The sequence below is a fragment of the Clostridioides sp. ES-S-0054-01 genome (assembly GCA_021561035.1).
Lineage (GTDB): Bacteria > Bacillota > Clostridia > Peptostreptococcales > Peptostreptococcaceae > Clostridioides.
Genome location: CP067346.1, coordinates 212672 through 270342, shown reverse-complemented (window position 1 = coordinate 270342; position 57671 = coordinate 212672). Strand labels below are relative to the sequence as shown.

Genomic DNA, 57671 nt, shown 5'->3' with positions numbered 1-57671 from the left:
GCATTGGCAAATCTCTCTTATCAAGCTCAACCTTTAACCTAGTTATAAATGTTTCATACGTCTCAGTTGAAGTCAGACCTCCATTTGTTTCTTCTGTACCAACTTCATAGCCTATATCTGGTAGATTAAGTCTTTTTCTTTCATTCTCACAATATTCAATCAATTCTACAGTTCTTTCTAATACTACATCTAATGGAATTACCTTTCCAATTTCAAAGGGGTCTTTTGTAGGGTCAATCATTAATAAGTCAAAACCTGCCTCAATGTCTGCTAAATAAGATTTTTTTCCTAACTCCATTGCTTCATCAACAGGTAAATGGTCATTTCTTTCTTTGTCTCTTTGCCATGGACCACCGTGGTCTCTACATAAGTAATACAAACCATCAAATCCAACTTTATCAGCTATTTTCTTAATATCCTTTGTAAAAGTTTCTTGATTCCATCCATTTACATAACCACCACCTAGTTCATCTGCATCTACTTGATTTCTACTTGCAATAAACATTAAAGGAAAATCATAATCTTTTGCTAGTTCAAAACTTGCTTGTAACAAGTTTGGTGACATAGGACCAATTCCTAAAAGCGTTGCACTTCTCCCCTCTTCTTGTAAATCTAGTAATCTTTGTACGACAGTCTTTATTGGTAACTTCTTCATGACTATATCTCCTTTTATTCTATTTTTAAAATGTTTTCAAAGATGTTTCTAATAAAAACCTCATTAAAAATATCTTTATGCTATATGTAAGATAAATCAAACTTTATTGAAAAGTATCTTTTATTTTCTTAATTAATGCATCAGATTTCTTAATTATGTCAGAAACACTCATTCTTAAAACTTTCTTCCCTTTAAATCTATCCATATTTCTGATTTCAACATCATTAGTTAGTATTACACAATCTGCTTCCTCAATCTCTTTAAGTGACAATTCATTATCTATACCAGAACTTCCTTGAGTCTCAACCTTTATTTCTATACCAAATTTTTTTGCTGATAATTCAAGTGATTCAGCTGACATATAAGTATGTGCTACTCCACTAGGACAAGATGTTACTGCTACAATTTTCATATTCTTATCTCCTTTAAAGTTATAATTTTGTATGATTATTTTTTATAATAAATTTTCATATAAATTAACAGTATTTATATCTATAATTCTTCAAATACTAGTTCAATAGAATCATCTATATCTTCTTCTATTTCTTCATCTTCTTTTACATCTTTCTTTACTAATTTCATTAATACTGCAACGACTACCGCTCCAGTTATCACTGATGCAATATACCCCAACCTATTATCAACAACTGGTAATACTATGAGACCTCCCCAAGGTGCATGATTTAAACACCCTAATAAAAATGCCATAATGTTTCCTATAATCGACCCAACCATAATACAAGGTATTACTCTAACAGGGTCTGCTGTTGCAAATGGGATAGCTCCTTCTGTAATTCCAACACATCCCATTAATAGTGAGGCTTTTCCTGAGTCTCTTTCTTCCTTACTAAATTTTTTTGGAAACAATAACGTAGCCAATCCTAATCCAATTGGAGGTATACAAATTGCAACTCCAACTCCACCCATTAAATATGGAAGTGTATCAACTTGAGTTTGGGCAAAAGTTGCAGCTACTTTATTTATAGGACCACCCATATCTGAAGCTATCATTCCTCCTAGAATTCCTCCTAAAGGAATTTTAGAAACACCAGACATTCCATTCAACCAATTAGTCATCCATGTCATAAAAGAAGCTATAGGCTCTCCAATTAAAAATACAATTATACCACCTGTAATCAATGTTCCAAGTAAAGGATAAATAAATATTGAACCTAAAGTTCTCATTGTAGGTGCCAATTTAATTTTCTTTAATTGTAAAACAACAAATCCTGCTATAAATCCTGCTATAATACCACCTATAAAACCAGCATTTACTTCTTTTGCTAAGTATGCACCTATCATACCTGGAGCTAGTCCTGGCTTATCTGCCATACTAAATGCTATATATCCACCCAATATTGGAATAAATAAAGCTAGACCAGCAGCTCCAATTTGATTAAGTTTAGCTAACCATCCAGTTTCAGGAACAGCAGCTTGTCCACTTAAAGTTACTGATAGCGCAAATAATATACCTCCAGCAACTACAAATGGAATCATATATGACGTTGCTGTCATAAGATGTTTTTGTAAAAACTTTAAAATCCTCATTTTAATCTTCCTCCCCTATTTTTTCTTTTATAAGATTATAGACTGTTTGTTCATCTGACTCTCTAATTTGATTTCTAAAACTTTCATGCATTAATAAACGTGCAAGCTTTGACAAAATCTTTAGATGAAGATTATTTTCATTGTCTTTTGTAACAGATATTAAAAATATTAAATCTACTTTTTCTCCTTCTTCTGTCCATTTAATAGGTGTATCAAGCTTTCCAATTGTAATACAAGAATCTTTGACCCCAATACTTTGACTGTGAGGAAGACCTATCCCATGCCCAATATAGGTTGACAGTGTTTCTTCTCTTTTTAAAACATCTTCTAGAAATTGATTCTTTTCTTTTAGATATCCCTCTTTTGATACTACATCTACTAATGATATAATAGCTTCTTCTTTTGAAGTTACTTTCATCTCAAATGAACATTTTACATTGACTAACTCACTCATCCAGTGACCTCCTTCTCATATTCATGAATTAAACATTCTGCTTCTTCTTTTGTTTTTACACTTTCTAACATAGTAATAAAATTAGTTTTATAAACCATTTTAGTTAAATTAATTATTGCAGGAATTTGCTCTTTTTTATCTCTACTTGCTAGACAAAATATGATTTTAACCTTCTTATCTCCAAATTTAACTGCTTCCTTGCATATCAATAAACTTATTGAACTTACTTTGACCAATGAACTATCATTACCATGTAACAAAGCAAATTCCTCATCCTTTACAGCATAGAAACCTACATTACTTAGAATATCTATAATATTATCAGCATATTGCATTGACACAAAATCACAATCAGCAAGTATATTTGAACTAATTTTCACAGCATCTTCCCATTTTATTTCTTTATCAATTACACTTATTGTATCAATTCCTATTAAATCACTTAGTTTAAGTTGTCTAGATAACATTCTCTCATCACTATATCCTAGTTCTTGCCATATAATACTCAGTACTCTTTTTTGAGCATCTTCTTCTAAAAAATCTAATCTCTTTTTAATTGATATGTAATTGGTCAAGACATTCTTTCTTTTTATTCCTTTTTCCTCAAGTTTTAAATAATCATTTTCTTGTAAAAAAGGATTAATTTCAATAATTGTTTTAGGCAAGTCTACTACTATTTTTGATGTTGTTACGATAAAATCTATATTTTCCCAGTCTTTATAATCTTGTAATTTATATGATGGAATGCTGTCTACTATATTTATCTGATAGTCATTTATTAAAGTATCTTTTAATATAGCAATTACACCATACCCAAATCCACAAACTAATAGTATATTTTTATAATTGTTACTTTCGTTTCTTTGTACACTTCCTAAAAAATGTATTGCTAGAAGTATTATTTCATTTTCATTCTTTATTTGATTTAACATCCTGTTTTTTTGTACAGAGGTTTTAGTAGCTTCAAGTACATATTGATATTTATCTGGTATTACATGGAATGACCCTTCATAAATCTGTATGTTTTGTTTGATTCTCTCTATCAATGGAGCAATATGATTGAGTAGCCCCTTATAAAGAATCATATCCTCTTTAAAATCAATGTTCAGAGTTTCAGACATATTATAAATTAAATCTTGAACTATTATTTCTGTACTAATTAAATCCATGTCTTCATTTAAACTTGCATACTTATTTGTAAAAAATACAAAACTCTTTAACAATAAAATTTGTTCTTTAGTTAACTTTTTTTGAATGATTTGCTCAAATTCTTGGTCAAATTTATTCTCAAAATATGGTTCACTTAAGGAAGAAGATTCTAAAGGATGCTTTTCATCTGAATGTATATACCATGTAAAAAGAAAGATATTTGAGACATACCATGTAAAAGATTCATCATTTAGAGTCCAGTCCATTTGTAAAAGTAAATCTGTAGACCAATTATATATATCATTCAAGGAAAGTCCTTTGAATATGTTTTCGATTACCTTCACTATATACTTTTCAAACACGCTCAAATCAGATTTTTCTTTGCCAAAAAGGTAAGAATATGATTTTAATATGTTTAACCTTTGTTTATATATAGTATCTTCATCTCCATTTATTTTGAAAACCTTATCATAAGTAATAGTTATTTGATTTCTTTCCAGTTCATTTGATAAAACATTAAGGTCATTTTTAATCGAACTTCTAGAAACTTTAAACTCTTTGCTCAATTTTTCTAAGTTTAACTTATCTACTTTAAACATTGATATAATCTTCATAATAGATACTCTTTCAGTTAAGGAAAACACATAGTCATTGTTGTCTATATATACTACTTGGAAATCACTTGGAATAATCAATGAACCTTTATTCATCCTTTGTATTAATGGTTTATTTAATGATTGTAAAACAACATTTAGATTGTCTATATCATATCTAACTTTTCTTTCTTCTATGCTTAACTGTTGACTAATTTCCCGATAACTTGTCTTGCTTTTATTTTTTAGAAAATTCATAATGAGTAACATTCTTCCACTTATCATACTTTCCTCCTTTCAAAATAATTAGAGTTATCAATACTGCAAATTTTATGTTATTATGTATATTTTAGTTTCTTTATGTCTGAAAATAGGAACTGACTTTCTATATATTCAGAATAATACAATAAAGCTTTAACGACAACTTACAACATTTGAAAATTATTTTTACAAAATCTGTATCTATATTTTTTGTTAAAAACACAAATAAAAAATCAAGTTATATTTTATCAATACAAAGGTAATAAATAATCAGGAATTTTAATTAAAATAAATCTACACTATATATGTTTTCATTATTTTCTAAATTAAAATGATTAAATTTAAAACCTATTTTTTTCAGTAAGTTATTTCAAACCAATTTATCAGGTAAAACACCTACCAATAATTTTGTACATTTTTGTTCTGTTTTTAATCATTACAACAACCCCAGTGTTATCTCCTGTGAATACTCTTGTCTTGCATAATTTGGACAAATTGTACAACCAATCCAATAAGCTTGATTATCCTGTTTCACATATAAATCACCAATAAGTTTATCTGATGTTTTTCTAGTATAGAAAAACATCATGTTCAAAAAATTTAAATTGCCCTTGCATCTGACACCATGTCATGGTATATCATTTATTTAGAGAGGTGAATGATATATGAAAATAAATAACTATCAAAAGCAAAGCATCATCACAAATCCTAAAAAATTTGAAAATGAATATCAAGACTTACCAGAAACCCCAACTGAGTTATTAAAAGTGGTTCAAAACCTAGTAATTCATGGAGACCAGGGAAAACTTTATGGTATATCTTTTAATAAGCAACAATCTGATGAAGAATTGCTTCGTACAGTTCCTCAAATGTTAAAAAGAATATTTGAAATAAATTCTAACTCACTAACTATTTCAAGAAACCCAAAACAAAGACTTGTTGGAATGTGCAGAGACTATTCTTTACTTCTTGTATCCTTCCTAAGATATAGAGGCTTTGAAGCTAGAATGAGAGCAGGTTTTGCTAATTATTTTGAAAGTGAGCTTCCTTATGAAGACCACTGGCTTGTAGAATACTATGATACGGTAACAAAAAGATGGATAAAAATAGATGCACAAATAGATAACATACAAAAAAATTATTTTCAAATTAATTTTGACACTCATAATGTCAGAAAAATAGATGGGTTTTTAACTGGCCCAGAAGCCTGGATAAGCTGTCGACAAGGTCATACTCATCCAGATGACTTTGGATATAATAAAAATTGGAAAGGCTGGCATTCTGTAAAGGGTAATCTTCTACACGACTTTAATAATATGATTGGTTTGGAATTGCTTCCATGGGATTTATGGACAGAATTAAGTTCTAAAAAATACAATCAATTAACAAGAGCAGAAAAAAATTTATTAGATGAAATGGCAGAGATATTATCAAGTGGCAATATGAAAATAGAAGACCTTAATTTGTTAATAGAAAAATTACCTGAAGATTACTTGACATCAATCTTTTCTCAGTTAAAAATATTAGGTATTTCACAAACAAAAGAATTAGGTAATCCTCTTGAATTAGAAAAAAAATTCAAATTTACCAAAGCAATAAATAAACCAATTAAAAATTCACTTTGTCACAATAAAAGTTCTATTTATTTAAAAGGAGGAAGGCAAAATAATTTAAAAGATGTTGAGGTTACAATTCCAAAGAATAAAATGACTGTTATTACAGGTGTAAGTGGTAGTGGAAAATCCTCTTTAGCTTTCGATACGATTTATGAAGAAGGAAAAAGACGTTATTTTGAAAACCTAAGTAATGGAGCAAAACTTTCAGAACAGCTTCAAAAACCTGAATTTGACTTACTTCAAGGATTAACCCCTACTATAGCTATTGAACAAAAAAAAGGAAGCCAAAATCCTCGTTCTACTGTTGGTACTCTTACAAGCATCTGGGATTACTTAAGAATGTTATTTGTATCAATCGGAAAAAGTTACTGTCCATATTGCAAAACTCCATTAGAAAAAAAGAATAATACAAAAAATCATTGTTCATATTGTAAAACTATTTTTTCTAAGATAAATACTTCAACCTTCAATGCTAATTCCCATACTGGAGCTTGTCATGATTGTAATGGATTGGGTTTTACCTATCAAGTTAATCCTCAATTAATTGTAAAAGACCCTACTATTTCAATATTAGATGGAGCTACCTACTACTTTGGAAAATTGAGGGGGAAAAAGCCAAATGGTAATTGGATGGTAGGTGAATTATATGCAATAGCAAAAGATAAAAATATCGACCTAGATATACCTTGGAATGAATTGCCAAGAGATTTTATAGATGCAATCTTATATGGTACAGGTGATAAGATATATGAATTTAGCTTTGAATCAAGGGGACGAGAATCAAAGATTAAAAGACCTGCCTCAGGTGCAATCAGCCACATTCAAAGACTTTTTAGAGAATCCAGTTCTCAAAATAATACCTTACATCAATATATGGACAAAATTCCTTGCCACACATGTGGTGGTGAGTTGCTATGTATTGAAGCTAGATTCACTACAATCAAAGGTTATCGCTTCCCTGAATTAACAAAAATGACGATAGAACAATTGTGGAATTGGTTGTGTGAATTACCAAATCAACTTCAACAAAATGAGATATCTTTGGTAAATGATATATTAACAGAATTAAAAATTCGAGTTAGTTATCTATTAAAGGTAGGTCTTAGCTATCTATCAACAGATAGAACAGCTCCAACCTTATCTGGAGGAGAACTACAGAGAGTACGATTATCAAGTCAGCTAGGAAGTGAATTAGTAGGTCTAACCTATATTCTAGATGAACCATCCATTGGTTTACATCCAAGAGACCATAATCTAATCATCAAAACTATAGAAGAGCTAAGAGATAATGGTAATACTGTGATAGTCGTTGAACATGATAAGGATACAATACTGGCTGCTGATTATATTATTGATGTAGGTCCAAACGCTGGTACAAAAGGTGGCTTCATTATTGCAGAAGGTACAACTCAAGAAATTATAGAAAATCCAAATTCTATAACAGGCAAATATCTGGGTACATCCAATAAAATAAGTTCAAAAAATAATATTAAACCAAGTAAGTGGTTAAACTTAAAGGGATGCCATGCAAATAACCTAAAAAATATTGATGTAGAAATTCCCTTAAACTGTATGTGCTCTATTACAGGTGTTAGTGGTTCTGGTAAGAGTTCTCTTGTATTTCACAGTTTACTTCCTGCTTTGGAAGAAAAATTAAACCAAAAATCTATCCCAAATAAAAACTATACCGAACTTACTGGATTTGATACTATTGATGATTTTATCTTAATGGACCAAACACCTATTGGAAAATCTAGTCGCTCTACACCTGCTACTTATATCAATATCTTTGATGAAATTCGTTCTCTATTTGCTGAAACTCCACAAGCAAAACAACAATTATTGGATGAAAGCTATTTTAGCTTTAATAGCAAAAAGGGGCAATGCCCCAACTGTCAAGGATTAGGCAAAACAAAAATTATTCTACAATATATGGCAGACCAATGGGTAACTTGTAGTGAATGCCAAGGTAAGAGATATCAAAAAAAAATACTGTCTGTACAATACAAAGGAAAAACAATGGCAGATATACTTGACATGGAAGTAACAGAAGCAAAATCATTTTTTAGTGATTGCCCTGATATATATAGAAAACTCTCTCTATTAGATGAAGTGGGACTTGGCTATCTAAAACTAGGACAAAATACATTAGGATTAAGTGGAGGAGAATCTCAAAGGATAAAATTAGCAAAAGAATTAGGAACAAAAACTAAAAAAAGAATGTTATACATATTAGATGAGCCTACTACTGGACTTCATTTTAAAGATGTAGAGAATTTGCTAATTACTTTTAGAAAACTTGTAAATGAACAACATTCACTTTTAATTATTGAACACAATACAGAAGTTATATGCGCTTCTGACTGGGTTATCGATATAGGTCCAGACAGTGGAATAAATGGAGGAGAAATTGTTGCTTCCGGAACTCCTGATGAAATAAGAATAAATCCAAATAGTATTACTGGACATTTTATATAAGAAGGCGGCACTGTAAATGAAACAAGAAAAAAATTGGAAGATAAAATTGGCAATATTTATGGCTAGTCAAACAATCTCAATGTTAGGCTCCTCTATTGTTTCTCTAGCAATGATTTGGTATATAACTCTTCAGACAAATTCAGGAATTAGTATTGCTGGAATTACAGCAACTACTTTTCTCCCACAAGCACTTGTTATGCTAGTGGGAGGGGTTATTGCTGACCGTTTTTCAATGAAGAAAATTATTATCTGGTCAGATATGTTTATTGCTAGTTCAACCCTTTGTTTAGCCATTCTCTATTTTTATGGTCATCAATCGATTGGGTGGATATATTTCTTTAATAGTTTAAGGTCTTTAGGTAGTGGTATCCAGTTACCTGCATCCAAAAGTATTCTCCCTTTATTTATTCCAGAAAAGGAACTTCTGCGTGCCAATAGCTACTCGACAACTATTTGGAGTATTATTCAATTAGTTTCACCAGGGTTAGGTGGATTAGCATTAAGTATGTTTCCACTAGGAGGAGTTTTCTTAATAGATGTAATCACTGCACTTATTAGTGTTGGTTTTCTTGCTAGCATTTCTATAAAAGAAATAGAGAAAAGACAATCAGAAAATAGTATTGAGCAATTAAAAGAAGGATTTCGATATTTATCTAAATCAGTAGAATTAAAAAAAGTATTGATTTTATATACTACATTTCAGTTTCTAGTTATTCCAGCTTCTCAACTTACACCACTCCTTGCTTCTAATAATTTAGGTAATAAAGTGTGGATATTGAGTGGAATTGAAATTGCATTTTCTGTAGGGGCTCTAGTAGCCAGTTTAATACTAGGATGTAAAAAAACTCATATTTCGCATTTCAAATTAATTAGTTTTTCATCATTTTTATTTGGAACAATGATGAGTTTCTCAATATTTACTAATCAGGTTCTCCTATTCATGATTGTTATGTTTATTATGGGAATTGGAAGTCCACTTTACTATACACCTTTGATTACAATGATTCAAGAAAAAACCACTACAAAGTACATGGGACGTATATTTTCATATGTTGATTTATTAGGAACTTTAGCTTCACCTCTTGGTATGCTCATTTTTGGTCCATTAAGTACTATAAATTTGAATAGTGCTTTTCTCCTTCCAGGATTATGCTTAGTTATATTAGGAGGAGGTCTATTACTAAAATCAAAGTAGTTTAAAGAAATTTGAGAATGTAGACATTTTAAAATCCTTAAAAGCTATCATGCAAACCCACACGGAGCATTACCAGTCTGATTTTGACATTAATGTGAAAATCCTCAAAAAAGCGGTAAAGAGCCAGAACACGAAAGATAAAAAATACCTCTAGTTATACCGCCCTACCTTAGGATATACAGGAGCTTGTGAAGCAGACCGTTGGGAAGCTGAATGAACTTGACGGAGGAAGAATTTACAGGTATTGTGTTTGAATCTGCGGAGGATACGGCATAACTGAGATTATGTGGAATGATAACCTGTAAATAGGTTGTCTTTCCCCAATATTTTTAAATTTCGCATATACATATCCCATTATGTACGTTAAAATATCTATGTAATGAAAATATTATGGAATAGTGTTTATTGGAGGAAGCAATATGGCAAATACTATTTTAGTAGTTGAAGATGATAAAGAAATTAATAATTTACTATGCAAGGCACTTCATAATCATAATTATGATACAAAATCAGCTTTTACAGGAATGCAAGGGCTTGATATGTTGAAATCCGAACAATTTAATATGGTATTACTGGATATTATGCTCCCCTACAAAAGTGGAGATAAATTATTACAAGAACTTCGTTCTTTTTCAAATATCCCTGTTTTAGTTATTTCTGCAAAAGAAACTACACAAATAAAAATTGATTTACTTAGATTAGGGGCTGATGATTATATTACAAAACCCTTTGACATTGACGAGGTTGTTGCCCGGATAGAAGCAAATTTGCGACGTAACCAGCCAGTCGGAACAGTCCCATCGAATATTTTGGTTTATAAGGATATAAAACTAGACATATCAGCAAAACAGGTTCTTGTAAACAACCAAGAGATAACATTGACCGCAACAGAAATAAGAATATTAGAATTACTTTTATCGCAACCTCAAAAAGTCTTTTCAAAAGCGAACCTGTTTGAAAGTATCTGGAATGAAGAATATACAGTTGATGATAATACGCTGAATGTTCATATAAGTCGTTTACGTCAAAAGTTAAAAAAAGCGAATGAACAAGAGGAATATATAGAAACTCTATGGAGGTTGGGATATCGTTTAGCTAAATAATACTTAGCTTTACGATAAGTTTCCGTAAGGTTTTCTTTAGATTTAGTACTTATAATTGTACTTATCAAAGAAAAAGGAGGAAATAATATTGAATGATTATATATTACAAACGATAGGGCTTACAAAAAAATATTCTCATACAGTTGCTCTTGATAATGTAAATGTAACAATCAGTAAAGGAAGAATTTACGGTTTCGTGGGTCAAAATGGAGCTGGTAAAACTACGTTTATGCGTGTAGTCTCAGGTCTGTCATTACCTAACAGTGGAGAAATAATACTTTTTGGAAAATCTGGTAAAAAAGAGTTGGAATCTCAAAGAAAACGTATGGGAGGTATAATAGAATATCCAGCCCTATACCCATATATGACAGCACATGACAATTTAGAGGCTATGCGAATTGCACAAGGGATACCAAACAAAGAAGCTGTAGAACATTGCCTTGAAATAGTTGGTTTAAAAGAAACAGGTAAAAAAAAGGTACAAAATTTTTCTTTAGGTATGAAACAACGTCTGGGAATTGGTGCGGCTTTATTAGGTGAACCCGAATTTTTAATGCTTGATGAACCAACTAATGGTTTAGACCCTGTAAGTATCATAGAAATAAGAGAATTATTGAAAAGTCTTGCGACCGATAAACAGCTAACAATATTAGTGTCAAGCCATATTTTAGGCGAACTATATCAACTTGCAACAAATTACATCTTTCTTCATCATGGCAAAATCATACAGGAAATAACCAAAGAACAACTTGATAAAAGCTGTAATAAACATATATCCATACTTGTTGATAATGTTTCGCAGGCAACGGTTGCTTTAGAACGCAGTTTACACACTAGAAATTATACGGTTATGCCAGACCAGTCAATTCAACTATATGATTATATTGATGATATGCAAAAAGTAATTACTGTCTTATCCGAAAATCATTTAACTATTAAAAATATTGGGCTGGCTGGCGATAGTTTGGAAAACTATTTTATAAATACAATAGGGGGTGTGCAAAATGCTTAATCTGATAAACACCGAAATTTATAAACTGAAAAGACAGAAGTTAATTATTGTCTTATTCGTTGCAGTAATAGCGATTTCCGCTTTCAGTGCTTTTTCAGAAATAAATTTATTATCAACACCTGATGATTGGATTAATGGAAAAAAAAGTTTTGCTAATGCGTTTCAAGATGTTTTTATGCTTTTCGTTATAGCGATTTTTGCAGGATTTTATATAGGTTCAGATTTTACAAACAGAACGATACAGGCAGAACTTTCAAGAGGACATAAGCGCTTTGATATTATATTTTCTAAGGCAGTGGTATTTTCAATCGGTGCCGGCTTCGTTATGTTATTATATCCGATAACTGTTTGCATCATTCATACAATAAAATTTGGTTGGGGAGAACCATTTAACATATTTTCTTTTTTGTATCTTTGTCGTGTAGCTTTTCTGGGAAGTATTTTGAATATTGGAACATCCAACATATATGTATGTTTTGCTTTTTTGTGTAGAGATATTCCTAAAACTATATGTGTATGCTTTGCTTTTCCCATTGTGTTTTCGGCAATTAGTAGCAACATTGGTAAGCAGATTCCCGCAATCGGCAAGTTGTTTGACTACTCAACTTTATCACAATTAAAGTATATTGTAAGTGATAAACTTTTAATCTCAACTTTAACGCCCGTCATTTTATCTACTTGCATTACTATTGTAATCGCTCTTATTTTAAGCAATTACTTTTTTTCAAATGCTGAAATAAAGTAGACAAGGAAAGGGGAAATGAAATGCTGATCGTTATAGTTACACTAATTATTTTATCTACTATTCTTTCCATTTCCCTTTTTCTGATGAGAAAAGAAATACGTTCAATAAAAAATCAATTACATGAGCGTACTAAGGGAATTGAAAAACCAATAGATATTGTTTTAATAGATAAAAACCTAATTGAGCTAGCAGCTGAAATAAATATTAACCAATCTTTACAAAAAGAAAATAGACTTTCAATTTTAAAGAGAGAACACCAATTAAAAGAGTCTATTTCAAATATTTCCCATGATTTGCGTACTCCTCTGACCTCTATGTTAGGATATTTACAACTACTTCAAAAAACCGAATTATCGAACGAACAAAAGGAATACTTAGATATCTCTTTATCACGAGGGAAATACTTACAAGCGTTAATTAATAATTTCTATGATATTTCACTTTTAGAAGATAAAGAATTTACACTAACATTAGAACGAATAAATTTAGATAATATTCTAGCAGATATTATATTATCCTTTACAAATCAATTTGAGGAAAGAAATATAACACCAAGCATTAAATTTTCAGATAAACCAACTTATGTCATAGCTGATGAAACAATGCTAAAACGTCTTGTTATGAACTTAGTGTCAAATGTCATACGTTATGGGTCAAAAGAATTGCTAATTGAAATTTTATATACCGACTTTATCGAAGTGCATTTTCAAAATGAAATTAGAAATGAGAAAAATATAGATACAGACAGATTATTTGATAAATTTTATACCGCTGACTTATCCCGAAATCATTCTGGTTCTGGTTTAGGATTGTATATTGTAAAAGTATTGGCAGAAAAAATGGGAGGGAAAGTATCAGCCTATATGAAAAAACAGAACTTAGTCATTAGCCTGTACTTAATAAAACCATAATTTTAATATTGGGGGTGATAATTAATGATTATGTTGACTTTAAAGATAGCGAGGAAAAATCTTTGAAGAAACTATGACATTATTAACTGATGATATACAACTTGAAACCGTTCCGAGGGCGCAAAGGACTGTATCAAATGATGTACCAGATTATCCCCTTTCTCCCGTTCCTAGGATAGTGTCAAACCAAACTCGAATAAGGACAACAAAAAACAGCCTCATAAGCCGATGAAATCATCATCTTGCTTATGAGGCTGTTTTCGCCACTGGTTAGGTGGTTAGTATCAATTTAATATCAAACGGGTATTTTGAGATGCACAAACCCAGTGTTTATGCGGGTTTACAGGTATTTCCAAATTATTCCCACTCGATAGTACCAGGTGGCTTAGAAGTTATATCATAAACTACTCTATTTACTCCATCAACTTCATTTATTATTCTATTAGAAATTCTCTCTAATACATCATAAGGCATCTTATACCAGTCAGAAGTCATTCCATCAGAAGAAGTAACTGCTCTTAAACCAACTAGATAAGCATATGTTCTTTCATCACCCATAACTCCAACAGTCTTAACATCTGGTAATGTTGCAAAAGCTTGCCATATTTCTCTGTATAAACCTGCTTTTCTAAGCTCGTCCATATAAACAGCATCAGCTTCTCTTAATATATCACATTTTTCTTTAGTTACATCACCTATAACTCTTATTCCTAGACCTGGGCCTGGGAAAGGATGTCTAAATATTAATCCTTCTTCTATACCAAGTTCTAATCCTATTTTTCTAACTTCATCTTTAAACAACTCTCTTAATGGTTCTACAATTTCTTGGAAGTCTACATCTTCTGGAATTCCACCAACATTATGATGAGACTTTATAGTAGCCGCATTTCCATGTCCACTTTCTATAACGTCTGGATAGATTGTTCCTTGAACTAAGAAATCCATTTTTCCTAATTTATTTGATTCTTCTTCAAATACTCTTATAAATTCTTCACCTATTATTTTTCTCTTAGCCTCTGGTTCAGAAACTCCTTTTAATTTAGATAAGAATCTATCTTCTGCATTAACTCTTATTAAATTTATATCAAATTTCTCTCTAAATATTCTTTCTACATCATTTCCTTCATTTTTTCTAAGTAAACCATGGTCAACAAATATACAAGTTAAGTTGTCCCCAATTGCTTTATGAACAAGAACTGCGGCAACAGAAGAATCAACTCCTCCACTTAAAGCACATAAAGCTTTTTTATCACCTATTTTTTCTTTTAATTCTTTTATTTTATCTTCTATAAATGAATCTGTAGTCCAGTCACCTTTTACTTTACAAATATTATATAAGAAATTTGTAAGTATCTTGTCCCCTTCTAAACAGTGTTCTACCTCTGGATGGAATTGAACTCCATATAAGTTTTGTTCTACATTTTCCATAGCTGCTACTGGACAATCATTAGTATTTGCAACTATAGTAAATCCTTCTGGAACTTTTTCTATTAAATCTGTATGACTCATCCATACACTATTTGTAGTTATCCCTTCAAATAATGATGATTTTCCATAAGTTATAGCTGTTTTTCCATATTCTTTCTCTTGTTTATTACCTTTTCTTACAACTCCTCCCAATACATGAGACATTATTTGAATACCATAGCATATTCCAAGTATTGGAACTCCTAGTTCAAATATTTCTTTTGATATTGTTGGAGAATCTTCTAAATACGCACTATTTGGTCCACCTGTAAATATTATCCCTTTAGGATTTTTTTCTTTTATTCTTTCTATGCTTGCAGTACATGGAAGTATTTCACAATATACGTTGTTTTCTCTAACTCTTCTAGCTATCAACTGATTATATTGCCCTCCAAAATCTATTACAAGTACTAATTCATGTTTCATAAATTCACATCTCTCCTTGTATAATATAGTTTTATATATTTATTTTAACACAATACAGTTTAAATTATATTAAATCTTTTTACACAAAAAACCTGTATAGTAACTTCCATAATTTCTAACAAAAGTGAAATTACTATACAGGCTTCCAAAATGCCCTTTATCTTATAGCCAACACATAGGGAGTATAACTCAGCCTACACATTTACTTAATTAGGTCTTTTGGTATAATAATTTCACCCATAGTCAAGATATTTACGGTATCTTGGTAGAGACTCTCAGACCATATTTCTGAGCATATACGAGTGAGTTTATATTTTATATATTTTTTTCTGTTTGCTTTTATTTAATAAAGCTGAATATTAATTTATCAAAATTTATTACTTATGTCAATAAGTTTTCACTAAATTCTTCTTTTATTCTAAAATTTATATCAGCAAACACTTTTTTTATAGGAATATCTTCATTTTTTGCTATAATTTTACATTCATTATATTCTGGAGTCGCCTTGACTAGTTCTCCCTTATAATACCCTAATTTTACTGTAACTACTCCATATTTTGTATCCAATTTTGCAAATTTTCGCTCTAGAATTTCTCTATTATATGCATTATATCTCACTCCAAAAGTGCTAGTTTCTAAAAGTAATATTTTAATAAATTTTTCTAAATCTGATTCATTGCATAAAATTGATACTTTTGTTGCAGGTCTATTCTTCTTCATATAAATACTCTCCGTATAAATGTCTAATGCTTTTTCAGCTAGTATTTTTTCATACAAATAAGAATAGATTTCTGAAGACATATCATCAATGTTTGCACTAATTTCATAAATTAACTCTTCTTTTTTTTTTCACCTAATACAGTTCTTAATATATTTGGTACTTCAAACTTCTTATGACCTATGCCATATCCAATTTGCTTTGGAGAAAATTCAAACTCATCCACAAACTCATCACATAAAACTTTTATGATTGCAGCCCCTGTTGGAGTTGTACATTCTCCATTTATATTATTTAATTTAATTGGTACACCTTTTAAAATTTCCATAGTTGCAGGTGCAGGTATAGGTATAACTCCATGTTCACAATTTACAAATCCTGAACCAACAGACACTGTACTAGCACAAACTTTATCTACACAAAGTAAATCAACCAATATAGAAGCACCTACTATATCTACAATTGAATCTATAGCCCCTACCTCATGAAAATGTATCTTATCTATTGTAGTTCCATGAACTTTTGCTTCTGCTTCTCCAATTACCATAAATATTTTTTTTGATTTAGATTTTACATTTTCGTTTAGACTGCTTTCATCTATAATCTCAAATATATCCACTAAATTTCTATGTGTATGTTTTTCTTTTGTAATTACTTCTACCTTTGTACCTACTATTCCATTCTCGGTTTTTGAGCTGATGTTTATATTAAATTCATCGCTCATTTTTAGTTTATGAATTTCCTCCAAAAAAATTTCCTTAGGTACACCTAAATTTAATAAACTTGAAAGGGTCATATCCCCTGATATACCACTTATTATATCAAAATAAAGTATTTTTTCACTCATATATGTCTCCTCAATTTTAATAGTAAAAATATAATAGAAATTAGATTTTATTATATAATTTATGTTTAATTTATATCAATGTATTTATTACAGTTTATTTATCATTGCTGCTAAATATCCTGCCCCAAATCCATTGTCAATATTTACAACAGATATTCCAGATGCACAGCTATTTAACATGGCTAGTAAAGCTGCTAACCCTCCAAAATTTGCTCCATATCCAACAGAGGTTGGAACAGCTATTACTGGAACATCAACCAATCCACCAACTACACTTGCAAGAGCACCTTCCATCCCTGCAACAGCTACTATTACTCTAGCACTATCTATTTTATGTCTTTTATTTAAAAGCCTATGTATACCTGCTACTCCAACATCATATATTCTATCAACATCATTACCTAAAAACTTAGCTGTGTGATAGGCTTCGTCTGCTACTGGTATATCAGAAGTTCCTCCTGTAGCAATCACAATTTTACCCTTTCCTATATTCTCTATATCATGATTTTTAATCTTTAAAATTTTAGATAATTCTTCATACTCTGCATGATTATAGATTTCTTTAATTTTTAGAAAAGTTTCTTTTCTACATCTTGTTCCTAATATATTAGAACCTTTTTGACTCATTTTATCAATAATCCCTAAAATATGCTCATCACTCTTACCTTCACAATAAATAACCTCTGGGTATCCATTTCTTAATTCTCTATGATGGTCTATATTTGCATATCCAAGGTCTTCATAAGGTAAATCTTTTAATTTTTCTAATGCAAAATCTATATCAATATTTTCATTTTTAACTTCTTCAAGCAACTTTCTTAAGTCCATATTATCTCACCCTTTTAAATTTGATTTATTCTCTACCAACAATTATACCTTAATTAATATATATCTAAAATCATAACCTAAAAAATAACAATACAACTCTAAAATATTATCATAACCTAGATACTAATTTTCTTAATATGTATATTGAATTTATAAATATACAAAAATTAGATATATACAAAAGAACTATTTCAACTTAGAAGTTAAAATCTAAGTCGAAATAGTTCTTTATATTAAAATTTATATTTTAAACTTTTTAAATTACATCATACCAGGCATTCCACCACCCATACCTGGCATTCCTGCATCTTCTTTCTCAGGAAGGTCAGCAACAGCAGCTTCAGTAGTTAAGAAAGTACTTGCTATTGATGCAGCATTTTGTAAAGCACTTCTACTAACTTTAGTTGGATCAACTATACCAGCTTCTATCATGTTTACATATTTTTCATTTAATGCGTCAAATCCAGTTTCTGCTTCAGCATTAACAACATTTTGTACAATTACAGCACCTTCAAGACCAGCATTTGTAGCTATTTGTCTTAATGGCTCTTCTAACGCTTTTTTAACTATTTGAGCACCTAGTTTAACTTCTCCTTCTAAACTGTCAACTAATGTTCCTATTGCTGGTATAACACTAACAAAAGCAGTTCCTCCACCAGCTACTATTCCTTCTTCTACAGCTGCTCTAGTTGCATTAAGAGCATCTTCTATTCTTAATTTTCTTTCTTTTAACTCAACTTCTGTAGCAGCTCCAACTTTTATAACAGCTACTCCACCAGCAAGCTTAGCTAATCTTTCCATTAATTTTTCTCTATCAAAATCTGAAGTAGTTTGCTCTACTTGATGTTTAATTTGATTTACTCTATCTTCTATAGCTTTTTTATCTCCAGAACCATCTACTATTGTAGTATTTTCTTTAGTTACTTTAACAGATGAAGCTCTACCTAACATAGATAAATCAGCTTCTTTTAAATCGTAACCTAATTCTTCTGATATTACTTGGGCACCTGTAAGTATTGCTATATCTTGAAGCATTTCTTTTCTTCTATCTCCAAAACCTGGAGCTTTAACTGCTACTACATCAAATGTTCCTCTTAATTTATTAACTACTAACGTAGATAATGCTTCACCTTCTACATCTTCAGCTATTATTAATAACTTTTTACCTTGTTGAACTATTTGTTCAAGAATTGGTAATAATTCTTGTATGTTAGATATTTTTTTATCAGTGATTAATATATATGGGTCATTTAAAACTGCTTCCATCTTATCTACATCTGTAACCATATATGCAGAAACAAATCCTCTATCAAACTGCATACCTTCAACAGCATCTAATTCAGTATTCATAGTTTGAGATTCTTCAACAGTTATAACTCCATCTTTACCTACTATTTCCATAGCTTCTGCTATTAATTTTCCAACTTCTTCATCACCAGCAGATATAGAAGCAACCTGAGATATAGCTTCTTGTGTTTCTACTATTCTTGATTGATTTTTTAATTCTTCTACTGCCACTACTACTGCTTTTTGTATTCCTTTTCTTAATAATATTGGGTTAGCCCCTGCTGTTACATTCTTTAAGCCTTCTCTTATTATAGCTTGTGCTAAAACTGTAGCAGTTGTAGTACCATCTCCAGCTACATCATTAGTTTTAGTTGCAACTTCTTTAACTAACTGAGCACCCATATTTTCAAATCTATCTTCTAACTCTATCTCTTTTGCTATAGTTACACCATCATTAGTTATAAGTGGAGAACCAAATTTTTTATCTAATATAACATTTCTTCCTTTAGGTCCTAATGTTACTTTTACTGTATCTGCTAATTTATTTACACCAGCTTCTAAAGCTCTTCTTGCTTCCTCTGAAAATTTAATTTCTTTAGCCATTTTAAACCCCTCCTAATAAATTTATTCTATATTTATTCAATAACAGCTAATACATCACTTTGTCTTAGTATTGTGTATTCTTGTCCTTCTATCTTAACTTCTGTTCCAGAATATTTTTGGAATATAACCTTATCTCCTACTGTCAATTCCATTTTTATTTCTTTTCCTTCAACTATTCCACCTGGTCCAACTTCTACAACTTCAGCTATTTGAGGTTGCTCTTTAGCTGCCCCTGGTAAAACTATTCCACTTGCAGTTTTTTCTTCTGCTTCTACTTTTTTAATTACTACTCTGTCAGCTAATGGTCTTATTTTCATTATTCACGCCTCCTAAAATATTAAGTATAGACTAGTTCGCCTATGTTTTTAGTTATTTTTAAATTAATACTACCTTATATGTAGATTTATATATACTTTTTATTATCACTCTATCTAATAGAGTGCTAACAATTATTATAATATACCAATCACACATAATTTTCAATACCTTTTTTAATAATTTTTTATAATATTGGTGAAAATAATCTGGCTACAGATTCCTTGATTTTTTGTATGATATTTCTATTCTTAAATACCTCCAGATTAAGTTCTTCACAGTGACTTAAATCTTCAAAGAAATCATCTGTCATTACTCCAATAACTTCTTCATCATAAATAAATGCATTTACTTCAAAGTTAAGCATAAAACTTCTTAAATCCATATTAGCTGTGCCTGCAGAAGCAATTTTATCATCTATTATTACGACTTTAGAATGTATAAACCCTTTATTATACAAATAAACTTTTCCACCAGCTCTTAATATTTCTTCAAAATATGAATAGGATGCTATGTTTACTATCTTGTGATCTGCAATTTTTGGAAATATTATCCTTACATCTACTCCACTAAGAGCAGCACTTTTTATAGCTTTTAGTAAACTCTCATCAGGAATAAAATATGGAGTTTCTATATAAACATTTTGCCTAGCTTGACATATTGCAGAAAAATAAGCATAATGAATATCTTCCCAGTCACTATCTGGACCACTTGCAACAACCTGTATCATACTTTCACCAACATTCCCAACACTTGGAAAGTAATTTTTAGTCACTAAGACTTCTTTTATTGTATAATACCAGTCAATCAAGAATGTCATTTGAAGCATGTATACAGAAATACCTTTAATCCTAATATGAGTATCTCTCCAATACCCAAACTTATCATTTTTGCCTAAATATTCATCTCCTATATTTATTCCGCCTGTATATCCAATTATTCCATCAATAACAACAATTTTTCTATGATTTCTATAGTTCAATTTTCCTCCTATTATAGGAAATTTTGTAGGTAAAAATGCTGCAATTTCTATACCTACTTCCCTCATTTCTCGGAAAAATTTTCTATTAAACCAAAATCTCCAACATCCTACATCATCATATAAGATTCTTATCTTAACGCCTTCTTTGGCTTTTTTTATAAGTTCCTCTTTTAAGACCCTACCTATTTCACTATCTTTGATAATAAAGTACTCTAAATGAATATGGTCTTTAGCTTCTCTTATATCTTTTATAAGCCTTTTAAACTTTTCATTTCCATCTACAAATACATCTACCTTATTATTTTTAGTAAAGGGAAACATACCAGTCTTTAATAACATATTTATTACCCTTTTTCTATAACTACCATCCTCTTCATCTCTTAAAAGCTTGTTTTGCTTTATAGATTCTTTTTCTAATTCAACTATTTCTGTTATCTTTTCTAATGTATCAAAAAGTTTCTTTTCTTTTATATTATTAGCTAGTTTTTGAGTCTTAAATAATTTTCGTTTTCTAATATTTCTACCTGAAACAGCATATATAATTAAGCCTATTCCTGGAAATATAATAAACATCAATAACCAAGACATGGTTTTTGCAGGGTCTCTATTTTCAAGTAATATAATCACAGAAATTATGGCTCCAGCTAGATATGATATAATTAAATAGAACAGAAATATTGTTCCTATTACTCCCATAATTTCTCCCCCTTAATTTATTTTCCTATACCGAGTTCTCTTGCATAGTAAAATAAGTACTGTTGAGCAAATCCAGACATTTCTTTAAATTTATCAATTCCATAAGTTCTCATTTTAGGTAAACTCATGTCTTCATCTATATAGAACTCTTGCATAACTCTCTTAACCCAAACATCAACTGGAAAAGAATCATATTTTTGCATCCCAAATAACGCAATACAATCACATACTTTTGGTCCTACTCCATTAAATTTTAAAAGCTCTTTTCTACAGTCATCTGTACTTAAATTTGTATATTCAGATACCTTATCATTGTTTTCTATAACTGCCTGTGTAGTACTTTTTATGTACTTATCTCTAAAACCTGTTTGACATGCTCTTATTTCCTCTTGTGAGGCCTTATTTAGCTCTTCTGGTGTTGGGAATGCATAGTATTCATTACCTTCATATTCACCTATATACTTACCAAATTTTCTTGATAAATTTTCTATAGCTCTTTGTATCATAGGAATTCTATTATTAGAGGAAATTATAAATGATATAAGCATTTCCCATCCATCTTGTCTTAATATTCTTATTCCCCATCCAAATTCGGTAGCCTTATTTAAATATTCATCCATATTTTTTAGTTTATTCTTTATTTCTGTATAATCAGTTCCTAAATCAAAGTAATTATACCAAATACTATTAAACTCCTTTAAATTCGTATTATTTAAATATATTTTATCATTCTCTTTTTTGACATTTAATATTCTTCCCTTTGCAACGCCAGTGTATGAGCCATCTTCTTGTTTATGCCATCTAAAACATTGACCACACTCAAATATATGTATTGGGTCAAAATCTGTTACTCCTTCTAGTATAACTCCATTATCCTTTTCATAAACATTCATATACCAAATCTCCTTAATATTTATATTTTCATTTTGTTTAATTATTTAAAAACTTAACTTTGATATGTGCATTTTACTTATTTTAACACAAAGATAAGTAATTTCAAAATCTATAAGGTTATTATTATGTAAAATAATATTTTACTTTAAATTTTCACCTTAAATAAAAAATGAATTCCGATAAGTTTATACCCATTTAAACTTATCGAAATTCATTTTTTATTTATATTATAAATTATTAGTATTATATTATTTTAATTAATCAAATTAGTATTACAAATACTACTTTATACTATATAAATATTTTTATCAAAACTACAGCTGATATAACTTGTACTGTACCTATAAATAAACCATATAAAGAAACCTCTTTCCCTTGTTTCACTAAATCTTTTACATTAACCTTTAGACCAATTGCTGCTAAAGCTATTATTTCTAATTTGTTACTTATTTCTTTACAAAATACAGATACTTCTTTTGGTATAATATTCATTGAAAAAAGTGCACAAGTTATAAAGAATCCAATTACATACCAAGGTATAGTTACTTTTTTCTTTTTTATCTCATCCTTTTCTTCTTCAAGAATTTCACTATTAGACTTATTTTTCATATGTCCAAATACTAATACAATAACAACTAAAAATATTACTCTTACTATCTTAAAAATAGTAGCCAAATCTTTTACATTTTCTCCAACAATTGCTCCACTTGCTACAACTTGACCAATTGATTGTAAAGTTCCACCTATCATTGCTGATGTTTTTACAAGTTCATGGCTGTATAAAAATTGAGATATTATCGGAAGTAAAAACATAAGGAATATACCAGTAACATTTACAATCGTTACTGCAATGCCCTTTTCTTTATCTGTAGCATTAACTACTGGAACGGTTGCTCCTATGGCAGAAGAACCGCATACTGCGTTTCCACTTGCCATTAGAAATCTAAAGTTTTCTTCAAAACCCAACTTTTTACCTATATAAAGTGCTGATATTATTGTTATTGTCATTTGTAATATTATAAATAAGATTCCTGAAACTTTTAAATCTATTAGCGTAGATACACTTAGTGTTGCCCCTAATAGTACTATTGAGTATGAAAGTAAGTCTGTCTCTGAAAATTTATAACCTTTTTGAAATACCTTTTGATTTAAGAATAAATTTCCTACAAACATGCCTAAAAATATAGAAATTGATGCTGCTCCTACCTTAGGAATTAGAGTAGAAATAAATATACTCATGTAACCTACTAATACTGATACAATCAGTCCAGGTAATATTTCTTTTATAGTTTTTGATGTCAAATTACTTTTATTCTTTAACATAATATACCTACCTTATAGTTAATATAGTTTTCTTTACAATAATAGTATATAATTGTAATAACCATAAGTAAAATAAATATATAATATCGTAATGATTAATATTTTTGATGATTATTACATGTAGTATAATTATTTGTAAAAAGTATATAAAAAATGTAAAATTTCATTAAGTAAAGGAGATATAAAATTGTTTGAGGAATTAAAAACATTTGTGGCTGTCGTTGAATATAAAAATTTTACTAAAGCTGGTGAATACTTAAACTTATCACAGCCAAGTGTAAGTAAACACATTAAAAATCTAGAAAATTATTTTAAAGTCGTGCTTATAAATAGGTCTATTAAACAGAAGACTATTTTTATAACAGAAAGTGGACAAATATTGTATAAAAGAGCTAAAGAAATATTAAATCTTTTAAATATTACTTATCATGATGTAAGCCAAGTTTCAGATGCTATAACTGGACACTTAAAGATTGGTGCAAGTTTAACTATAGGAGAGTATATTTTACCTAATTTTCTAGCATTATTTTCACAAAAGTATCCTGACATAGACGTAGAAATTTTCATAGAAAATACATCAATTGTATCTTCTCATGTTAAGGATTATATTCTAGATATTGGTCTTATTGAAGGCACTTGTTCTTCTCCTTCATTTATTCAAGAATATTTTTTTGAAGATAAGATGGTTCTGGCACTTCCGTACAATAGCCCTTTGTTAAAAGACTTTAGTTTTGATAAACTCCAAGACCAGAAATGGATAGTTAGAGAGGATGGCTCTGGGACTAGAGATTATTTAGATATGTTTTTAAGTGTTAAAGAAATTATTCCAAAAAGTATGATGGTTTTTGGAAGTAACTATGCTGTCAAGGAATCTGTTAGAAATAATTTAGGAATTACAATAGTCTCTAATCTAGTGACAAGCTTACCTGTTTTAAACAATGAGCTGTCTGTCATAGAGCTCGGAAGCAACTACAACAGACATTTCTCATATATATTTCCAAAAGATATAACTTTATCAAAAGCAGCAAATATTTTTATTGATGAGTTAAAAATATTTAGTAATTTAAACAGTTTATAATATTAATAGAGTTTAAAATTAATACTTATCAAAGTTTTTTATAAATAATCTTTAAAATCTGCTTTCAATTACTTTTATCATATAAAAAAAGGTCTGATTTATAGGAGTAGGTATACTATATTGTTTTCCAAGTTCGCAAATATTCTTAGAAAACATATCTACTTCTGTGAGTCTATGGGCTTCTACGTCTTGAAGCATTGATGTTCTTCCTTCTTTTGAATGTTCCAATATTCTATGTAACGAAGTTTCTACATCATCTTCTGTAAGACGTATACCTTTTGCTTGGGCTATATCAACTACTTCCCTCATCGCAGATTTTGCTAATTCTCTTAGATACTCAGAGCTCTGAAAAACTCCATAAGGTGCACCAAGTATAGCTGAAGTTTGATTTACACCAATATTAACCATGTACTTCCACCACATATCTCGTTGAATATCTTTTGATAAAACATACTCTATATTTACACTATCAAAGACTTTAGTTATTATATTAGTTTTTCTATCTTCACTGTTATCTTTGTTACCAAATACAATTATTCCATTAGTAGTATGTATAATATTATTATTTATTTTCTTAGCATCTATATTGGTAACATATGAATATACCATTTTTTCAATTCCAAATCTTTCTCCTATTATCTCTTCACTATCAACTCCATTTAACAAAGACATTACTACTGTATTTTTTCCAACTAGTCCGTCTAATTCTTTTATATTTTCTCTTAAATTATTATATTTTAAGCCTATAATTATAAAATCAGCCTCTTGTTTATATTCATCCTTAGTTACATAATCAAAATCATACCTTTTCCCATTTATTATAAATCCGTCTTCTAAATATCTTTTCTTTCTTTCCCTGTCGCAAAGAATTTTAAAATCATATTTGGAATTTAAAAATTGTTCTGCAAAAGTAGCCCCTACAGCTCCTACTCCAAAAAATATAACCTTTTTCTGAGTTTCATTCAATTGATTTTGCATACTTACCCCTCCTCAATATATAATAATTTTTTTATCTTATACTTATATTGTACTGCTACTATCTCCTATTTTGTAAATATATTTTTAACAAAAAAACAGCTAACCTTAGTTTACAAGGCTAACTGTTTTTTCTCTAAAAAATTTATATTTTCTAAGTACCACTAAAATTGATTGAGTTATTTATTACATTCCTAATTCTTTAAATTCTCTACTTCCAGGTTTAACAACTGGTAATTTTCCTTCTTTACATAAAGGACACTCATCAGATTCATAAACTTGTATATCAAGTTTTATAGCACTATATATAGGCATGCCTATATCATGATTAGTTCTGTCTGCTATACATGCAACACCTATAACTTCTCCGCCTAATGCTTCCAATACTCTTTTTGTCTCTATAGTTGATTTACCAGTAGTTACAACATCTTCAGCAATTATTATTTTTGCACCTTTTTTAACTTCAAATCCTCTTCTTAATTCCATTGTATTGTCTTTTCTCTCAGTAAATACAGCTTCTTTCCCTAACTGTCTTCCTAGCTCGTAAGAAACTATTACTCCACCCATAGCTGGTCCCACTACTAAGTCTATATCTAAATCTTTTATTTGTTCAACAACTGTGCTTAATACCTCAGCAGCATATTCTGGGAATCTTAATACTTTTGCACATTGTACATATCTATTGCTGTGTTTTCCTGAAGATAGTAAAAAATGTCCCTCTAATAATGCATCACTTTTCTTTAATATATCTACTACATCTACTTTACTCATATTATTTTTCCTCCATATTAATGTTATAAAATTATTGTTTATTTAATCTATATTTTTTATCTTTAAAATACTATTTATTCTACCTTATATAATTCCCCTTATTTCCTCTAAACTTTTTATTCCTTCTTTATCCATAAATTCATTAATTCCATCTATTATTTCAAGACCAATTCTAGGATTCATAAAGTTTGCAGTCCCAACTTGAATACAAGTAGCTCCTGCCATTATGAATTCTATAGCATCTGTAGCTTTAGTTATTCCACCCATTCCCATTACAGGTATATTTACGTTTTTGCACACTTCATGTACCATTCTTAAAGCTATAGGTTTTATAGCTGGTCCAGATAACCCAGCATATACATTTTCAAATACTGGTCTTCTGTTTTTTATATCAATTGCCATTGCTTTAAAAGTATTAACTAAAGAAACTCCATCAGCACCTTCTTCTTCACAAACTTTTGCCATTCCCACAATGTCTTCTGCATTAGGTGATAGTTTTATTACTAAAGGTAGTTTCGTTATGTTTCTTACCTCATGAACCACCTCTCTTGCCACTTCATTTTTTATACCAAAAGCCATTCCTCCAGCTTTGACATTTGGGCAAGATATATTTAATTCAATAATGTCTATAGGTTTATCATTTAACATTTGAACCCCTAATAAGTAGTCTTCTAATGTCCCACCTCCAACATTAGCTATTCTTACCAAGTCTAATTCACTAAAAAAAGGTAATTCATTATCTATAAACCCTTGAACTCCAGGGTTTTCAAGCCCAACACTATTCATCATACCAGATGGTGTCTCATGAACTCTCATACCATTGTTGCCAGGTTTTTTATTTAAAGTAAGCCCTTTACTGCTTATACCACCAAGTTTTTGTATATCATAAACCTCATTATATTCTTTTCCAAATCCAAAAGTTCCAGACGCCATTATTACTGGATTTTTAAATTCTACACTTCCAAATTTCACACTTAAATTACCCATTAAAAATCACGTCCTCTCCCCAGAACACCGGCCCATCTTTACAAGTCTTTTTATTTCCCTCATTAGTTTTACACGTACACACTAAACAAGCACCTACTCCACATGCCATATGGTTCTCAAGAGATACCATAATTCTCGTTTTAGTACCGTCTACCATCTTAACCAATTTCTCCATCATTGGAGTTGGACCACATGTTAATATATAATCATATTTCTCCACATCAATTATATCTGTTACAAAAGTATTTCCTACTGTTGTATAGACTTCATTACATACTTGCTTATATTCATCTTCTAATATAACATCTTCTCTAAATCCAAGATATGCATCACAGTTTTTTATATTTTTAGCAACTAAATATAGTGGAGCTACACCGATTCCGCCTCCTACTAGAGCTACCTTTCCATCAACCTTAGTATATCCATTACCATAAGGTCCTTCTAACTTTATAGTATCATTTACTTTTAAGTTACTCAAAATTTGAGTTCCTTCTCCCACTACTTTATAAAGAAAAGTTATTCCTTCTTCATCTATATCATGTATACTTATAGGTCTTGAAAGTACTGGATAAGTATCCCATGCTCTTAGCATATAGAATTGTCCCATTTTACCTTCAAAGTTACCTTTTACTTTCATTCTATACATATCTTCGCCTATATATATATTTTCTAGAATTTTATACATCCCAAAATCTCCTTTGTTTTACTATTATATGATAGCTATTAGTCTTCATTTATGCCTAAAAGCTTTATTATTAAAGCCATTCTAACATACATTCCATATTTAGCTTGCTTAAAATATACAGCTCTATCATCATCATCTACATCTATGTCTATTTCATTTACTCTTGGTAATGGATGCATTACTAACATATCTTTAGATGCTTTTTCCAATTTAGCTTTATTTAAAATATAATAGTTTTTAAGTCTTTCATACTCTGATTTGTCCTCAAATCTTTCTTGTTGAACTCTAGTCATATATAAAACATCCAAGCTTCCTATAACATCATCTAAATTATTAGTTTCATAATATGCATGTCCCTTTATAGCTTCTTTTATATAATCTGGCATTTTTAATTCATCAGGTGCTATAAATACAAACTTTGTATTTTTATATCTTGCCATAGCCTTAACCAAAGAATGCACAGTTCTTCCATATTTTAAATCACCACATAATCCTATTGTGTGGCTTTCTAAAGTTCCTTTTAATGATTTTATAGTAAGTAAATCTGTAAGTGTTTGGGTTGGATGCTGATTTTTACCATCTCCTGCATTGATAAATGGCACTTCTGTAAATCTTGATGCTTCTAATGCCGCACCTGATTGAGGATGTCTCATAGCTATTATATCAACATAACCAGATACTATTCTCATTGTATCACCCAAAGTTTCACCTTTTGATGCAGAGGATGAGCTTGGCTCTGAAAAACCTACAACACGACCTCCTAGCCTGTTCATTGCAGATTCAAAGCTTAATCTTGTTCTTGTTGATGGTTCATAAAATAATGTAGCTAATAGCTTACCTTCACATATACGAGAATATTTTGACGGATTGTCAATTATTTTTTGAGCTAATTCTAATATTTCGTCTATTTCTTCTATTGAAAAGTCTTCTGGTTGGATTAAATTTCTTGATTTTAACATCTTTCGTCCTCCTTTTTTAGCCTCTCTGAACTAAAATTAAAAGTATTTTTGTACTGTTAGTAGCTTACCACCTTTGCCTTATCCTGTCAAGGTATTGCACAAATAATCATTATATGGAAAGACTACTATTTAACATCATATTAACTTAAACCCTTATTAAATTTAAAGTGATACAAAAACGCTCTATAATACATTTAAAATATAATCATTCTTTGTTTCCTGATTAAATTAAATATAATATAGAGCGTTTATATTTATGTACTTATCAATTTGTCATATTACAAACTGATTATAATATTCTTTTTGCTGTAACAAATCTCGCTGTATAGTATGATGAATTTATACTAGTTACACTAACTGTTTTTCCTGTTGATGGTGAATGTATCATATTACCTCCACCTACATATATTCCAACATGACTAACAGAACCAGAACCATTGGTTGTGAAGAATACTAAGTCTCCTGGTTGTAAATTTGCTTTACTTACAGTTTGTCCATATTTAGATTGTGCTTTAGATGTTCTTGGTATTTTCTTTCCTACTGCATTTTTATACACATATTGTGTAAATCCAGAGCAATCAAAAGTGTTTGGTCCTTCTGCTCCCCAAACATATGGACAACCTTGCTTAGAATATGCCAAGTTAAGTACAGCTTGAACTGCATTAGAGTTAGCCGTTGGTACATTTAAACTATTATTTTGTTGACTATCATTTACATTACTTTGTTGATTATCATTGCTTTGTTGATTATCATTTACATTGTTTTGTTTATTATCATTTGTAGAATCTCCACTTTGATTAACAATTGGGTTTACTTGTGGCTCTTCTATTACTGGAGCTTTATCAGATATATAAGATGATTTTACATATCCTTCTGTTTCTCCATCTTTAACTTTTAACCAATCTCCTTTTTCCTCCAACACCAATAAAGAGCTTCCTTTTTCCAGCTCTTCAATTACTTCTGAACTTTCACTCTTATCTTTTCTTAAGTTTACTTTATCAGCATTAGTATATCCTACACCTTCAGATATATCTACATATCTAGTAGCTAACCAACCTTCGCCATCTTCAACTTTAACCTTAACCCATTCCCCTTGAATTCCTAAAACAGTAAATTCGTCTCCAGAGTAAGCTATGTTTTGAACTTGACCTTCTTCTCTTATCTTTATAGCCACTCCATCTTTTATTTTTGCAACTTTATATTTTACTTCTTTATATTCGCCTAAGTTTAACTCAGTATTTGTTTTATCATCCTTATTTTGAGATGAATCATTTATTTCATCCGCATTTACAATTGAACTTACTGATAATGCCATAACTGATGCAAATACTGGTATTAATATCTTTTTCTTCACGATAAACCTCCTAAAATTTTCCCATAATTATCTTATGATTCTATTTTATAGGTGAAGTGTACCTAAGGATAAAATACTAATACACAATACATTAATAAAAGCCCTATCTGTAACTTTTTTGTAAACTACTTTATGTAACTTTTATAGTATCATTATATTAATAAAATAAATTAGTTTATCCAATATGTCACCTAAATATACATTATTTACTTAATTATATAATATGGGTCTGTAAAAGTAAAGAATTTTGTATAGTTCGAGTCCAAAGTACGCATAAATATTGTTTTATGTATTTTTTTATGCGTTTTTATGTGGCATATATTTTTTTATTAAGTTACTATAAAGTTGAATACATTGTGAAGTTTTTGACTTTTTACAACTAAAAAGTCACTCTATAATAGTGACTCGTATATAGTAGTTATTTTAAGCTATTAAGTTAGAATTCAGGTTACAACTCATTATACAGTTTTTCATGTTTTGTTTTATGGTATTTTATATTTTAATATCATTTTTTCAAATTCCCAATCTTATAATTTATTTCACTTACTTAACTCCTATGGATAGTTTATCATAATAGTGTACAACAAAACTTAACTTATCAGAATCTTTAGGAGTCAACCCCACTACTTCATAATTTCTTTTATATTTTTCTCTCACTTTTTCGGGAGCATCTGCATATGTAAATTCTAGAAGTGAAACTGTTCCTCTAAAAAGATGTAGCTTAGACATATCATATTTAGGTAATATATTAAAATTAATAATACTAGTTGAATTGACCTTCAAAAAAGTAATAGAAGACAATAAACATAAAGTTAGTGCCATTAATATACCATTCTTATACTTTTCATTAAACATATTCATCACTCTCTTTTTAATGTCAGATTGCTTATGGAGTCCAGCTATAAATTTATTTGAAGTATTTGAACCTTTTCTCATTGCATTTAGAATTGTTAAAGCATAATCCTTTTTTTCCTCTGAATTTCGATTTTTTAAAACTCTTTCATCACAATAAAGTTCACAATCTAAATCTATATGTTTATCCATTATATATATAAATGGATTAAACCAATATACTATTTCTAAAAACAGGATTATATATTTTAAATAAAGGTCTCTACTCTTAAAATGCATAAGCTCATGTCTAAAAATCCAATCTAGTTCTTTCAATTTATAATCATATGGTGGCAAAAGCACACATGAATTAAAAAACGCTGGTGTTTCAACTTCATAAGAGTATTTGAGTTTTATCTCTTTTGTTATATTAAATTCTTTCAATATATTTTTATAAAGATTTACAATCTCTTCATCATCAACATCATAAGATAAGTCATTTATTAAATTTTTAAGTTTTATATATTTAAATATAGTATAAAGTAAATATATTATCACAGTACAAATCCAAATATACAATAAAATGCTATTATATGAAGTTGGTGCTTTATTAAAATACTCCAAATTAATATTGTCAATATTTATATTTTCTTTGTTTCTAAAAACATTCATAGTAAGAGTATAGTACGTAAATGGTAATAATAATTTAATAACTACTATTAGCCATATATAATAGTTAAATTTTTTACTAAATCTTTTAAATATGCTTTTCTTAAAAATTAATATTAAAAGAATACATAAACTACTTACTATAACCGTTCTAAAAAGTCCGTTCAAAATTAAATCAACCATTAATTTTCACCTATCTTATTTATAGCATACTAAATTCTAAATTACATAACTTATCAAGTTATTTATAAGTTAAAACAAAAAATGAGTCACATAATTTAAGGGCTGTACTATGTACAGCCCCTATATATCTTAAATAATTATATTCCATTATTTATTAAGAGTAAATCTTAGTACCATCCTCTTAATTTCATAGCTTCAGCAACTTTCTTAATTGAATGCATGTAAGCAGCTTCTCTCATTGTAACATTGTACTCTTCTTTAATTTTCCAAATAGATTCAAATGCTTTAACCATAGCTACTTCTTCTTTTTGCTCTACCTCTTCTTCTGACCAGTAATATCCATATAAGTTTTGTACCCACTCGAAGTAAGAAACTGTAACTCCACCAGCGTTAGTTAATATATCTGGAGTAAGGACTATTCCTCTTTCAGCAAATACTTCATCAGCTTCTGGAGTAGTTGGTCCATTGGCAGCTTCACAAACTAATTTAGCTTTTATAGATTCAGCAACTTCTTTAGTTATAGAGTTTTCTAATGCAGCTGGTATTATTATATCAACATCTGAAGCCCAGAACTCTTCTAAAGATATTCTCTTAGCTCCTGGGAAGTTTAATAAGTTACCATGTTCTTTCATATAATCTAACATAGCTTGACCATCTAAACCATTTTCATTGTATATAGCATAAGAACCTTCTGATTTGCACCATTCAGCCATAGCTACAACAGTACCACCAAGTTTTTCACAGTTAAGAACTGTGTAAGAACCAACGTTTCCTATACCTTGAACAGCTATTTTAGCTTTTTTCATATCTATTCCTAATTTAGCAGCAGCTTCTCTTGCAGTAACAGCAACACCAAATCCAGTAGCAGCTGTTCTTCCTAAAGAACCACCAAATTCAACTGGTTTACCAGTTAAAACACCTATAGAACTTTGTCCAGTTAATTTATTATACTCATCAACCATCCAAGACATTATTTGTCCATTAGTATTTACGTCTGGTGCAGGAACGTCAACTTTCTCACCTATTAATTTATATATTCCATCTATGTATCCTCTACTTAATCTTTCTAATTCACCTTGAGATAAAGTTGATGGGTCTACTATGATTCCACCTTTACCTCCACCATATGGTATACCTGTTACAGAACATTTGAAAGTCATCCATATAGATAAAGCTTTTACTTCATCTCTTGAAACATTTGGATGGAATCTTATTCCACCTTTTGTTGGCCCTACTGCATCATTATGTTGTGATCTAAATCCTTTAAAAGTTTTTATAGAACCATCATCCATTTTTACTGGAATTGAAACTTCTATAACTCTCATAGGTTCTTTTAATAATTCATAGACTGCTGGTTCCATACCTAATTTATCACATGCATTTTTTACTTGAGATTGTGCCATCTCGAAGACATTTACATCTTTTCCTGACATTTGAAAGCCCCCTTATAAATACGTTATAATTATGTATACTCCATTTAGAAAAAACCATTTCCTAAATTTACAGTTTAATTATAGCACACTTTATTGCAAATTAGTATATCATTTTTTCAGTTTATTTTTTAACATGGGGGGAAGTTTATTTTTTTAATTTTATGAATGTTAATATCTATTTTTTGTACATTAACTAAAGTCATTTTCTCAATAGACTTTTTTATTATTTGTTGCATGTCTTCAACTTTTTTTATAATTTCTAAATCATTGATATTTATACTTACAAAAATATTCATAAAATTATTACAATTCTCTATATTGATTTTATTTATTCTATCAATGTTTCCAAAGTTGTATACTTCATATTCAATAATCTGTTTAATTACATCAGCACTAATATAAACTTTTCCGATATAACTAAAAGTTGGTCTTATAATTGTTTTTTCTAAAACTACCGTATTCCTATTATTCTCTTTTTTAAAAAGCCTCTTCAATGGATTTATACTAAGACCACTTGCCATACTTTTTATTTCAACTGTTGGAACAGGAATTACATGATTTCCTTCTTTTCTAGATTGCTTTGCTATTTCTATTTCATATTTAGTACTTATCTCTTGGATATTTACAAACTTATAAACTCTTCCAATTGATAATCTATCCACAATTTGATTAACCATTTTTTTTGATGTCCCAATAATAAGAATTCTTCTTATATTTTCCTTTTTAATTGTTTCTCTAACTTCTTGTCTATGACTCAAATTATAAAAAATAGCCCTTTTAACTGCTTCTATAGTAGTATTTGCTTGTTTTGCTGATATACCAGCTAAAACCTTGTTTTTGTATATCAAAATTCCATCATCGATTATATATTCTATATCATTTTCATATGCGAACTCTAAAGCCTTAAAGCTCTTCCCTGTGCCACTTGACCCAACCAAAGCATATACTTCCATTATATATCTCCTTTATAAAATAGATATAAGCTATTTATTACAAAATTTTATTGTAATTTATAGATTAAAATTATTATATCATTGACACTTTAATATTATATACAATACGAAAATTTATAGGCAAAAAATATACTGCACTATGAAATTTCTTTATAAGATATAAATTTCCTTCAAACAAAAAATTTATTGAAAAAATTTTACTTTTTAAAAAAAATGGCTATAATATAGTTTAAGCAAGGAAAACTTACTGGATTTACATTAGAAGGAGCTGGTAATATGAATATTACAAAAAATTTTCTAAAAGACTATTTGGAAAGATTTGGTGAAGTACCATTTCTAGTTAGGCTTAAAAATGAGGAAGAATTTCTAATTGGAGATGGATCCCCTCAGTTTAAAGTTATTATAAACAATGATATTAAAAAATCTGAACTACTAAAAAGTACATCTTTAGCACTTGGAGAAGCCTACATAAATAGAGATATTGAAGTTGAAGGGGATTTATTCTTAACTTTGAATCTACTTTTAAAACAAATAGACAAATTCAATATTGATAATTCAGCTGTAAAACATCTATTGCACTCATCAAATTCAATGAGGCACCAAAAGAAGGAAATACATGCCCACTATGATATTGGTAACGATTTTTATAGCTTATGGCTAGACAAGACACTTAGTTATTCTTGTGCATATTTTAGAAATGATAATGATACTCTTTATGAGGCTCAGGTCAATAAGGTTCACCACATATTAACAAAACTAAATCTAGAGGAAGGTATGAGCCTTCTTGATATTGGTTGTGGCTGGGGGTTCTTACTAATAGAAGCTGCAAAAAAATACAAAATTCATGGAGTTGGAATTACACTTAGTGAAGAGCAGTTTAAGGAATTTAACACAAGAATCAAAGAAGAGAATCTTCAGGATTACCTTGAGGTAAAACTTATGGACTATAGAGAACTAAAAAAATCAAACCTTATGTTTGATAGAGTTGTAAGCGTTGGGATGCTTGAACATGTTGGTAGGGAAAACTATGAACTTTTCATTAAAAATGTAAACGCTGTTCTAAAAGATAGCGGATTATTTTTACTTCACTATATAAGTGGGCTGAATGAATCTTATGGAGACCCTTGGATAAAAAAATATATTTTCCCAGGAGGAGTTATTCCTAGTCTAAGAGAAATGATACATATTTGTAGCAATTACAAATATCATACTATAGATGTGGAAAGCCTAAGATTACATTATGTAAAAACTTTACTGTACTGGCAAAAGAACTTCTATGAGAATCTTCCAAAGATTAAAGAAATGTTTGATGATAAGTTTATAAGAATGTGGGATTTATACCTTTGCTCTTGTGCTGCTGCTTTCAACACTGGTATTATAGATATTCATCAAATACTTTTCACTAAAGGTATAAAAAATGATTTACCTCTAACTAGAGAGTACATGTATCCTTGTTCAAAATAAGATTTTACAAATTGGATATAATTTAAACTTAATAAAAAAAATAGAGTTATTTCTAAATAAGATTTTTTATCTTTTCTTATTTTATAATAACTCTATTTATTGATTTACTGTATTTGTAAACCTTACTCTACATATACATTATACGCTATAACAGAATTCTCCATTTTCTTTTATATTAAAAAAGTCTGCATAACATACATCAAATATCCTATTTTCTAAATCAGATATTTCAACTTTATTTTTTATTAAATAAGTTAATACACCTACATATGAAATATCTCCTTGTATAATTGCTCCATAGATTACATTATCTTTATAGACAAACTTTTTATACTCATTAATTCCATATCTAGTTAATACTTTATAGCTATCATCTACAGGTGTATTCATCCCTATAGAAATAGTTGGTATGTCCATGAAATTCATACTATTTTTAAAAGCAAATTTATCTTCTATCTTCTTATCTTTGCCAGCCATATTATATGCAGCTACAATTCCTTGTTTTACTGCTAAAGGCCAAATAGCATTTTTACCTACAACATCTCCTGCTGCATATATGTCTTTTTGTGTTGTTTGGCACATATCATCTATTATTATACCTCTATCATATTCTATTCCTGTTTTATCTAAAAAATCAGCATTTGGTTTAACTCCTGTAGCTACAATCACCATGTCTGCATCTAGAATTTCTCCATTTGAAAATGCAACACCTTTAACATTTTTGCTATCATCCAAGATAATTTCTTGGATTGATGCACTTGGATAAAATTTTACACCCTTCTCTTTAAACTTATTCTGATACACTAATGCTGTATATTCATCTAATTGTCTATCTAAAATATACTTTTCCATAAAAGCTACAGAAATATTTAACTGCTCATATTTAAATAATCCAACTAGTGCATCTATACCAACTAGCCCAGCACCTATTATAACTACGTTTTTAGAGTTTTCTGCCTTTTCTTTTATCTTATAAATGTCCTCTATGTTTCTCACAGAATATACAAAATTCCCATCTCTTAAGTTTTTTATAGGAGGAATAGCAGAAGATGCACCTGTAGCTATTAAAAGCTTATCATAATTTACAGTAATGTCTTCTGTCTGAACCACTTTTTTATCTATATCTATGCCTTTAACAGTTTTACCTGAAATCCAATTTATATTATTTTTCTCCATAAAGTCTTCATCAACAAAATTTATTTGTTTTAAAGTTCTATGTTCAGATATAACATGATGTAACATACATCTTGAGTATATATTTTCATCCTTAGAAATTACTACTATATTTGAATCTTTATCTAATTCTCTTAATGTTTTTACTGCATTTATACCAGCTGCACTAGCCCCTAATACTACATAATTCATCATTTTCCTCCTTCTGTAATTCAATTGCTCCACTTGGGCAATTAGCTACACATCTAGGATACTCCTCATCTTTACATAAATCACATTTAAGTATGTTTTGCTTGCTTCTATCATCTGGCTTTAATAATCCATATGGACAAGACATTACACACATATAGCATGAACCACATTTTTCTTCATCATATGAAACTATTCCACTTTCACTATCTTTATGCATTGCACCACTCATACATGCTAATACACATTCAGGTTCATCACAGTGTCTACAAAGAATTGGAACTGGATTATTATGTTTGCTATCTAATTCTATATGTCCTCTACTATCATTATCTATATTTTCTAAATCAAGAGTATACATGTCATAATCTTTATTGTGTTTTAACATACATGCTAATACACAACTTTTACACCCTGTACATAAATCCTTATTTATAAAAATTCTATGCATTACATTCCACATCCTTTAACCCTAAATTTTTTCTTCTGTCTATTATTATTTCTTCTAATTGATTAGCTGAAGATTTAGGGTCTGGATTCACTATAACATGTCCTCCTGTTAAGTCTTTTAATTTTTCTGTTAATACTTCTGTTACTAATTTTCCTCCTGTTATAAATGGAGGTAAAGCTAAATGAAGAGGTAAGCCAAGGGCAAGACCAAAAGCACCATCAGCTAATGCTTGTTCTTCCAACCATTGTGGAGCTGAAAGCACCAATGGTAATTGTGGTAAGTCTATTCCAAGCTCAGCTGCTAATTCAGTTGCTACTATTTCTAATCTTCCTATAGCTAGGCATGGTCCAAAGTTTAATACTGGTGGTATTCCTAGAGTCTTACATACTTCTTTTAAGTTTTCCCCTGCTAATTCTTCTGCTCCAGGTGACATAAGACCAACATTTTCTAATCCTCCAGTAGAGCATCCTGCAGAGAGTACTATTATATCTTTTTTAATCAATTCTTTAGTAAGTTCAACAGTATTTATATCATGTCCTCCTGCTGTCATATTTGAACATCCTACAACGGCTGCAACACCTTTAATCTTTCCTTCTGCAATTAAATTAATAAGAGGCTTCCATGAATCTCCTAAAAAAGCTTTCAGATTCTTTTCACTTACACCTGTTAAAGATTGTTCAAATCCATGGTCTTTTGGTATATCTATTTCAACACTTCCTCTTCTCTCCTTATAAGATTCTAATGCTTTTTCTATTAAAGTATTACTAAGCTCATCTAATTTACTTCTGTCTAACCCTATATATTCTGCATTTGCTTTTTTAGCAACATCATCTAAACAAACCATTTTTACTTTATATTTATCTGCTATTGGTTCAAGACCTGGTATAGTACAGTTAAACTCAGAAAGGACTATATCTATTGCTCCAGTCGATAAAACAGCCTCACTTGTAAAATTGTTACCTGCATGTCCAGCAAATACTTCTTGATAATGTTCTCCTCTTAGTTGTAAATCTTGACCAACACATGTACATCCTACTAACTTAAATCCTTTTGCACCAACAGATTGGGCTAATTTTATAACATCTTCATCTTTTAATCTATCTTGGAAATTTGCAAATGTTGAATGTTGATGACCTGTTATCATTATATTTATGTAGTCTGGGTCTATTACATTAAATCCTACAGGAGCCATTCTTATAACTGGTTCTCCTAACATAACATCATTTAAAAGATTCGTTAGTGTAAGACCATATAATCCTGTTGATATACCTAAATTCAAACAATTAACTAGCATGTCTACTGGGTCACTATTTAAATTTGTTGATGATTTTACTATTGCATCAAAAACTTCTGACTTTGCACCACCAGGCATTATACCTAATTCTTTCCATTTTTTCACTCTAGGTGCATAAGCTATTTTTTCTACTAATTCCATTTTATCATCTCTTGATTTATACAAATCATTGATAACTTTGTCTGCAACCTTTATACACTTATCGTACTTTTCATCACTTTCTATTCCAAACATCTCTGCTAATTGATTTAATGTTTTTTCTCCTTTAACAACACCTTTAGTTATTCCAACATTCTTTAAATTCTTAGCTGTATTTTCCACCACATGTAAATAACAAGCTGCTCCTGATGCTACTGCTCTTAAAAAGTTTCTTGCTACTATAGTGTCTGCATCTGCTCCACATATACCTCTTGGTGATTTAGGAGTTACTCTACATGGTCCATTTGAACAGAGTCTACAACAAACCCCCTGAAGTCCAAAACCACATTTAACTTTTTGATCTTCTGTTCTATGAAATGCTGTTTCAACATCCTTTGAAGCTACAAAACTTTCTAATTTCTTGTCTGCACTTTCGCACATTTTACAAGTGTTACAAGCCATTACAAATTCCCCCTTATATTTTTATATTAAAAAAGTAGATTGAATAGCTTTATTATAATTGACTATAATTTAACTATTAAAATCTACTTATTTAATACCACGATTTTCCATATCTTAAACAAAATATAAATTATTAAAATAAATATATATATTTATTTTTTTTTACATTTTTATTTATTTAAATCTCTACTTATTTTTTCGAGTTTATTTAAAACTATATACTTCTCACTTTCATCAAGTACTTTTGGTTGATAATTATTACTAGAGCTACTAGATGTTATTGAAGTTGGTATTATATTGGGCTCTTCAATTGAAGTTAATTTATTATCCGAAAAAGTAAAAATTTGTTGATATATATAACTATCTGTATCAGAAGGGTCCTTATTTCCTCCAAATCAAAAATTACCTAATATATTAAGAAACTCCATTTGATTTTTCAAATTATCTTTTTGATTAGAAGTTGAAACTCTTGTATAAATAACAGTTTTTCTATTTACTTGTTCTTTATGTATTCCTTTATATTCTAAATATTGTTCATAAGTGTAGTATCTTCTATCTGTTGGAGTTCTAAAAGCCTTTAACTTCCCTTCAACATCCCAATGTTGCAGAGTTCTGACTGAAATATTAATTAACTCTGCAAACTATTTTGGTTTATAGTTATTATTTTTCATATTAAACCTCCTTTGTATTAATAAATTTTAAAACATAATATACTTTTTAGAATATAACATTTTTAAATACAATCGATAGACAACTTTTTAAATTTTATTTTATTTTTAAAATAAATTTCTTTAAAATAAATAAAAATATAAGCAGATTAAACTTTATTGTAAAACTTTAAAATAAGAATATCATAATAAAGTTTTTGTTGTAGAATTAATTTAATTGTTATATTCAATAATATTTGTTATAATGTTATTGAATTACAATACATATAAAAGGGAGGATTTCAAAATGGCATATAAAATTACTGACGCTTGTATAAGCTGTGGTGCTTGTGAGGCTGAATGCCCTGTTAGCTGTATATCAGCTGGAGACGATGCATATGTTATAGATGCTGGTTCTTGTATAGACTGTGGTTCTTGTGCAGGAGCTTGTCCTGTAGATGCACCTCAACCAGAATAATAATTCGTTATTCATAAAGAGACTGATTTTATTTTATATATAATAATCAGTCTCTTTTTAATTATATATGATTCAAGTAATATCATTTATATATTTTATTATAGTTGCTAACTAATTTATCTTAAAATACTATCAACACATATCTAATACTTTTAATTTAATATAATTTTAATCCTCTTCATAAAATCTTTCATATTTATCAAAGCAATCAAGACATACTTTCTTCCCTTCTTGAATTCTTATATATTGCTCAGATGCAAATTCACCACATACCTCACATTTAAGAGATTTAAATATTCTTGCTTTTTCGGGAAGCCCTAACTTCGTATCTGTAATATCAAATATATCTTTAAAATCACTTTCTAATAAGTACTTTTTATATCCCTCTCTATCCATGTCAAATGGTTTAGACTTTACATATATTCTTATAGATTTTCCGTTTTCTCTATTAAAAAAATGATATACTGATTTTCCAGTCATCCTAAGTAGTAGATTCCCTTTACCCATTGTGCAACTTAGCACTACTTGTATACCATCTATTCCACAAGCATCATTTTCAGAAATACATACAATTTCCTCATCTCCTGATTGTTTACATCCTAAATATTCTCTTGCTGCAAGTGCCGCTTTAAATCCTATAGCTAAACCTGGACATTCATGACCATGAAATTCAATTGCTTTTTTCCATAACTCCTCCACAAAAATCACTCTCCCTAATATTATTTATTTGCATACTTTATTTAAATTTTTATCCTAATATTTCAAAAAGCCAGAGGATTTAATATTAAATCTTCTGACTTTCTCAATACTCTTCACAACTATTTATTATTAATATTTTTATGTTGTCTACTTTCCTTCTTTCATTAAATACGATAAAGTAAATAAGCTTTCTGTTAGGTTTACATTTTCAACTATAACACCTTTTGGAACCTCTAAATCTAATGGTGCAAAATTCCACACGCCTTTGATTCCAGCTTTTACAACTCTATTAATAACTTCTTGTGCTCCATTTTTAGGTATACATAATACAGCAATATCTATATCATTGTTTTTTATAAAGTCTTCTAAAGTATCTGAATCTAATACTTCAAACTCTCTTATCTTTAAACCTATCATTCTAGGATTTGCATCAAATAAAGCTTTTATCTCGAATCCAGCTTTTCTAAATCCTGCATAATTTGCTATAGCTTGTCCTAAGTTACCTGCTCCTACAAGAACTGCGTTGTATGGTCGATCTAACCCAAGAATTTTACCTATCTCAGTATGAAGAGCTTCTACATTATAACCATATCCTTGTTGTCCAAATCCACCAAAGTTGTTTAAATCTTGTCTTATTTGAGAAGCTGTAAACCCTATTATATCACTCAATTCTTTAGAAGATATTCTTTGTATATCCCTATCTAATAAGTCTCCAAGATATCTATGATATTTTGGGAGCCTTCTTATAACTGCCATTGATATATTTTTATTTCCCAACATCTTCACCTCCTAAAAGTGTCCTCTTTTGTGTTTGATTCACAATAAAATATTTCTTTTTCAAAACTAATACATATAACCTTGATTATATTATATCAAAACATTATAATTTTAGATAGTTCAAGGAGGTAGAAATTTATGATTGTTTTGTCATGTAATAACTTAAATAAAAGTTTTGGTATAGATTCTATATTAGAAAATATTAGTTTTACAGTAAATGAAGGCGATAAAATTGGTATAATCGGCGTTAATGGTACTGGAAAAACTACTTTATTTAAAATAATTTCAGGAATTTATGGCTATGATAGTGGAGATATTTACACTTCTAAAGATTGTGAAATCGGATATTTAGAACAAAATACCAATTTTTATTCGGATAATACTATTTTAGAAGAAGTACTAGAAGTTTTTAAAAATTTGATAGAAATGGAATCCTATTTAAGAGAATTGGAGGTTAAAATATCTGAAGAAAGTACAAAAACAAACTCTCCAATTATAGAAAAAATAATGGATGAATATTCACATAAACTAGAGTTATTCTCAGATTTAAATGGATATGGGTATAAATCTGAAGCTAAAGGAGTTTTAAAGGGATTAGGATTTAGTGACAATGATATGGATAAGCCAATAAGTATACTTTCTGGTGGTGAAAAAACTAGAGTTCTTTTAGGAAAATTACTTCTTAAGAAACCAACTCTATTGTTACTTGATGAACCTACTAACCACTTAGATTCTGATGCAATAGAATGGTTAGAAGTATTTTTAAAACAATATAAAGGTACTGTTATGTTAATATCTCATGATAGATATTTCTTAGACCAGTCTGTAAATAGAATTTTTGAAGTTCACAACAAAAAACTTAAAGTATATAATGGTAACTACTCTAAATTTGTTGAGTTATCTAAAATAGAAAAAGAACTAGAACTTAAGAAATTTGAAGACCAACAAAAAGAAATAAAAAAACAAGAAGAATCAATTGAAAGACTAAAAGCTTATGGTAGAGAAAAACACCTAAAGCGTGCAAGAAGTAAAGAAAAAGCATTGGATAAAGTAGATGTTTTAGATAAGCCAGAGGCTTATAGAAAAAAAGCTCGTATACAATTTACACCTTCTGTGCAGAGTGGTAATGACGTTCTTCAAATTAGAGATGTATCTATGGGTTATGGAGAAAGAATACTTTTTAAAGACTTGGACTTAGATATATATAGAGGAGAAAAGGTTGCTCTTATAGGTGCAAATGGTGTTGGTAAATCTACATTATTTAAAATAATAACTAATGAACTACAACCTCTTAGTGGTAATATTAAATTTGGAACTAATGTCCACGTTTCTTATTTCCACCAGGAACAAAAAACTCTTAATTTAGACAACACAATAATTGATGAGATTTGGGAAAATAACACTCATCTTACTCAAACTACTTTGAGAAATATGTTAGGAGCATTTTTATTTGTTGATGAAGAAGTTTTTAAGAAGATTTCTACATTAAGTGGTGGAGAAAGAGCTAGAGTTGCTATACTTAAACTTATTCTATCAAATGCAAATTTATTATTATTAGATGAACCTACTAACCACCTTGATATTGATTCTAAGGAAGTCCTTGAAGAAGCATTAACTAATTATGATGGAACTATATTTACAATATCACATGATAGATATTTTCTAAATACTGTTGTTGATAAGATTTTAGTTTTAGATGAAAATGGAGTTACTGAATATCTAGGAAATTATGATTATTATATCGATAAAAAAAGGCAAATCCAAGAGATGAGTCTTATAGAAGAAAAAGAAGAGAAAACTAGAACTCAAATAAAAGAAGAAAAAAGAAAAGAGAGAGAACAGAGAGAAGTAGAAAAGAAAAATAGAATAAAAAGACAAAATATAGAAAAAGAAATTGAAAAGTTAGAACTTCAAATTAAAGAATTAGATATACTTTTATGTCAAGAAGAAGTATACTCTAATCCAGATAAAGCTAAAGAAGTTAGCCAAGAAAAAATTAATCTAGAAAATAACCTTACCTCTCTATATAATGAGTGGGAAGAATTTATGTAAAAGGGAGAGGATTACTTGCAAAAACTATTTTCTTTAAAAGACGAAAATAAAAGATTTTATAAAATACTTCTATCTTTATGTATACCTATCATTATACAGAACTTAATTTCTACTTCTGTAAACGTAATAGATACAATTATGATAAGTAGTTTGGGTGAAACATCTGTAGCTTCAGTTGGAGTTGCAAACCAATTTTTCTTTCTTTTTAATATGTCCTTATCTGGTATTACGGGAGGAGCTGGAGTTTTTATTTCACAATTTTATGGAAAGAAGGATATCAGTAATATAAGAAAAGTTACAGGTCTTACTTGTGTATTGGCCATTATCTTAAGTTTTATATTTGTTATTCCTGCTTTACTAACACCAAAACCAATTATACACATATTTTCGTATGATTCTGAGGTTGTAAAACTTTGTATAGATTACTTTAGTATTGCAGTATTTAGTTATCCATTAATTGCTGTAAGTACTGTATTTAGTACTGGTTCAAGAGGTGTTAGAAACCCTAAGTTAGGTATGATTTGTAGTGCCTTTGCTCTTGTAACAAATGTTATTTTAAATTATGGATTTATATTTGGTAACTTAGGTCTTCCTGCATTGGGTGTAAAAGGAGCTGCTCTAGCTACTGTTATTGCTAGAATATGTGAATTAATTTTAATGATTACTTATGTTTATTTTTATAAAAAGGACTATATATTAAAGTTTGGTCTGAAAAGTCTAAAAGCTATTGATAAGATTTTTATAAAATCTTTTTCATCAAAAAGCTTTCCTATATTTGTAAATGACTCTGTATGGGCAGTTGGGACTGTCCTATATTCTGTTGCATATGCAAGGGCAGGTACTTCTGCTATAGCAGCAAGCCAGATAGCAACCAGTACAGGCAATTTCTTCATAATGACGGCTGTATGTATTGCATCTGGTGCATCTATTATGCTTGGAAATGAACTTGGAGCAGACCATATTAAAAGAGCTATTGAATATGCTAAAAAGTTTTCTATACTTGTATTTTCAGCTGGATTAATACTTGGAATTATTTTAATTTTAAATATCCCATTATTATTAAAAATGTTTAGTGTTTCTGATAGCTTAGCTTCTGATATAACTAAGATATTTTTTATAATGGGAATACTAATGGCTCTTAAATCTTTTAATACATTGGTTATAATTGGTATTTTAAGAAGTGGAGGAGATACTAAATATGCTCTATTTCTAGAATTAGGATGTATGTGGCTAGTTTCTATTCCTCTAACTTTTATAGCTGCATTTAAGGGTGCACCTATATTTATACTTGTCCTACTAACTTATAGCGAGGAAGTTGTTAAGTTTATATTTGGTGTTCCTAGAGCCTTATCTAAAAAGTGGGCTATTAATATAGTAAAAGAAATTGACTAATAACGATGCTATAAATTGTAAAAATATTATATAATCTATTTTTTATCAATAAACATTGTTTTTTCAACATTCTATATCTTATTTCATGTAGTTATGTCAGTTAAATGTCAGTAAAATATTTTATCCACATTTTTTACATAAGTTTTCCACAACTTATCCCCAAAATTATCCACAACAACAAAAAGGTAGCTACTAATATAAGTGCTACCTTTTATTTATTAATCTTCATCCTTCCAACCTTTTATCCAATCTCCTATTTCCATTATCTTTTCTTCTGTTATTTCCTCTTTATCATGTAGCTTTGAAATGTAGCTTTGAAATTAGTTCTTATAAATGATTATTATGTAAACCTCAAAAAATTCTTTTACCTTCTACTTTTAGATATTTTTTTCTTTCACTAATATGGTATAGTGTACATGTTTTCCAATTCTCTGAGATATTAAAAAACCTTTTTTAGTTAGTCTAGCTAAAAGTGTAATTGTAGTTGTATGTTTCTAGACATATATTTTTTCTATTTCATCTAAAACATCTTTTGATATTACAGTTTTATAACCAGAGTTCCAAATGAATTTCATGAATTTTAACTTTGCATCTGGTAATTTTTTATTTAGCATAATATATTTCCTCTTTTCTATTAAGCATTTAAGATTATTTTTTTCCTGATTTTTGCATGTTTTCTATAAATGTTTTTATTTGTTCTTCCGTCATTTCTTCTTTTCTATGCATAGTTGCAAACATTCGTATAAAAAAGTTATCATACTCACTAATATCTCTTTCTTCTTTTTTAGTATTTAAATACTCTTTTTTAGTTACTAGCACTTCATAATTATATTGAAAACCTATCCTTTTCTTATTTAATATTTTCATCTTTACTAATCTTTTTAATAGAATTTCTGTAGTACTTTTCCTCCACCCATTTCTTTCTTTCATTGCTTCTGTTATTTCTTTTTTAGATATAATAGACTTTTTCCTTCACATATATTCCATCAATATTAGTTCTCCTCTACGTAGTTTGTTAACTACTTCTTGTTGCTCCATTTTGTGTCACTCCCTCAGATTTTTTAATCTAAATTAATGATAGAACCTTCTAATTTCAAATGATACAGGTAATTTTTACCATATATTCTACATATTTAGTCTGATTTTTTTGAAGTAAAATAACGTTCATATCTATAAATTTATTCAATTTTCAAACAAGTATGTTGAATAATAATTAATTCTATTGTATTATTTTAGTTGTAGAATAAAACTAAATCGGCAAAACTAGAGAAATTTAGTGACGCAAAGCTATAGGGACTAAGATTTATAAAATTCTTATAAATTATGTCAGCCAGTTGCCAAAAAGACATATTCTTTTTGTTTTATGAAAATTTTTTAGGAGGATAATAATATATGTTTAGAGATAAAATGGATAAATGTACTCATATGTTAACTGCTTATATTGGCAGTTCATATGATTATTGTGATTTTATAGATACACAGTTAAATGATTTTATACTAGAGTATGGAGAAAATGTGGTAGAACCTTGTTTACATCAAGTGATGATATTGTTAAGTAAGTATAATTAAATAGATTTTGTTTTCTAGAAGAACCCTTTTTAGTTTTATCTACATTTAAATAATAAGCAACTAGAAATAACTCGAAGTTTTGATTTAGATAATCTTATTGATACTACAACAGAAATATTAAAATATAATAAAATTGATTTAATAATTATTGATGAAAAAAATACTCCCTGACTTGAGAATGCTTAATTGCAACTATAAAAGTGTATTGGTAGTACACTTCTATTTTTTATTATATCATTAATTTAAATTGTTAAAAAAAACTATTTAAATCGTTTTTAAGATATGTTAAGTAATCCCCTTGATAAGTTTTATATCTTAATGAATTACAAAAAATAAGCACTACTGCAAAGGAGTGCTTTTAGTGTATATAATTAATGCTTTAATTAATAGTTTAAATGTTATTTCTCTTACCTTCTCTCCTTCTTTTTTAATATCAAATTTGCCTAGGTTTACTATACTTACAGTTTCAAACCTTTTTTCTTTTTTTATAGATAGAGAATTTTGTGGATTTACTGGAAAATGAAAATCTATTTTTTTTCATTTTTTTAATAAAAATTTTTATTTTTTATTTTATATAAACAATATTTTTTCTAATTTGAACTATACCCCTCTTATGAGACAGTTGAAATATGTAAAACTGTCTAAAACTAGGAGGGTTTTGTTATGTCTAAAACTAAAGTATCATCAGAGCAAAAAATCGAAGCAATTGAATCATATTTAAAAGGTGAAAATACAGTAATAAAAATAATCGAAGAATTAAATATTGGAAAACGTACATTCAGAGAGTGGATGCGAAATTATGAAACTTTTGGAAATGATGGTTTAATAAAATAAAGTCACAAATCATTCTATTCTAAAGAGTTTAAATTAAATGCTATAGAATCTTATCTAAATGGGGAAGGATCTTATGACACTATCTCAAAAAAATATAAAATGAGATCAGTTCATCCACTAAAAGCTTGGGTTAAAGAGTATAATCTTCATAAGGAAATAAAAGAAACCCCGAAGGGAGGACTCTTTATGGAGACTAGAAAAACAACATTAGATGAAAGGGTTGAAATTGTTAAAGATTGTATTGAACATGATTTTAATTACAATTTAATAGCAAAAAAATACTTTGTTTCATACAGCCAAGTTAGAAGATGGACTCTTAAATATAAAGAAAATGGGATAGTTGGTTTAGAAGACCGAAGAGGTAAAGCAAAAAAAGAAGATGAGTTAACTCAATTAGATGAAATAAAGTTGGAATTGAAAATTGTAAAAGAAGAAAAACACAAATTACAACTGGAGAATGAATTCTTAAAAAAGTTAAAAAACATAGAAAGAGGGTGGTAATTATACTATCCAAGAATGAAAATAAATATAAAGCGATTCAATCCTTATTCAATGAAAAAAAAGCTTCGCTTATACAATTATGTAAAATCGCTAAAATAAATCGTTCTGGATACTATAAATGGCTTGGTCGAGATAAAAGTAATTTAGAACTTGAAAACATTAAACTAGCAGCTTTGATAACTAAGATATATGAAGAAAAGAAGGGGGTTTTTGGCTCTTTAAGGATGACTCTGCAGTTAAACAGAGAGTATAAACTCAATGTCAATCACAAGAGAGTATACAGACTAATGAGAGCCGTAGGCTCAAGGTCTGTTTGTAGAAAAAAGAAATTCAGTTATGTTAAATGTACACCAGAAGTAATTGCTGAAAATGTATTAAGTAGAAAATTTAGTGCAGATAAAACCTCTCAAAAATGGTTAACAGATGTAACTGAATTTAAATTAACCAATGGGACGAAGGCCTATTTAAGTGCAATTCTAGATTTAGGCGATAGAAGTATAATTTCATATGTTATTGGAAAATCAAATAACAATAACTTAGTGTTCGAAACTTTTGATAAGTCAATAGAACTATATCCAAATGCAAAACCTATTTTTCATAGTGATAGAGGTTTTCAGTATACTAGTAAGGTGTTTAAATCAAAACTTTTAGCACAAGGTATGATACAAAGTATGTCAAGAGTTGGTCGTTGTATTGACAATGCTCCTATGGAAGGATTTTGGAGAATTTTAAAGGTGGAAATGTACTATTTAAGGAAATTTGATACATACGAACAATTAATCAAAGCAATAGAGGATTATATATATTACTACAATAATTTTAGATATCAAAAGAGATTAAATTCTATGTCTCCACTTGAATTTAGGAAATATTTAAATACAGAGATAGCATAATTTATTTTAAGTAGCTCTAAAAAAATTTAAATATCTAGGGTTTTATTTGACGTGCTCTTTTTTAGATAGTAAACTTTAAAATATAGATATTAATTATATGAGTATAATAAAAAAAGTACTAATGATTGACACTAGTACTTTATAACTACTTTTACATGTTTTAACTGTATAAAACAGTGGGTATAGTTCAGTTGGCTCTTTGAGTGTTTTTTTACGTTTTTTAAGTAAATTGCTAACTAGACAAACTATCAAACTAACAGATAGTCTTTCTAGTACACCTTGTAAAAAATTATCCATACATACTCACCTCCCTTCTATACGTTGGGAGGATAATCTTTTGTATGAACTCCACTCTATAAATTATAGATTACATCTTCTTGCTAAAATTATTATAATATATAATTATTACATATTTTACCTATTTATTACTTTTTACATTATAATCACATCTTATCATTAAAAAACACCTACATAAATAAGTGTCCTTCAGTATTTTTAATTTTCAGTGAGACTATTTCTATTTTTTGCAGAAATTATTATACCTTATTTTGATTAAATAATAATCTTTATTCATCTTCCAAAAACTCTTTTACTTCAAATGCGAATCTATGTAACTCATCATAATTTAAAATTTCATATGTATTACCTATTTTTTTTACTATCCCTTCTTCAGTTAACTTCAACAGAGAATGGTATCTACTCTTTCTACTAATAGAATATATTTCACTGAAATTACGAATAACTTTTATATTACAGATATTATTTTCTTGTTTGTTTAATATACAATAGGCAATGACTTCTGTACAAGAAAATAGTTCTCTTACCATTCTAGTTTTATACAGCTCATATATTCTTCTTGTACATTTGCTGTGAAATAGTGCAATAAAATCTGGTTTAAGATAAAACTCTTCAAATATTTTTTTTTCAAATCGAAATAATTTTATATTAGTCTTTGCAAATATATCACATTTCAAATTATGTTCATATATATAACTGATTTTACCTATAAATTCATTTTCAGGTACAATGTCAACAAGAAATTTATTTCCTCCTCTAGTGGTGCATTCCACTAAAGCAATTCCCTCTATTATAAAAAAGACTTCTTGTAAGTCTTTATCTGATGCTACAAACCTTTGACCCTTTTTATATTCAACAATTGATATTTTATTTAAATTATTTTTAATAATTGGATATATACTTGTTTCTTCTGCTTTCATTAAACTTATCTCCTTTATAGTATATTATATAAAATATTTTATTTATATCTTTTAATTTATATTATTTTTAACAAAAGACACAATTACAACTAAATTAAACTTGACAAATCTATTCTACTCACTCAGAATAAACTTATACATATATATTTTCATATATTATTTATTTTAATACAACTCTATATTTATAAAATTATATTATCAATAGAATTTATTAAAATAAATTTTTTTGGGTGTATATTATGATTTAATCGAATAGAAATGAAAAATATACATACAGTTTGAATTTTAAGCAACAATTAGGGGGATTTGGTGGCAAGATTTAATTATAAGAAGGAAAGTGTCTTAATGTAACTTTTGTAAAGTCATTATAGACACTTTCTTTTTTATTTGATAAATTTAAATTATCAAAATCAAATAGCTTTATACAACTATTTTGTTTAAAACTATTTATTATATAAGGAGGAAGTTTTTAGAAATCAATGAAAAAATCAGTGGCTCTAGTAAATGATAGTAGAAAAGATTTAATAGATTTTTTAGAAAATAATTTAAAATTAGTTTTTGGAGATTATATAAATATTAATAAATACTTTATAGATGAGATAAATGATAATGATATTATAAATGATGATGTGATATTAGTAATGTCAGCAGAAAGATTAGACAAAATTATAAATAATATATTAGATAAGAAAAAAGTTATTGTGATAAGAAGAACTTTTAAGGAAGATAAAATATATAATCTATTATCTTTACCACAGGGTACAAATGCTCTAATCGTAAATGATTCTGATGAAACTACTCTAGAAACTATAAGTTTGTTTTATAAAATTGGAGTAACTAATATTAGACCAATCCCATATATGAATAATAATAACTATAAATATATAAAAATAGCTATAACTCCAGGAGTTCCAGAAAAAGTACCTAGCTTTATCTCAGATATATTTGATTTGGGTCATAGATATATAGATATCTCCTCATTTATAGAAATAATAAATTTATTACAAATTGATTCAAAGGAAATACAATCTAATCTAGTTAAATACTCAGAAAAAATAATAAGTTTAGATACTGGTATAAAAGATAAATATAAAGAATTATTTTTGAAGATAGAAGAATTAGATACAATATTAAACTTATCAAAGGATGGTATACTGTTTACTTCAAAATATGGTGAAATAAATACATATAATAGTAAAGTAAAAGATATTTTAGACATAAAAGAAGATATATATGGAAAGCATATTGAAGAAATATTTACAGATAGTTTAAAGGTTTTATTAAATGAAAAGGAAATATTAGACAAAGTTATTATATTCAATAAAAAATATATAAATGTAAATAAAAAAAATATATACAATAGAGATGAAAAAATGGGTACATACTATAGTTTACAAGAAATAACATACATAAAAAAACTAGAACAAAACCTTACTAAGAAATTAAGGGAAAAAGGACAAATAGCAAAATATACATTTAAGGATATAAAAACAAACAGCCCTAAGATGATTGAATGCATAGATTTAGCTAAGAAAGTTTCTAAATCCGACTTAAGCATACTTATCAGAGGCGAAAGTGGAACTGGTAAAGAATTAATAGCTCAATCTATACATAACAACTCAAATAGAAAAAAACAACCCTTTATAGCAGTAAATTGTGCAGCTGTTCCTGAAAACTTATTAGAAAGCCAATTATTCGGATATGATAAGGGAACTTTTACTGGAGGTCTAAAAGATGGAAAGCAAGGGCTATTCGAACTTGCTAATAATGGGACAATTTTTTTAGATGAAATAGGTGATATGCCCTTAGAATTACAAACAAAACTACTTCGAGTTCTTCAAGAAAAACAAATAATGCCTGTTGGTTCTCACAACGTAATTAATATAGATGTTAGAATCATATCTGCTACAAATAAAAACTTAGAACAAATGATTGATAATAGCCAGTTTAGGGAGGATTTATATTATCGATTAAATACAATTCCCATAAATATACCTCCTCTAAGGGAAAGAAAAGAAGATATACTAATTATCATGGAAGATTTAATTAATAAGAAATTAGTAATTACACCAGAGGCAAAAAAACTTATACAAAACTATAAGTGGAAAGGAAATATAAGAGAACTTCAAAATGTAACATCCTATTTAAATATTATGTGTGATGATATTATACTAGAAAGAGATTTACCTCCAAACTTAAAAACTTTAGATAACAAAAATTCATCATTAAAATTAAAATATAATAAGAATGATATATTAAATATACTAGAGATATTAATTTTAAATAAGGAATCAGATGTTGGTATCGGTAGGGGATTAATTTTAAAGACACTACTCGATAAGAACATTCAAATTACAGAGGGAAAAATTAAAAAAATATTTGAATATCTAAAAAAAGAAGAACTTATAATTTGTGGTTCAGGAAGATATGGAAGTAAGATAACTCAAAAAGGAGAAAAGTTTTACAATAAATTAAAATATGAAGATTCATAAATCTACAATCTATTTACAATCCATTAAAGAAATCTATTTAGAAACAAAATGTTTTCTCAATAGATTTTTTATTTTTCAAATATATAAAGATAATCTTTTATTATGTATATAATTAATGGGAATTAATAGGAATGGGATAAATATAATAGTTCCTATTATTTTCATATAAACTACTATACAAGATTATTCTTATGCAAAACAATAATTTTCTCCAAAAATTGCAATTATAAAATCATTTTTCATGCTTTGAAGATAAACAAATGATTTTATTTATTCAAAATTCTTATAAAAAATAAAACGTACTCATTGAAAATTATGGCATAATAATTGCTTATTATATTAAACAAACAATAAAAAGTAATTGGAGGAATAAAAATGCAACAGTCTTTAAAATTAGAATATCAAACTAAAGAATTAGTAAAAGATTTTGTAATAGAAAGCTGTAATTCTATAAAACCTTGGCTAATAAATGTAAGAAGAGAATTACACAAAATTCCAGAATTAGCTCTTGAAGAAAAACTTACCAAGCAAAAAGTCATTTCATATTTAAAAGAAATAGGAATTGATTATGTTGAATTTACAAAACACAATGGGATTATGGCATATATCTTAAAAGAAAATGCAAATAAAACAATTTGTATAAGAGCAGATATGGATGCTCTTCCTATAGAAGAAGAAAATGATATACCTTATAAATCAATACATGCTAGAAAAATGCACGCTTGTGGTCATGATGCACATACATCAATGCTACTTGGAGCATGTAAAGTTTTACATTCAATAAAAGATAAATTAAATATAAATGTAAAGTTCTTATTTCAACCAGCAGAAGAAGGTTTTGGAGGAGCAAAATTCTTAGTTGAAGATGGATGTTTAGAAAATCCTAAAGCTGATTATATATTTGGTCTTCATGTTATGCCACATATTGAAACAGGATTTATTGAAACAAAATATGATACATTAAATGCTAGTGTTGACACTATAAAAATAAATGTCAAGGGTAAAAGAGCTCATGGTGCATATCCTGAAAATGGTATTGACGCAATAGTTACAGCTTCACAAATTGTTACATCATTACAAACTATAATAAGTAGAAACTTAGAACCAAATAATGCTGCTGTTTTAACTATAGGTAAAATATATGGTGGTGATGCACACAATGTAATATGTGAAGATGTAAAGCTAGAAGGTACTTTAAGAACATTAAATAGCAAAACAAGAAACTTTGTGATTGATAAGATAACTAAAATCGTTGAAGATACTGCATCTGCATTTGGATGTATTGGAACATTACATGTAAGTGATGAAAATTATCCTGCTGTTATAAATGAAAAAGAATTAGTAGACACTGTTATCTCAAGCACGAAAGAATTACTTGGAGAAGAAAAGTTTATATTGAGACCAAACCCTTCTTTAGGTGGTGAAGACTTTTCTTTCTACACAGAACATTGCAAGGGAGCATTTTTTCATTTAGGATGTAAAAATGAAGAAAAAGGATTAATTTCACCTCTACATACTTCTAACTTTAATATAGATGAAGATTGTTTACCAATAGGTGTTATGATGCATGTAATGAATACTTTATATTTTAATTAGTACTGCAATTATTAAAAGAATAGGAGATAAATTAATATGGAAAAAGCTAAAAAATTAGGTCTATTTAGTATGATATTATTAGGAATTAATAGCATAATAGGTTCAGGTATATTCTTACTACCAGGTAAAGTTTATAATCTAGCAAATCAAAATAGTATATTTATATATATTTTTGCTACACTCTTAGTTCTGTCAATACTTTTATGTTTTGCAGAAGTTGGAAGTATGTTTGATAAAAATGGAGGTGCATATCTATACTCCAAAAAAGCTTTTGGTAATTTTATAGGATTTGAAGTTGGTACCATGTCTTGGGTCATAAGAATTATATCATGGTCTACTCTAGCAGTAGGATTTGCAACAGCTTTAGGTTCATTTTGGCCAGAGGCTGCCACTGAATACAAGGGCTATACAGCAACAGCACTAGTAACACTACTTTCAATAAATAGCTTATTTGGGATTAAAAGCACAAAGATAATGAATAATGTAATAACTATTGCTAAATTAGTACCACTAATAGTTTTCGTAATAATCGGAATCTTCTTTATAAAGTTTGAAAACATTGTTCCTTCAGGTAATGTAGTTAACTCTAGTATGGGTCCCGCTATTATATTAGTATTTTACGCATTTACTGGGTTTGAATCATTTATTGTAGCAAGTGGAGAGATGGAAAATCCTAAAAAAAATCTTCCAATTGCATTAATAACCACAATATTTATATGTGCAATGATTTATATTTTAATCCAAGTTGTCTGTATGGGTATACTTGGAGATAAACTATTTGAAAATAGTATTCCAATTGCAGATGCTTCAAGTGTATTTTTAGGTAACTATGGTAAGGTCTTTATATCTATAGCAACATTAATATCTATATTTGGCATAAATATAGGTTCTTCAATAGTAACTCCTAAATGTGGTTCTTCTCTAGCAGAAGAAGGTTCTCTTCCAGCATTTATAGGAAAAACAAATAAATATGATGCTCCATATGTAGCAATAATAATATCTTTAATTTGTTGTATACCACTTGTACTGACTGGAAGTTTTGAACAGCTTGCAGTAATGAGTGTAATTGCAAGATTTGCTCAGTATATACCAACTTGTTTATCAGTAATAGTTTTAAGAAAAAGAACAGACATTCAAGCTTCTTTTAAGATTCCATTTGGACCTGTTATACCAACAGTAGCTATTTTAGGTAGCTTATGGTTGCTACAGCAAGCTTGGGTAGAAGATATGGCAAAACCTATAACTCAAAATAGAGTTTTAATCGGATTGGGAGCAATGTTATTAATAGCACCTCTATACATAATTATGAAAAAAAATAAGGGAATTGAGTATGAAGATGAATCAGAAGATTCAAAATTATATATTTCTAGAGAAAAAATTTAATAGCATTTTATAAAATCTTTATAAAAAGTAATAAATAAAGGCGAAAGCATAGATTAGCTGACGTCTTTATTTTAATATAATTATAACTATTTATAAATAAATTCTCTTTTCAACGAATTAAAGAATCTAGTATTTTCATATTTGGTATCTGTACATTCAATTCTTTTGCGGTTTCTAGCATCTCAATAAAATTACACTTCATCTCATCTAGAGCTAAAAGTGCATGAGCTGTATATCGTTGAGTAATATAATCATCAGCGCCTAAATTAAGTCCAATCATTTTATCTGTATCGCTATCTTTTGCAGTAGTAATAATAACAGGAATAGTGCTTACATTTCTTATATATTATGTCAACAAAATACCGTAATATGCAAAGTGTTTCATTATACCTTACATATTACGGTTCATATACTTATGTACTTATGCACAATCTACCCGTTGCTATCTTTATAGATATGAAGCAATATAAATAATATATAAAAAATATATAAAACAGGCAAAACTTTACTTAATTATTTTTACACAAAAAAGGATGTCACTCTAACTTTTAGTGTAACATCCTTTTTTAATTAAAATTTATGTTATTTACTTTTAGAAAGCTGTCTCATGACCAACATAACAAGCTATACCATTATCCAAAAATATATCTTGTAATTCTTCAAGATGCTCTTCATCAACATCTCCCTTATCAGAATACTCATACTCCTTGCCTAATTGAATCCACTTTGATTCTCCTAGCCTGTGAAATGGTAATAAATTAATTTCTACCAAGTTGTTTTTGTGCATAAAAGATATAATATCACTTATATTTTCAGTACTATCATTAAATCCTGCTATAACTGGAACTCTAAGTACTAACCTTCCTTTCCAATCAGAATTTGCAAGGTTTGATATATTTTCTAGTATTAAATCATTATACACACCTGTTTGTTCTTTGTGCTTTTCTCTATCCATATGCTTTATATCAATAAATGCAAAATCAATA

Annotated in this window: 48 protein-coding genes, 5 pseudogenes and 2 riboswitches (2 of these 55 running past the window's edge); of the genes and pseudogenes, 17 read left to right on the top strand and 36 right to left on the bottom strand. The window is 28.7% G+C overall.

Annotated features, from left to right (window positions below):
* The 6 genes from JJC02_01600 to JJC02_01575 form a co-directional block, all read right to left on the bottom strand.
* Positions 1-655, bottom strand: the 5' portion of a protein-coding gene (locus tag JJC02_01600; GenBank protein ID UDN54919.1) for a class II D-tagatose-bisphosphate aldolase, non-catalytic subunit. 611 nt of this gene lie to the left of the window's left edge; the window shows 655 of its 1266 coding nt (coding positions 1-655); the start codon lies at positions 653-655; its stop codon lies off the left edge, out of view.
* Between the two features lie 103 nt (positions 656-758).
* On the bottom strand, positions 759-1067 hold the full coding sequence (locus tag JJC02_01595; GenBank protein ID UDN54918.1) for a PTS fructose-like transporter subunit IIB: 309 nt from the start codon (positions 1065-1067) through the stop codon (positions 759-761).
* An 80-nt stretch (positions 1068-1147) separates the two neighbouring features.
* Positions 1148-2203, bottom strand: coding sequence for a PTS fructose transporter subunit EIIC (locus JJC02_01590; GenBank protein ID UDN54917.1), 1056 nt, complete (start codon positions 2201-2203; stop codon positions 1148-1150).
* A 1-nt stretch (position 2204) separates the two neighbouring features.
* Positions 2205-2657 (bottom strand): PTS sugar transporter subunit IIA, encoded by a 453-nt coding sequence (locus JJC02_01585; protein ID UDN54916.1) that lies wholly within the window; start codon positions 2655-2657, stop codon positions 2205-2207.
* Entirely contained in the window at positions 2654-4684 is a 2031-nt protein-coding gene (locus JJC02_01580; protein UDN54915.1) for a PTS sugar transporter subunit IIA, read from the bottom strand. Before JJC02_01580 ends, JJC02_01585 begins: the two co-directional genes overlap by 4 nt.
* 412 nt (positions 4685-5096) lie before the next feature.
* Positions 5097-5249, bottom strand: coding sequence for a hypothetical protein (locus JJC02_01575; GenBank protein ID UDN54914.1), 153 nt, complete (start codon positions 5247-5249; stop codon positions 5097-5099).
* Positions 5250-5325: 76 nt separating this feature from the next.
* On the opposite strand from JJC02_01575, the gene uvrA reads away from it, so the two are divergent.
* The 6 genes from uvrA to JJC02_01545 all read left to right on the top strand — a co-directional run bounded on the left by uvrA (position 5326) and on the right by JJC02_01545 (position 13720).
* Entirely contained in the window at positions 5326-8754 is a 3429-nt protein-coding gene (gene uvrA / locus JJC02_01570) for an excinuclease ABC subunit UvrA (protein UDN54913.1), read from the top strand.
* Between the two features lie 16 nt (positions 8755-8770).
* On the top strand, positions 8771-9949 hold the full coding sequence (locus tag JJC02_01565) for an MFS transporter (GenBank protein ID UDN54912.1): 1179 nt from the start codon (positions 8771-8773) through the stop codon (positions 9947-9949).
* 419 nt (positions 9950-10368) lie between these two features.
* A complete protein-coding gene (locus JJC02_01560; protein UDN54911.1) occupies positions 10369-11052 on the top strand; it encodes a response regulator transcription factor in 684 nt (227 codons plus the stop codon).
* Between the two features lie 88 nt (positions 11053-11140).
* Complete coding sequence (locus tag JJC02_01555) at positions 11141-12064, top strand: ATP-binding cassette domain-containing protein (protein ID UDN54910.1); 924 nt, start codon at positions 11141-11143, stop codon at positions 12062-12064.
* Complete coding sequence (locus JJC02_01550) at positions 12057-12809, top strand: ABC transporter permease (protein UDN54909.1); 753 nt, start codon at positions 12057-12059, stop codon at positions 12807-12809. Before JJC02_01555 ends, JJC02_01550 begins: the two co-directional genes overlap by 8 nt.
* Before the next feature lie 20 nt (positions 12810-12829).
* Complete coding sequence (locus tag JJC02_01545) at positions 12830-13720, top strand: HAMP domain-containing histidine kinase (protein ID UDN54908.1); 891 nt, start codon at positions 12830-12832, stop codon at positions 13718-13720.
* Between the two features lie 357 nt (positions 13721-14077).
* On the opposite strand, the gene guaA is transcribed toward JJC02_01545, so the two are convergent.
* The 9 genes from guaA to JJC02_01500 form a co-directional block, all read right to left on the bottom strand.
* A complete protein-coding gene (gene guaA / locus JJC02_01540) occupies positions 14078-15613 on the bottom strand; it encodes a glutamine-hydrolyzing GMP synthase (GenBank protein ID UDN54907.1) in 1536 nt (511 codons plus the stop codon).
* A 220-nt stretch (positions 15614-15833) separates the two neighbouring features.
* Positions 15834-15935, bottom strand: a riboswitch (purine riboswitch).
* A 59-nt stretch (positions 15936-15994) separates the two neighbouring features.
* Positions 15995-16414: a DUF111 family protein gene (locus JJC02_01535; GenBank protein ID UDN54906.1), complete on the bottom strand. Its 420-nt coding sequence runs from the start codon at positions 16412-16414 to the stop codon at positions 15995-15997.
* A gap of 29 nt (positions 16415-16443) precedes the next feature.
* Positions 16444-17178, bottom strand: coding sequence for a nickel pincer cofactor biosynthesis protein LarC (larC, locus tag JJC02_01530; GenBank protein ID UDN54905.1), 735 nt, complete (start codon positions 17176-17178; stop codon positions 16444-16446).
* 87 nt (positions 17179-17265) lie between these two features.
* A complete protein-coding gene (gene larB / locus JJC02_01525) occupies positions 17266-18006 on the bottom strand; it encodes a nickel pincer cofactor biosynthesis protein LarB (protein UDN54904.1) in 741 nt (246 codons plus the stop codon).
* Between the two features lie 261 nt (positions 18007-18267).
* Positions 18268-19896, bottom strand: coding sequence for a chaperonin GroEL (groL, locus tag JJC02_01520; protein ID UDN54903.1), 1629 nt, complete (start codon positions 19894-19896; stop codon positions 18268-18270).
* 32 nt (positions 19897-19928) lie between these two features.
* The gene (locus JJC02_01515) at positions 19929-20213 is read right to left on the bottom strand and encodes a co-chaperone GroES (protein ID UDN54902.1); all 285 of its coding nucleotides are present in this window, start codon (positions 20211-20213) and stop codon (positions 19929-19931) included.
* Between the two features lie 185 nt (positions 20214-20398).
* A complete protein-coding gene (gene cls, locus JJC02_01510; protein UDN54901.1) occupies positions 20399-21889 on the bottom strand; it encodes a cardiolipin synthase in 1491 nt (496 codons plus the stop codon).
* A gap of 17 nt (positions 21890-21906) precedes the next feature.
* The gene (locus JJC02_01505; GenBank protein ID UDN54900.1) at positions 21907-22782 is read right to left on the bottom strand and encodes an 8-oxoguanine DNA glycosylase; all 876 of its coding nucleotides are present in this window, start codon (positions 22780-22782) and stop codon (positions 21907-21909) included.
* Between the two features lie 292 nt (positions 22783-23074).
* The gene (locus JJC02_01500) at positions 23075-24106 is read right to left on the bottom strand and encodes a putative sulfate exporter family transporter (protein ID UDN54899.1); all 1032 of its coding nucleotides are present in this window, start codon (positions 24104-24106) and stop codon (positions 23075-23077) included.
* A gap of 187 nt (positions 24107-24293) precedes the next feature.
* Here JJC02_01500 and JJC02_01495 point away from each other — a divergent pair, with 187 nt between their 5' ends.
* Positions 24294-25184 carry a LysR family transcriptional regulator gene (locus JJC02_01495; GenBank protein UDN54898.1) on the top strand — a complete coding sequence of 297 codons (891 nt, stop codon included), beginning with the start codon at positions 24294-24296 and terminating at the stop codon, positions 25182-25184.
* A gap of 51 nt (positions 25185-25235) precedes the next feature.
* Here JJC02_01495 and JJC02_01490 read toward each other — a convergent pair whose 3' ends face one another.
* From JJC02_01490 to JJC02_01450, 9 genes are all read right to left on the bottom strand, one after another.
* Entirely contained in the window at positions 25236-26162 is a 927-nt protein-coding gene (locus JJC02_01490; GenBank protein ID UDN54897.1) for a ketopantoate reductase family protein, read from the bottom strand.
* Positions 26163-26345: 183 nt separating this feature from the next.
* Complete coding sequence (locus JJC02_01485; GenBank protein UDN54896.1) at positions 26346-26930, bottom strand: orotate phosphoribosyltransferase; 585 nt, start codon at positions 26928-26930, stop codon at positions 26346-26348.
* A gap of 84 nt (positions 26931-27014) precedes the next feature.
* Positions 27015-27917, bottom strand: coding sequence for a dihydroorotate dehydrogenase (locus JJC02_01480; protein ID UDN54895.1), 903 nt, complete (start codon positions 27915-27917; stop codon positions 27015-27017).
* The gene (locus tag JJC02_01475) at positions 27910-28602 is read right to left on the bottom strand and encodes a dihydroorotate dehydrogenase electron transfer subunit (protein UDN54894.1); all 693 of its coding nucleotides are present in this window, start codon (positions 28600-28602) and stop codon (positions 27910-27912) included. The genes JJC02_01480 and JJC02_01475 overlap by 8 nt, the downstream gene beginning before the upstream one ends.
* A 38-nt stretch (positions 28603-28640) precedes the next feature.
* Complete coding sequence (gene pyrB, locus JJC02_01470; protein UDN54893.1) at positions 28641-29561, bottom strand: aspartate carbamoyltransferase; 921 nt, start codon at positions 29559-29561, stop codon at positions 28641-28643.
* 289 nt (positions 29562-29850) lie between these two features.
* On the bottom strand, positions 29851-30915 hold the full coding sequence (locus JJC02_01465) for a C40 family peptidase (GenBank protein ID UDN54892.1): 1065 nt from the start codon (positions 30913-30915) through the stop codon (positions 29851-29853).
* Positions 30916-31458: 543 nt separating this feature from the next.
* On the bottom strand, positions 31459-32598 hold the full coding sequence (locus JJC02_01460) for a peptidase M56 (protein ID UDN54891.1): 1140 nt from the start codon (positions 32596-32598) through the stop codon (positions 31459-31461).
* Positions 32599-32765: 167 nt separating this feature from the next.
* Positions 32766-34031, bottom strand: a complete 1266-nt coding sequence (gene gluD / locus JJC02_01455; GenBank protein ID UDN54890.1) for an NAD-specific glutamate dehydrogenase — start codon at positions 34029-34031, stop codon at positions 32766-32768.
* 128 nt (positions 34032-34159) lie between these two features.
* Complete coding sequence (locus tag JJC02_01450; GenBank protein UDN54889.1) at positions 34160-34984, bottom strand: ATP-binding protein; 825 nt, start codon at positions 34982-34984, stop codon at positions 34160-34162.
* A 276-nt stretch (positions 34985-35260) separates the two neighbouring features.
* Here JJC02_01450 and JJC02_01445 point away from each other — a divergent pair, with 276 nt between their 5' ends.
* Entirely contained in the window at positions 35261-36448 is a 1188-nt protein-coding gene (locus tag JJC02_01445; GenBank protein UDN54888.1) for a class I SAM-dependent methyltransferase, read from the top strand.
* A 138-nt stretch (positions 36449-36586) separates the two neighbouring features.
* Here the strand turns inward: JJC02_01445 and JJC02_01440 are convergent, their stop codons facing one another.
* The 4 genes and pseudogenes from JJC02_01440 to JJC02_01425 form a co-directional block, all read right to left on the bottom strand.
* On the bottom strand, positions 36587-37813 hold the full coding sequence (locus JJC02_01440) for an NAD(P)/FAD-dependent oxidoreductase (protein ID UDN54887.1): 1227 nt from the start codon (positions 37811-37813) through the stop codon (positions 36587-36589).
* Positions 37788-38261 carry a 4Fe-4S dicluster domain-containing protein gene (locus JJC02_01435; GenBank protein UDN54886.1) on the bottom strand — a complete coding sequence of 158 codons (474 nt, stop codon included), beginning with the start codon at positions 38259-38261 and terminating at the stop codon, positions 37788-37790. The genes JJC02_01440 and JJC02_01435 overlap by 26 nt, the downstream gene beginning before the upstream one ends.
* Positions 38254-40155: an anaerobic carbon-monoxide dehydrogenase catalytic subunit gene (gene cooS, locus JJC02_01430; GenBank protein UDN54885.1), complete on the bottom strand. Its 1902-nt coding sequence runs from the start codon at positions 40153-40155 to the stop codon at positions 38254-38256. Before cooS ends, JJC02_01435 begins: the two co-directional genes overlap by 8 nt.
* A gap of 416 nt (positions 40156-40571) precedes the next feature.
* Positions 40572-40826, bottom strand: a pseudogene (locus JJC02_01425) (recombinase family protein).
* Between the two features lie 283 nt (positions 40827-41109).
* Here JJC02_01425 and JJC02_01420 point away from each other — a divergent pair.
* A complete protein-coding gene (locus tag JJC02_01420) occupies positions 41110-41280 on the top strand; it encodes a 4Fe-4S binding protein (protein ID UDN54884.1) in 171 nt (56 codons plus the stop codon).
* 168 nt (positions 41281-41448) lie between these two features.
* On the opposite strand, the gene JJC02_01415 is transcribed toward JJC02_01420, so the two are convergent.
* Positions 41449-41988, bottom strand: a complete 540-nt coding sequence (locus tag JJC02_01415; GenBank protein UDN54883.1) for a TraR/DksA C4-type zinc finger protein — start codon at positions 41986-41988, stop codon at positions 41449-41451.
* A 138-nt stretch (positions 41989-42126) separates the two neighbouring features.
* Positions 42127-42759, bottom strand: a complete 633-nt coding sequence (locus JJC02_01410) for a redox-sensing transcriptional repressor Rex (protein ID UDN54882.1) — start codon at positions 42757-42759, stop codon at positions 42127-42129.
* Between the two features lie 135 nt (positions 42760-42894).
* On the opposite strand from JJC02_01410, the gene JJC02_01405 reads away from it, so the two are divergent.
* Both JJC02_01405 and JJC02_01400 read left to right on the top strand, forming a co-directional pair.
* Complete coding sequence (locus JJC02_01405; protein ID UDN54881.1) at positions 42895-44808, top strand: ABC-F family ATP-binding cassette domain-containing protein; 1914 nt, start codon at positions 42895-42897, stop codon at positions 44806-44808.
* Between the two features lie 15 nt (positions 44809-44823).
* Positions 44824-46200: an MATE family efflux transporter gene (locus JJC02_01400; protein UDN54880.1), complete on the top strand. Its 1377-nt coding sequence runs from the start codon at positions 44824-44826 to the stop codon at positions 46198-46200.
* 218 nt (positions 46201-46418) lie between these two features.
* On the opposite strand, the pseudogene JJC02_01395 reads toward JJC02_01400, so the two are convergent.
* Positions 46419-46814 (bottom strand): annotated as a pseudogene (locus JJC02_01395) (BlaI/MecI/CopY family transcriptional regulator).
* A gap of 34 nt (positions 46815-46848) precedes the next feature.
* A pseudogene (locus JJC02_01390) lies at positions 46849-47238 on the bottom strand (BlaI/MecI/CopY family transcriptional regulator).
* A gap of 208 nt (positions 47239-47446) precedes the next feature.
* Positions 47447-47542, top strand: a riboswitch (cyclic di-GMP riboswitch).
* A 50-nt stretch (positions 47543-47592) separates the two neighbouring features.
* Between JJC02_01390 and JJC02_01385 the strand changes: the two are divergent.
* The 3 genes and pseudogenes from JJC02_01385 to JJC02_01375 all read left to right on the top strand — a co-directional run bounded on the left by JJC02_01385 (position 47593) and on the right by JJC02_01375 (position 49997).
* Entirely contained in the window at positions 47593-47769 is a 177-nt protein-coding gene (locus JJC02_01385) for a hypothetical protein (protein ID UDN54879.1), read from the top strand.
* Between the two features lie 663 nt (positions 47770-48432).
* Positions 48433-49104, top strand: a pseudogene (locus JJC02_01380) (helix-turn-helix domain-containing protein).
* Positions 49098-49997 carry an IS3 family transposase gene (locus tag JJC02_01375; protein UDN54878.1) on the top strand — a complete coding sequence of 300 codons (900 nt, stop codon included), beginning with the start codon at positions 49098-49100 and terminating at the stop codon, positions 49995-49997. The pseudogene JJC02_01380 and the gene JJC02_01375 overlap by 7 nt, the downstream one beginning before the upstream one ends.
* 93 nt (positions 49998-50090) lie before the next feature.
* On the opposite strand, the gene JJC02_01370 is transcribed toward JJC02_01375, so the two are convergent.
* Complete coding sequence (locus tag JJC02_01370) at positions 50091-50294, bottom strand: hypothetical protein (GenBank protein ID UDN54877.1); 204 nt, start codon at positions 50292-50294, stop codon at positions 50091-50093.
* Positions 50295-50563: 269 nt separating this feature from the next.
* Positions 50564-51214 (bottom strand): cyclic nucleotide-binding domain-containing protein, encoded by a 651-nt coding sequence (locus JJC02_01365; GenBank protein UDN54876.1) that lies wholly within the window; start codon positions 51212-51214, stop codon positions 50564-50566.
* 479 nt (positions 51215-51693) lie between these two features.
* On the opposite strand from JJC02_01365, the gene JJC02_01360 reads away from it, so the two are divergent.
* The 3 genes from JJC02_01360 to JJC02_01350 all read left to right on the top strand — a co-directional run bounded on the left by JJC02_01360 (position 51694) and on the right by JJC02_01350 (position 56685).
* Complete coding sequence (locus tag JJC02_01360; GenBank protein UDN54875.1) at positions 51694-53706, top strand: sigma 54-interacting transcriptional regulator; 2013 nt, start codon at positions 51694-51696, stop codon at positions 53704-53706.
* A gap of 375 nt (positions 53707-54081) precedes the next feature.
* On the top strand, positions 54082-55302 hold the full coding sequence (locus JJC02_01355) for an amidohydrolase (GenBank protein ID UDN54874.1): 1221 nt from the start codon (positions 54082-54084) through the stop codon (positions 55300-55302).
* A 36-nt stretch (positions 55303-55338) separates the two neighbouring features.
* Positions 55339-56685, top strand: coding sequence for an amino acid permease (locus JJC02_01350; protein UDN54873.1), 1347 nt, complete (start codon positions 55339-55341; stop codon positions 56683-56685).
* A gap of 211 nt (positions 56686-56896) precedes the next feature.
* Here JJC02_01350 and JJC02_01345 read toward each other — a convergent pair.
* Positions 56897-57031, bottom strand: a pseudogene (locus JJC02_01345) (DNA-binding response regulator).
* Between the two features lie 246 nt (positions 57032-57277).
* Positions 57278-57671, bottom strand: the end of a protein-coding gene (hpdA, locus tag JJC02_01340) for a 4-hydroxyphenylacetate decarboxylase activase (GenBank protein ID UDN54872.1). Its footprint extends 557 nt past the window's final position; 394 of the gene's 951 nt are visible here — the last part of the coding sequence; its start codon lies off the right edge, out of view; its stop codon occupies positions 57278-57280.

Coding starts and splice junctions, on each gene's coding strand:
- JJC02_01595 (UDN54918.1), bottom strand. CDS start 1,067: ATGAAAATTGTAGCAGTAACATCTTGTCCTAGTGGAGTAGCACATACT.
- JJC02_01590 (UDN54917.1), bottom strand. CDS start 2,203: ATGAGGATTTTAAAGTTTTTACAAAAACATCTTATGACAGCAACGTCA.
- JJC02_01585 (UDN54916.1), bottom strand. CDS start 2,657: ATGAGTGAGTTAGTCAATGTAAAATGTTCATTTGAGATGAAAGTAACT.
- JJC02_01580 (UDN54915.1), bottom strand. CDS start 4,684: ATGATAAGTGGAAGAATGTTACTCATTATGAATTTTCTAAAAAATAAA.
- JJC02_01575 (UDN54914.1), bottom strand. CDS start 5,249: ATGATGTTTTTCTATACTAGAAAAACATCAGATAAACTTATTGGTGAT.
- uvrA (UDN54913.1), top strand. CDS start 5,326: ATGAAAATAAATAACTATCAAAAGCAAAGCATCATCACAAATCCTAAA.
- JJC02_01565 (UDN54912.1), top strand. CDS start 8,771: ATGAAACAAGAAAAAAATTGGAAGATAAAATTGGCAATATTTATGGCT.
- JJC02_01560 (UDN54911.1), top strand. CDS start 10,369: ATGGCAAATACTATTTTAGTAGTTGAAGATGATAAAGAAATTAATAAT.
- JJC02_01550 (UDN54909.1), top strand. CDS start 12,057: ATGCTTAATCTGATAAACACCGAAATTTATAAACTGAAAAGACAGAAG.
- JJC02_01545 (UDN54908.1), top strand. CDS start 12,830: ATGCTGATCGTTATAGTTACACTAATTATTTTATCTACTATTCTTTCC.
- guaA (UDN54907.1), bottom strand. CDS start 15,613: ATGAAACATGAATTAGTACTTGTAATAGATTTTGGAGGGCAATATAAT.
- JJC02_01535 (UDN54906.1), bottom strand. CDS start 16,414: ATGTCTTCAGAAATCTATTCTTATTTGTATGAAAAAATACTAGCTGAA.
- larC (UDN54905.1), bottom strand. CDS start 17,178: ATGAGTGAAAAAATACTTTATTTTGATATAATAAGTGGTATATCAGGG.
- larB (UDN54904.1), bottom strand. CDS start 18,006: ATGGACTTAAGAAAGTTGCTTGAAGAAGTTAAAAATGAAAATATTGAT.
- groL (UDN54903.1), bottom strand. CDS start 19,896: ATGGCTAAAGAAATTAAATTTTCAGAGGAAGCAAGAAGAGCTTTAGAA.
- JJC02_01515 (UDN54902.1), bottom strand. CDS start 20,213: ATGAAAATAAGACCATTAGCTGACAGAGTAGTAATTAAAAAAGTAGAA.
- cls (UDN54901.1), bottom strand. CDS start 21,889: ATGGGAGTAATAGGAACAATATTTCTGTTCTATTTAATTATATCATAT.
- JJC02_01505 (UDN54900.1), bottom strand. CDS start 22,782: ATGAATGTTTATGAAAAGGATAATGGAGTTATACTAGAAGGAGTAACA.
- JJC02_01500 (UDN54899.1), bottom strand. CDS start 24,106: ATGTTAAAGAATAAAAGTAATTTGACATCAAAAACTATAAAAGAAATA.
- JJC02_01490 (UDN54897.1), bottom strand. CDS start 26,162: ATGCAAAATCAATTGAATGAAACTCAGAAAAAGGTTATATTTTTTGGA.
- JJC02_01485 (UDN54896.1), bottom strand. CDS start 26,930: ATGAGTAAAGTAGATGTAGTAGATATATTAAAGAAAAGTGATGCATTA.
- JJC02_01480 (UDN54895.1), bottom strand. CDS start 27,917: ATGGGTAATTTAAGTGTGAAATTTGGAAGTGTAGAATTTAAAAATCCA.
- JJC02_01475 (UDN54894.1), bottom strand. CDS start 28,602: ATGTATAAAATTCTAGAAAATATATATATAGGCGAAGATATGTATAGA.
- pyrB (UDN54893.1), bottom strand. CDS start 29,561: ATGTTAAAATCAAGAAATTTAATCCAACCAGAAGACTTTTCAATAGAA.
- JJC02_01460 (UDN54891.1), bottom strand. CDS start 32,598: ATGGTTGATTTAATTTTGAACGGACTTTTTAGAACGGTTATAGTAAGT.
- gluD (UDN54890.1), bottom strand. CDS start 34,031: ATGTCAGGAAAAGATGTAAATGTCTTCGAGATGGCACAATCTCAAGTA.
- JJC02_01450 (UDN54889.1), bottom strand. CDS start 34,984: ATGGAAGTATATGCTTTGGTTGGGTCAAGTGGCACAGGGAAGAGCTTT.
- JJC02_01445 (UDN54888.1), top strand. CDS start 35,261: ATGAATATTACAAAAAATTTTCTAAAAGACTATTTGGAAAGATTTGGT.
- JJC02_01440 (UDN54887.1), bottom strand. CDS start 37,813: ATGAATTATGTAGTATTAGGGGCTAGTGCAGCTGGTATAAATGCAGTA.
- JJC02_01435 (UDN54886.1), bottom strand. CDS start 38,261: ATGCATAGAATTTTTATAAATAAGGATTTATGTACAGGGTGTAAAAGT.
- cooS (UDN54885.1), bottom strand. CDS start 40,155: ATGGCTTGTAACACTTGTAAAATGTGCGAAAGTGCAGACAAGAAATTA.
- JJC02_01420 (UDN54884.1), top strand. CDS start 41,110: ATGGCATATAAAATTACTGACGCTTGTATAAGCTGTGGTGCTTGTGAG.
- JJC02_01410 (UDN54882.1), bottom strand. CDS start 42,759: ATGTTGGGAAATAAAAATATATCAATGGCAGTTATAAGAAGGCTCCCA.
- JJC02_01405 (UDN54881.1), top strand. CDS start 42,895: ATGATTGTTTTGTCATGTAATAACTTAAATAAAAGTTTTGGTATAGAT.
- JJC02_01385 (UDN54879.1), top strand. CDS start 47,593: ATGTTTAGAGATAAAATGGATAAATGTACTCATATGTTAACTGCTTAT.
- JJC02_01370 (UDN54877.1), bottom strand. CDS start 50,294: ATGGATAATTTTTTACAAGGTGTACTAGAAAGACTATCTGTTAGTTTG.
- JJC02_01365 (UDN54876.1), bottom strand. CDS start 51,214: ATGAAAGCAGAAGAAACAAGTATATATCCAATTATTAAAAATAATTTA.
- JJC02_01360 (UDN54875.1), top strand. CDS start 51,694: ATGAAAAAATCAGTGGCTCTAGTAAATGATAGTAGAAAAGATTTAATA.
- JJC02_01355 (UDN54874.1), top strand. CDS start 54,082: ATGCAACAGTCTTTAAAATTAGAATATCAAACTAAAGAATTAGTAAAA.
- JJC02_01350 (UDN54873.1), top strand. CDS start 55,339: ATGGAAAAAGCTAAAAAATTAGGTCTATTTAGTATGATATTATTAGGA.